Genomic DNA, 57,671 nt, shown 5'->3' with positions numbered 1-57,671 from the left:
GGTGAAGAGGGCGGCGCCGGTGATGCCGGGCAGATGGGGGCCCGAGAAGGCGATCCCGACGTCGAGTTCGTCGGCCAGCAGCCCCGCCTCGATCCGGTCCTGGGTCATCTCCTCCACATCCAGGGCGATCCCCGGGTGGCGGGCGTGCAGCTCGGCGACGAGCGGGCCGATCAGATACGCGGTGAAGGTCGGGGTCACCGCGAGCCGCAGGCTCCCCCGGGAGAGGTCCGCGACGTCGAGCACCGCGCGCTCGGCGGCGGCGAGGTCCCGCAGGGCGCGCCGGGCGTAGTGCACATACGTCTCCCCGGCGTCGGTGAGCCGTACGCTGCGGCCGGTGCGGTCGAGCAGCTGGACGCCCACCGCCCGCTCCAGCTGCTTGATCTGCTGGGACAGGGTGGGCTGGGAGATCCGCAGATCCTCGGCGGCGCGGGTGAAGTTGCCGTGTTCGGCGACGGCGAGCAGATAGCGCAGATGACGCAGTTCCAGAGCCATGCCCCTAACCATAGACCACATCAATAGAAGTCATGGTTACTACGTCTTGGACTCTATAGACACAGGTCATGCATGGTGGATTTCGTCAGCCCCGCAGGGCCGGCGCCCATCGAAAGGAGTGACCATGCACGACATCGCCCAAGGTCTCGCGCGTTTCCGGCGGGAGGTCTTCCCGGCCAAGGCGGAACTCTTCGCCGGGCTGGCCGCCGCCCACCGCCCCGCCACCGCCTTCATCGGCTGCTCCGACGCCCGGGTGGTGCCGGAACTGATCACCCAGAGCGAGCCCGGCGATCTGTTCGTCATCCGCACCGCGGGCAATCTCGTCCCCGCCCACGCGCCCGGCTCCGACGCGGTCGCGGCCGCCGTCGAGTACGCGGTCGCCGTGCTGGGCGTCTCGGACCTCGTCGTCTGCGGGCACTCCGACTGCGGCGCGATGACCGCCCTGGCCGAGCAGCGCGATCTGAGCGGCGCGCCCCTGGTCGCCGACTGGCTGCGGCACGCGGACGCCTCCCGGGCCCGTACCGCCGCCGCCGGAGCACCGGCGGGCTCGGTGGACGCGCTGGTCCGTCAGAACGTGCTCGCGCAGCTGACCAATCTGACCACGCACCCCTCGGTGGCGCGGGCCCTGGCCGCCGGGTCGCTGACCCTGCACGGCTGGGTGTTCGACATCGCCTCCGGCACGGTCGAGGCGCTCGACGCCGCCGGCCGCCCCACGGCGTTCGCGGCCCGCGCCGCCTGACCGCTCCCCACCCCGTACCCGATACCGGCCCGTCCGCCCGTCCCCGATACCCGGAACCGGCCCGTCCGCCCGGACCCGACACCCAGAACCGACCCGTCCGCCCGTCCCCGGACCGGCGGCCGGTCCGCCCCGAAAGGAAACCCCCCATGGTGCATGCCCAGTTCGACCCCGCCGCCCGTCAGGCCCTGGCCGCCGTCGCCGTCGACGCCAAGATCCGCAAGGATCTGACCTGGCAGGAGATCGCCGACGTCACCGGACTGTCGGTCGCCTTCGTCACCGCCGCCGTGCTCGGCCAGCACCCGCTGCCCGAGGCCGCCGCCCGGTCCGTCGCCGGGCTGCTGGAGCTGGACGACGACGCGGTGACGCTGCTGCGGACCGTCCCGAGCCGGGGCCCGGCCGCCGCCGGTCCGCCCACCGACCCGACCGTGTACCGCTTCCACGAGATGCTGCTGGTGTACGGGACCACCCTCAAGGCCCTGATCCACGAGCAGTTCGGGGACGGCATCATCAGCGCGATCAACTTCCGGCTCGATGTGAAGAAGGTCGCCGACCCCGAGGGCGGCGATCGCGCGGTGATAACCCTGGACGGCAAGTACCTGCCGACCAAGCCCTTCTGATCACCGCGGTCCGGGGCATTCCGGCGGGCTGACCGGGGAAACCTTTCTTCGCTCGGCCCGCCCAGGCGATCATGAGCCATGCCGAAGACTTCGAGACGCTCGTTCATGACCGCGGTGGCCGCCGCCTCCGCCGCGCCGCTGATCGCCCCGGCCCAGACCGCCCGGGCGGCGCCCGCCCGCGCCGCCGGGGCCGCCCACGCCTCGGCCGTACCGCTGTCCGCCGCGGGCGGCGGAAGCGCGGGCTTCATCACCCTGGCCGCCAACGACCCGGCCGCCCACTCCGCCCTCTCGCTCGGGAACCTCGTCGCCGGACCCCCGGCAGGCGACCCCGAGCGCACCGAGATCACCCACGGCGGAACGACCGTCGCGGTGCTCACCAAGGGGGCCCGCACCGTGCTGGTGCGCGGGCCCGAGCGGCGGTTCCAGGAGACCGGCAGGGTCTTCACGGACGTCTTCGACCGGACGAACGCGGAGAAATGGGGTTCCGTGCCCGGCGGGGGCTCCTGGACGCACGTCAACGGCAGGGACGGCAGCCCCAGCGCCCCGCCGGGCTCCGACTACGGGGTGACTCCGGCCGCCGCCTACCTCATGATCTCCACGACCGCCCCCACGACCGCCCGTCACACGACCCTGGTGGACGACGGGATCACCGACTTCGACGCCCGCGCGACGGCCCGCTTCGACAAGGCCCCCTCCGGCGCGACCGTCTCGTACGCCCTGTCCTTCGGCTACCAGAACACCAAGAACCACTTCCGCGCCCGGCTCTCCTTCTCCCCGCAGGACGGGGGCCGGCTCCGGCTGGAGAAGGAGGCGGCGGACCAGGTCTCGGAGCTGGGCGGCCCCCACTCCCTGGGCGTCGCCGCCTCTGCCGCCGCCGAGCCCTGGCACATCCGGGTCGTCCGCGAAGGCCGGGTCGTCCGGGCCCGCGCCTGGCAGGCCGGGACCGCCGAGCCGGCCGCCTGGCAGCTGTGGGCCGAGGACGCCGCCTTCCCGAAGGGCCGCGTCGGCGTCCGCGCCGCCGCCGGCGCGGGACTGGCGGGTCTGCCGGTCAAGCTCCTGGTCAGCGAGTTCACCGTGGTCTCCGCCGCGCCCGCGGTCACCCACCGGGAGTGGGTGCGGGTGCTCCCCGCGCCGTACGACGGGACCTGGACCTCCGCCGTGGAGGAGCGGGTCAGGGGCTGGGCCGGGTCGACGGCCCCCGACGCCCTCGCCCACGCGGCCATGTTCCTCAAGGGCGTGCCCCCGGTGACGTCGGCGCGGCCGGGCGAGGACCTCGGCAGGCCCGTCCTGGGCGCGGCCGGTTACAGCCCGCTGGTCAACGGCGTCCGGGACGAGGGGGCGGACTTCCACGAGTACTCGGGGGTGTCGTGGACGTTCCCGCCGGACAACAGGGTCTGGACCGCCGATCCCGCGTTCGCGGGGCATCTGGACTGCTCGGGCTATGTCCGGATGGTCTACGGACGCCATATGGGCGTGCCCATGACGTACTTCGGCGGGCCCGTCACCGGGGAGTACCTGCCCCGCGACTCGGCGGCGATGGCGCGGAACTCCCCCGGTGTGCGGATCGCCCACGCCGCCGCCGCGCCGCCCCCGCTCGCCGGCCTGCACATCGGTGATCTGCTCTTCTTCGACGCCGTGACGGACGCCGACGACAAGATCGACCATGTCGCGATCCATCTGGGCGTCGACGAGTTCGGCGCCCGGCGCTTTCTCTCCAGCCGCAAGACGCCCAACGGCCCGACGGCGGCCGACCTCGGCGGGGCCTCGACGATCGACGGGACGGGCACGTACGCCGAGACCCTGCGCACGATCCGCCGCCTCTGAGCCCGGTCCGGCCGGGGCTCCTCACGCCCGGCCCGTAATCTGACCGTATGACCACTGCCACCGGCCCGGACGCCGCCGCGCGCGTCGTGCCCGCCGTACGCGTCGTACTCGCCGACGACGAAGCGATGATCCGGGCCGGGGTGCGGGCCGTTCTCGGGGCCGAGCCCGGCATCGAGGTGGTCGCGGAGGCGGCGGACGGGCGGGAGGCCGTCGAACTGGCGCTGCGGCACCGGCCGGACGTGGCGCTGCTCGACATCAGGATGCCCCGGCTCGACGGGCTGCGGGCCGCCGAGGAGCTGCGTCGGGTGCTGCCGGAGGTCGCGATCGTGATGCTGACGACGTTCTCGGAGGACGAGTACATCGCCCGCGCGCTCGATTCGGGGGTGAGCGGCTTTCTGCTCAAGTCCGGGGATCCCCGGGATCTGATCAGCGGGATCCTCGCCGTCGCCGAGGGCGCGGCCTTTCTCTCGCCCGAGGTGGCCCGCCGGGTCATCGAACAGCTCGGCGGCGGGCGGCTGTCGCGCGCCGCCGAGGCCCGGCGGAAGCTGGAGCCGCTCACCGGCCGGGAGAGCGAGGTGGTGGCGCTGGTCGGCGCGGGGCTGTCCAACGGGGAGATCGCCGCCCGGCTCCATGTGGTGGAGGGCACGGTGAAGGCCCATGTCAGCGCGGTGCTCGCGCGGCTGGGGCTGCGGAACAGGGTCCAGCTGGCGATCCTGGCGCACGAGGCCGACGCGGTGGCCGAGGCGTAGGGAGGGACGAGGGCGGCGGCGGCGCGGTGGCCGAGACGTAGGGAGGGCGGCGGCCTCGCGGGGCGTACCCCCTGCCCGGCGAGGGCTCGCGGCCCGCCCGAAGGCGGCGTCCCCGCCCCGGGGGCGCTCCCGTCCGGGGACGGCACTTCCGTCGGGAGACGGCACTTTCGTCGGGGGACCCGGCGCGGGGCGCTCCGGGAGAGTGGGGGCCATGCGCAGAGAACGGACCCGGGACACCTTCGCCGACCTCGCGCTCTGGGCGCTGCTGAGCGGACCGGTGCTGCTCAAGGGCGATCCGAGCGACGGCGGGAGCCGGCTCGGCGTGGCCGCCGGGGTCGCGCTGCTCGGGGTCGCGGTGCTGGTGTGGCGGCGGGCCCCGCTGGTGTCGCTGGGCATCGCCATCGTGCTGGGGGCCTCGCGGAGCCTGGAGCTGTTCACCCCCGAGTACAGCCTGGCCATGACCGTGTTCGGCTATCTCGCCGGACGGCGCGCCGGACGGGCCCGGCCGGCGCTGATCGTCTTCGCGGGCGCCGCGGCCGGCTGTATGGCGCTGGCCCTGGCGGTCGAGGGAAGTCTGTGGGCCTGGCCCGCCCAGCTCGGCACGCTGCTCTTCACCGTGGTCGTGCCCTGGGTGGTGGGCCGGTACGTCCGGCAGTACGCGGAACTGGTCCGCGCGGGCTGGGAGCTGGCCGAGCGGATGGAGCGCGAGCAGCGGGCGGTCGCCGACCGGGAGCGGATCCGGGAGCGGTCTCGGATCGCCGGGGACATGCACGATTCGCTCGGCCACGATCTGGCGCTGATCGCGGTGCGGGCCGCCGCGCTGGAGGTCGACCGGACGCTGACCGAGCGGCAGCGGACCTCGGCCGGGGAGCTGCGCCGGTCGGCCGCCGACGCGACGGCCCGGCTGCGGGACATCGTCGGGGTGCTGCGGACCGGCGAGGAGGGCGCGCCGACGTCGCCCGCGCAGGAGACCGTACGGGCGCTGGTGGAGCGGTCGGCGGAGTCCGGGCTGGCGGTGGAGCTGTCCGAGGAGGGCGAGGGCGGGCCGCTGCCGGAGATGACGGGCCGGGCGGTGCACCGGGTGGTCCAGGAGTCCTTGACGAACGCCGCCAAGCACGCGCCGGGGGCGGAGGTGTCGGTGCGGGTGGCGCGGGAGCCCGGGGCGCTGCTCGTGGAGGTCGTGAGCGGGCGGGCGCGGCGGGCGCCGGCCGGTCCGGCGGGCGGCGGCACGGGGCTGGTGGCCCTGGACGAGCGGGTGCGGCTCGCGGGCGGCTCCCTGGTCCACGGGCCGGGTCCGGACGGCGGCTTCACCGTGACCGCCCGCCTTCCGGCCGGGGCGGCCGGGCTGCCCGCCGCCCCGGAGCCGGAGCCGGTCACCACCTCGCGGCGTGAGCTGGACCGCGCCCGTACCCGGGTCCGGCGCGGACTGGTCCAGGTGTTCGTGGTGCCGGTCGCGGGCGCGCTGGCGCTCGGTCTGCTCCTCTTCGGCGTCGACCAGTACACCCGGGCGCAGAGCGTGCTGGAACGCGAGCGGTACGACGAGATCCGGATCGGCGACACCCGCGCCGAGGCGGCCTCCCGGCTGCCCGCGTACAGCATCGAGGGGCGGCCGGAAGGCGTCGATCCGGAGCCGGCGGACGCGGGCGAGTGCGTGTACTACCGCGTCCGCAAGTACAGCGAGGCCCCCGCGTACCGGTTCTGCTTCCAGCGGGGACGCCTGGCGTCGAAGACGGTCGTCGACGACGTCCCGAACGAGGAGCACCGGCGCTGACGGTGAGCCCGCCGCCCCCCGCCGCCCGGGCCGGGGCGGGGCGGGGCGGGCGGCGGTCAGCGGGGCTGCGCGGCCGTTCTCTCGGACGGCGGGTCGGCGGGGAGCGCCACCAGGGCGGGGTCGGCGCGGGTGGAGAGGGAGGGGTGGACGGGGAGGACGCGGACGGTGTAGCCGAAGGGGCCGGTGCGGTCCAGGGCGAGGGTGCCCTCGAAGAGCCAGTGGCCCTCCAGATCGGGGCCCGAGGTCTGTTTGAGCGGGGTGACGCGGGCGTCGGCGATGGTGTCGTCGCCGTCGACGCGGCCCGCGACGACCTGCACCTCGACATCGTCGGGGCCGAGTTCGCCGAGGGCGATCCGCGCCCGCAGCGCGAGGGCCGCGCCCAGTTCGGCGGCGCCGTCGGCGGCCGGCTGCCGTACGGTCTCGACGTGGTCGACGGCCACCCGGGGCCAGGCGGCCCGCACCCGGGCCTTCCAGGCCGCCACCTCGCGGGCGGTGTCCGCGTCGAGGGCCCGGTGGGCGCGGGCGGCGGGGGCGTAGAGGCGTTCGACGTACTCCCGCACCATCCGGCCTGCCAGCACCTTGGGGCCGAGGGTGGCGAGCGTCCTGCGGACCATCTCGATCCAGCGGTGGGGCAGCCCCTGGGGGCCGTGTTCGTAGAAGCGGGGCGCGACTCGGTTCTCGATCAGCTCGTACAGCGCCGCCGCCTCCAGTTCGTCGCGCCGGTCCTCGGCGGTGGCGGAGCCGTCGGCGGTGGGGATCGCCCAGCCGAAGTCCGGTTCGTACCACTCGTCCCACCAGCCGTCGAGGACGGAGAGATTGAGGCCGCCGTTGAGCGCGGACTTCATTCCGCTGGTGCCGCAGGCCTCCAGCGGGCGCAGCGGGTTGTTGAGCCAGACGTCGCAGCCGGGGTAGAGCTTCTGCGCCATGCCCATGCCGTAGTCGGGGAGGAAGACGATCCGGTGGCGCACCCTGGGGTCGTCGGCGAACCGCACCAGCTCCTGGACGAGGCGTTTGCCGCCGTCGTCGGCGGGGTGGGCCTTGCCCGCGACGACGATCTGCACCGGGCGGGTGGGGTGGAGCAGCAGCTCCCGCAGCCGGTCGGGGTCGCGCAGCATCAGGGTGAGCCGTTTGTACGAGGGGACGCGGCGGGCGAAGCCGATGGTGAGGATCCCGGGGTCGAGGACGCCGTCGACCCAGCCGAGTTCGGCGGCGCCCGCGCCACGCTGCCGCCAGGAGGCGCGCAGCCGGGTGCGGACCTCGCCGACGAGTTGTTCGCGCAGTTCGCGGCGGAGTTCCCAGATCTCGGCGTCGGGGATCTTGACCACGGCGTTCCACAGCTCGGAGCCGCCGACGGTGAGGGCGTCCTCGGCGCGGCCCGCGCCGATCCGGCGGGCGCCGAGGCGGAGCACCTCGGGGGCGACCCAGGTCGGGGCGTGGACGCCGTTGGTGATGGAGGTGATGGGCACCTCCTCGGGGTCGAAGCCCGGCCAGAGCCCGGCGAACATGCTCCGGCTGACGGCTCCGTGGAGGGTGGAGACCCCGTTGGCGCGCTGGGCGAGCCGCAGTCCCATGGCGGCCATGTTGAAGAGGTGGGGTTCGCCGCCGGGGTAGTCCTCGCGGCCGAGCCGGAGGATCTTCTCGACGGGGACGGTGGGGAGTTCGGCGCGTTCGCCGAAGTGACGGGCGACGAGTTCGCGGTCGAAGCGGTCGATGCCGGCGGGCACGGGGGTGTGGGTGGTGAAGACGGTCCCGGCGCGGACGGCTTCGAGGGCGGCGTCGAACTCCAGTCCCGCCCCGCCCGTGCTCGTGCCCGCGCTCTCGTCCGTGCCCGCGTTCTCGCCCTCGCCCAGTTCGCGGATGCGCTCCAGGCCGAGGAAGCCGGCGTGGCCCTCGTTGGTGTGGAAGACCTCGGGCGGCGTGTGGCCGGTGAGCCGGCAGTACGCGCGGACGGCCCGGACGCCGCCGATGCCGAGCAGCATCTCCTGGAGCAGCCGGTGCTCGCTGCCGCCGCCGTAGAGCCGGTCGGTGACCTCGCGCTCCCCGGGTTCGTTCTCCTCGACGTCGGAGTCGAGCAGCAGCAGGGGCACCCGGCCGACGCGGGCGATCCAGACCTGGGCGCGCAGGGTGCGCCCGGCGGGCAGGGTGAGGGAGATCCGGGCGGGGGCGCCGTCGTGTTCCCTCATGAGGGCGACGGGCAGTTCGGCGGGGTCGAGCACGGGATAGTGCTCCAGCTGCCAGCCCTCGGGGGAGAGCGACTGACGGAAGTAGCCGTGCCGGTAGAGCAGCCCGACGCCGATGAGGGGGACGCCGAGGTCGCTGGCGGCCTTGAGATGGTCCCCGGCGAGGATGCCGAGTCCGCCGGAGTACTGCGGGAGCGCGGCGGTGACGCCGAACTCGGGGGAGAAGTAGGCGACGGCGCGGGGGAAGTCCCCGGCGGTCGCGCGGTCCTGGTTCTGGTACCACCTGCGGCCGTGCAGATAGTCGTCCAGATCGTCGGCGGCGGCGGTCATCCGGCGCAGGAAGCGCCGGTCCTCGGCGAGTTCGGCCAGCCGGGCGGCGGATACGGAGCCGAGCAGGCGTACGGGGTCGCCGCCGGCCGCCCGCCAGCCCTCGGGGTCGAGGGCCTGGAAGAGGTCGCGGGTCTCGGTGTGCCAGGACCAGCGCAGATTGCGGGCGAGGTCGCTGAGCGGGCTCAGTGGTTCGGGGAGGACGGGGCGGACGGTGAATCGACGAATGGCCTTCACGGGTTCCACCTTCGCAGGGGAGGTACGCATCCGAGGGGACGCACGGCGGTGTGCGCGTCTCCCCGTCACCCGAGGACGTTAGCGGCGGGCGGTCCTCCCCGGCACGGCGCGCGGCGGCGGGGCGGGTGCTTCCGCCGGGCGGCATGCCGTGGCGGTCTCCGCGCTCACCTGGGGCTTCGGCGGCGGGGCGGCCCCGGCGCGCCGATGGGGCGTTCGCCCCGGTGCGTTCGGCGGGGCCGGGCCCGGGCCAAGGGCGTGCGGGCCGTTCGGCGGCGGGGCGGACCGGGGATTCGTTCGCGCGGGTGAGTTCGGGGGCGGTGCGGGGGGGTGCGGAGAGTGCGGGCGGGGTCCGGAGGGGCGGGGTCGGCGATCGGGTTCGGGGCGGCCGCTGTCGGGACGGCCGGGGTCCGGCGATCGGGCGGCCGAGGGCGGTGGGGCGGTCAGGCGTCGGGCGTCAGGCGTCGGGCGTCAGGCGTCAGGCGGCGGAGAGGCTGCCGGCCCGGTACTCGCCCGGGGTCATCCCGTACCACTTGCGGAAGGCGAGGTGGAAGCCGACGGCGCTCTGGTAGCCGACGCGCGGCGGCACGGAGGACTGGGGCAGCGAGGTCTCGCCGAGGAGCCGGGCGGCCTCCTCCATCCGCCGGCCGGTCAGATGGCGGGCGGGGGCCTCCCCGACGAGTTCGCGGAAGGCGGCGGTGAAGGCCGAGCGGGACATGCCGACCTCCCGGGCGAGCGACTCGATGGTCCAGGGCTCGGCGAACCGGGTGGCGATGACCACCATGGCCTTGCTGATCCCGGGGTGGCGCAGCACGGGCAGCGAGGCGGGGTCGGCGGCGAGGTCGCGCAGGAGATTGCGCATCGCGAGGACGAGGGCCATCTCGAAGGCGCGCAGGGTCACCAGCCGGTCCCCGGGGCCGACGGGCCGGTCGGCGGCGGCGAGCAGCCGCAGGGTGTCGCGGAGCAGCGGCTCCTGCTCGACCTGCGCGCGGTCGAGCACCAGCGCCCAGGGCAGGGCCTGGTAGAGGCCGGTGGCGGCGGACTCGTCGTACCGCAGTCCGGCGCACAGGAGCCGGCTCTCGGGTCCGGCGGATCCGCCGATGCCGGTCGCTCCGGCGGGGCCGGGGCCGCGCCGGGGCGGTACGGAGCAAAGCGCGGCGCCGCCGCGCCGTTCGGGGTGGTCGGCGAGCCGGTGGGCGCTGCCGGTGGGTAAGACGGCGAGGTCGCCGGCGCGGAGGCGGATCGGGGTGCGGCCCTCGCCGGTCAGCCAGCAGCTGCCGCCGGTGATGAAGTGGAGTACGGCGCACCGCTCGGCCGCGTCCCCCTCGATGGCCCAGGGGGCGCGGACGTGCCAGCGGCTGTCGAAGACCCCGGCCAGCCGCAGGGGTTGGAGCAGCTCGCTGAGGAGGTCGTCGGCGTCGGGCGCGGCGGGGGCCGTCGGGGCGGCGGTGTTCACAGAGGCATCAGCGGTCGCAGCGGTGTCAACGGGGGTGATCTCCACGGGGTCCATTGGACGATCCTTCAACCTCCGACCCGGTTTGTTAATTGATCGGCCGAAGCCTCCGAAGCCAGCCTTGAAGAGCCGTACCCCGGCAGCGACCTCACCCTATCGAAGGGCTCTTCAAACATATGTCCGATCACATACCGATGCGCGTGGCGGTCGTGGGGGCGACCGGCTTCCAGGGCGGCGCCACCGCCCGTCTGCTGGCCGAGCGGGGCCATCCCGTCCACACGCTGAGCCGCAGACCGGCGGCGGACCGGCCGGAACTGCCCGGAATCTCCTTCCGGAGCGGCGATCTGGGGCGGTGCGACGATGTGCGGCGGCTCTTCGAGGGGGCCACGCACGCGGCGGTGGCGCTGCCGCTGGTATATCAGGCGGAGAAGGTGATGCGGTACGCCCAGCATCTGGCGAAGGCGGCCGGGGAGGCGGGGCTGCGGCGGCTGGTCTACAACGCGGGCACCCGGGTGCCGGACCGGACCACGGACGTCGTGGGCTTCGAGACCCGGCGGCTGGCGGAGACGGTGTTCCGGGAGGGGCTGGCGCACAGCGGGGTGGAGCTGGTGGTGCTGCGGCCGCCGGTCTATCTGGACAATCTCTTCGGCCCCTGGACGGGCCCGGCCCTGGTGAACGAGGGCGTGCTCGCGCATCCGCTGCCGGCGGAGCGGCCCGTCGCGTGGATCTCGCACCGGGATCTGGCCGAGGCGGTGCACGCGGCGCTCACCGTGGACGGCGTCGCGGGGCGCACCTTCGACATCGGCGGCGCGCGGACGCTGACGGGTCCCCGGCTGGCCCGGGCGTTCGCCCGGGGTCTCGGCCGTTCGGTGCGGTACGAGCCGCTGGATCCGGCGGAGTTCGAACGGCGGCTCGCCCGGATCGCGGGCGCGGAGGCGGCGGCCGGGGTCGCCGGGATCTACCGCCACCTCGCCACCGGCCGGGAGCCGGAGCTGCTGGCCGGCGACGACGGCTCCTCGGCGGCGCTGCTCTCGCTGAAGCCCGCGTCGGTGGAGGAGTGGGTGACGCGCCGGCCGTGGCAACTGTGGTCGGGCGGCCGGGAGGGCCGCCGATGACCGGGGCGACGGCCGCCCCCGGCCACGACGACGAGCCGAGCTGGGGCGCGTAGCCCCGCCCATTCCCGTGCCCGTTCCCGTGCCCATTCCCGTTCCCGTGCCCGTGCCCGTGCCTCTGTCTGTGCCTGCGCTTGTGCCCGTGCCCGTGCCTCTGTCTGTGCCTGCGCTTGTGCCTGTGCCCGTGCCCGTGCCCGTGCCCGACAGGATCCGCCGCGACGGGCGACGGCGGCCACCACCCCGTGACTCCGGCGGCGGGCCGCGGGCCGTCCCCCGCCGGGCCACCCCCGTACAGGACGCGGACGCGCGACGGACACAGGTCGCGGAGCACGGCCCTCCGCCGCCGGGCGACGCGCCGCGGCCGGAAACGCCGGCCGCCGGTGAACGCACACCCCGCCCGGCGTCCCCGCGGCCGGGAGCGCCCCGCGGCGGACGGGAGCGCGGGCGGCACGGAGGGCGCGGGACCCGGCGCGCGGCGGGGCGGGGTCCGCTCCGGGGGCTTCGCGAGGCCGGTCCGGGAGGCTCCCCGGCCCGGCCCGGGGCGGGAGGGCGGCCCGGCGCCGGATCGCCGCGCCGCCGCCGCGCCCGGGCCGTCGCGGGGCGCGGCCGTTCCGCGCCGGGCCGGGTGCGCCGCCGCCGAGCACCGGCGCGCCGGAGGGCGTTCCCGGCCGCGCCCCCGCGGCCGGGAACGCACCGGATTGCCCGCCCGGGCCCCGGGGGAAGGCTCCTCCGGTGTCCACCACCGGGCCGCCGCCCCCGGAGCGGACCCCGCCCCGCCACGCCGTCGTTCCGCCCACCCGGGTGAACGCGGACCGGGGCGGCCATGCCGTCGGCCCGTCCGCCGCCCGTCAAGCAGTTACAAATATCAGGTAAACCTTTCAAAGCATGACAATCTACTCACCCTGCCCTGTCCGTACAGCCCTCAGGTGAGCCCATGATCGGTCGCATTCCCGTCCTGGACGTCAGCCCTCTCATCGACTGCGGGAGACGACCCGCGAAAGCGGTCGTCGGAGAGACCTTCCGGATCAGCGCCACCGTCTTCCGCGAAGGGCACGAGGCCGTCGCCGCCAATGTCGTCCTGCGCGACCCCGCCGGACGGCCGGGACCCTGGACTCCCATGCGGGAGCAGGGAGCGGGGACCGACCGCTGGAGCGCCGAGGTCACCCCCGACGCCGAGGGGCGCTGGAGCTTCGCCGTCGAGGCCTGGAGCGACCCGGTCGCCGACTGGCTCCGCACCGCGCGGATCAAGATCCCGGCGGGCATCGACACCGTACTGACGCTCACCGAGGGCGCACAGCTGTACGAGCGGGCCGCCGAGGGAGTGCCCAAGAGCGACGGGCGCGAGGCGGTGCTCGCCGCCGCCGACGCCCTGCGGGACCCCGGCCGGCCGCCCTCGGCCCGGCTCGCCGCCGCCCTCGCCCCCGACGCGGCCGGGGCGCTCGCCCGCCACCCGCTGCGCGAACTGGTCACCGTCTCCCGCCCGCTGCCGCTGCTGGTCGAGCGCCGGCGCGCCCTCTTCGGCTCCTGGTACGAACTCTTCCCGCGCTCCGAGGGGGCCGTCCTCACCCCGGGCGCGCCCCCCGTGTCCGGCACCCTGCGCACCGCCGCCGAACGGCTCCCCGCCGTCGCCGCCATGGGCTTCGACGTGGTCTATCTGCCGCCGGTCCACCCCATCGGCGACACCTTCCGCAAGGGCCGCGACAACTCCCTCTCCCCCGGCCCCCACGACGTCGGCGTGCCCTGGGCGATCGGCTCCCGGGACGGCGGCCACGACGCGCTCCACCCCGACCTCGGCGCCTTCGAGGACTTCGACCACTTCGTGGCCACCGCCCGCGCCCTGCGGATGGAGGTCGCCCTCGACTTCGCGCTCCAGTGCTCGCCCGACCACCCCTGGGTGCGCGAACACCCCGAGTGGTTCCGCCACCGCGCCGACGGCACGATCGCCCACGCCGAGAACCCGCCGAAGAAGTACCAGGACATCTACCCCCTGGCCTTCGACCGGGACCTTCGCGGGCTGGTCCGGGAGAGCGTGCGGCTGCTGCGCTTCTGGATGGACCGGGGCGTACGGATCTTCCGGGTGGACAATCCGCACACCAAGCCGGTGGTCTTCTGGGAACAGGTGCTCGCCGAGGTCAACCGCACCGATCCGGACGTGATCTTCCTGGCGGAGGCGTTCACCCGGCCGGCCATGATGCGCGCCCTGGCCGACACCGGCTTCCAGCAGTCGTACACCTACTTCACCTGGCGCACCACGAAGCACGAGCTGACGGAGTACCTCACCGAGTTGTCCGGCGAGTCGGCCGCGTCCCTGCGGCCCAATCTCTTCGTGAACACGCCCGACATCCTGCACGCGTATCTCCAGAACGGCGGCCGGCCCGCGTTCGAGGCGCGCGCGGTGCTGGCCGCCACCCTCTCGCCGAGCTGGGGGATGTACGCCGGGTACGAGCTGTGCGAGAACACGCCGGTCAGGGCGGGCAGCGAGGAGTACCTGCACTCGGAGAAGTACGAGCTGCGCCCGCGCGACTGGGAGGCCGCCGAGCGCTCGGGCGCCACGATCGCACCGCTGATCACCGCCCTCAACCGGATCCGGCGCCGCCATCCGGCGCTCCAGCAGCTGCGCGATCTCCACTTCCACCACACCGACAACGACGCGGTCATCGCCTACTCGAAACGTTCCGCCTCGAACACCGTCGTCGTCATCGTGAACCTCGACCCCCACCACACCCAGGAGGCGACGGTCTCGTTGGACATGCCGCGGCTCGGCCTCGCCTGGCACGAGACCGCTCCGGTGCGCGACGAGCTCACCGGCGAGACCTATCACTGGGGCAGAACCGCGTATGTGCGACTGGAGCCGGGCCGCACGCCCGCGCACATCGTGGTTCTGCGACCGTCCCCGCCGATCGGAGGGTCACCCACATCATGATCGTCAATGAACCCGTCCACGACCTGTTCGAGGACACCCCCGCCAAGGACCGCGACCCCGACTGGTTCAAACGGGCGGTCTTCTACGAAGTCCTCGTCCGGTCCTTCCAGGACAGCAACGGCGACGGCGTCGGAGACCTCAAGGGCATCACCGCCAAGCTCGACTACCTCCAGTGGCTCGGCGTCGACTGTCTCTGGCTCCCGCCGTTCTTCAAGTCGCCGCTGCGGGACGGCGGCTACGACGTCTCCGACTACACCGCGGTGCTGCCCGAGTTCGGCGACCTCGCCGACTTCGTGGAGTTCGTGGACGCCGCGCACCAGCGCGGCATGCGCGTCATCATCGACTTCGTCATGAACCACACCAGCGACCAGCACGAGTGGTTCCTCCAGTCCCGCAGCCACCCCGAGGGGCCGTACGGCGACTACTACGTCTGGGCCGACGACGACAAGCGGTACGAGGACGCCCGGATCATCTTCGTCGACACCGAGACGTCCAACTGGACCTTCGACCCGGTGCGCAAGCAGTACTACTGGCACCGCTTCTTCGCCCACCAGCCCGATCTCAACTACGAGAACCCGGCGGTGCAGGAGGAGATCGTCTCCGCCCTGCGGTTCTGGCTGGACCTGGGCATCGACGGATTCCGGCTCGACGCCGTGCCCTACCTCTACCAGGAGGAGGGGACCAACTGCGAGAACCTTCCCGCCACCCACTCCTTCCTCCGCCGGGTCCGCGAGGAGATCGACGCCCACTACCCCGACACCGTGCTGCTCGCCGAGGCCAATCAGTGGCCCGAGGACGTCGTCGACTACTTCGGCGACTACCGGGCCGGCGGCGACGAGTGCCACATGGCCTTCCACTTCCCGGTGATGCCCCGCATCTTCATGGCGGTGCGCCGGGAGTCCCGCCACCCGGTCTCGGAAATCCTCGCCAAGACCCCGGCCATCCCCCAGAACTGCCAGTGGGGCATCTTCCTGCGCAACCACGACGAGCTGACCCTGGAGATGGTCACCGACGAGGAGCGCGACTACATGTACGCGGAGTACGCCAAGGATCCGCGGATGCGCGCCAACATCGGCATCCGCCGCCGGCTCGCCCCCCTGCTCGACAACGACCGCAATCAGATCGAGCTGTTCACCGCCCTGCTGCTGTCGCTGCCCGGCTCGCCGATCCTCTACTACGGCGACGAGATCGGGATGGGCGACAACATCTGGCTGGGCGACCGGGACGCGGTCCGCACCCCGATGCAGTGGACCCCGGACCGGAACGCGGGATTCTCCTCCTGCGACCCCGGGCGGCTCTATCTGCCGACCATCATGGACCCCGTCTACGGCTACCAGGTCACCAATGTCGAGGCGTCCATGTCCAGCCCGTCCTCGCTGCTGCACTGGACCCGGCGGATGATCGAGATCCGGAAGCAGAACCCGGCCTTCGGACTCGGCTCGTACACCGAACTGCCCTCCTCCAACCCCGCCGTGCTCGCCTTCACCCGGGAGCACAAGGACGACCTGGTGATGTGCGTCCACAACTTCTCCCGCTTCGCCCAGCCCACCGAGCTGGACCTGCGGAGCTTCACCGGCCGTCACCCGGTCGAGCTGATCGGCGGGGTGCGCTTCCCGCCCGTCGGCCAGTGGCCCTATCTGCTCACCCTGGCCGGCCACGGCTTCTACTGGTTCCGCCTCAGGAAGAGCGCCGCCGCCCTCTGACCGCCGGGCGGGGCTCCCCTCCCCCCGCGGGTACGCCCCGGGCCCGCACGACGGACCCGGGACGGACCGCGCACCGAGCGGCCGCCGCCGCCCCGCACCGGGGGGGCACTCGCCCCCCACCCCCGCGCGCCGCCGGACAGTCCACGCCATGATCCGGGACACTCTGCGCATTCGGCGCAGTAGACGTGTACTCGGGGAAAGGACGCGATTCCATGTCGGAGGCTGCATCCACCCGGACTACCACCGGTCTTCTCCCGTCCCTCGCACCGCTGCTGCGCTCCTGGCTGCCGCGCCAGCGCTGGTTCGCCGGGAAGGGCCGGCCGGTCACCGGCTTCTCCCTGATCTCGGCGACCGAGCTGCTGCCCGTCGCCGGCGCGGGCCCCGGACTGCTCCATCTACTGGTCGGCGTCCACCGCCCCGCCGCCGGCAGCACCTCGGCCCGGGACTGCTATCAGCTCCTCCTCGGCGTCCGCCGCGCCCTCCCCCCGCATCTCGCCCCCGCGCTCATCGGCCGCCCCGCCGCCGGACCGCTGGCCGGCCGGACCGTGTACGAGGGCCTGCACGACCCGCGGCTGGCCGAACTGATCCTGGAACGGCTGCGCACCCCCGGCTCGCTCGGACCGCTGCGCTTCGAGCGCTCCGACGACGCCCCGCCCGTCCCCGGCGGACTGCGCGCCCGGCCGCTCGACGCGGAGCAGTCCAACTCCTCCCTGGTCTACGGCGACGCCTACATCCTCAAGATCTTCCGGCGCGTCCAGCCCGGCCCCAACCCCGATCTGGAACTCCCCCTCGCCCTGGCCCGCGCGGGCTGCGCCCGGGTGCCCGCGCCCGTCGCCTGGTACGAGGCCGCCGCGCCCCGCCCGTACACGCTCGGCGTCCTCCAGCCGTTCCTGCGCGGCTCCACCGACGGCTGGGTCCTCGCGCTGGAGGCGCTGGGGACCGGATCGCCCTTCACCGACCAGGCCCGCGCGCTGGGCCGGGTCACCGCCGAGGTGCACACCGCGCTGGCGGACGAGCTGCCCACCGTGGCCCTGGGCCGCCCGCAGACCGAGCGGCTCGCCCGGGGCATGAACCGCAGACTCGACGAGGCCGCGCGGGCGGTGCCCGCGCTGCTGCCCTACGCGCCCCGGCTGCGCGCCGCCTTCGACGCGATCGCCGAACCGGCCCGCGCCGGACGCGGCTGGCGCGCCCAGCGGGTGCACGGCGACCTCCATCTGGGCCAGGCGCTGTACGACCCGCTGCCGCCGCGCCCCGGGAGCCGCTGGTCGCTCATCGACTTCGAGGGCGAGCCCGCCCGCCCCCTCGCCGAACGCAGCCGGCCCCAGCCCGCGGTCCGCGACATCGCCGGGATACTCCGCTCCTTCGACTACGCGGCCCGCACCCACCGCCCCTGGAACCCGGCCTGGGCCGAGCGCTGCCGGGACGCCTACTGCGAGGGATACGCCGAGACCTCCGGCGCCGACCCCCGCGCCGAGCCCGAGCTGCTGCGCGCCTACGAGACGGACAAGGCGGTGTACGAGGTCGTCTACGAGGCCCGGCACCGGCCCGACTGGCTGCCGGTGCCGATGGCGGCCATCGACCGCCTCGCCGCCGCGCTGATCTGACGGCCCCGCACCGACCCCGCCCGACCGGCGCGAACACCTCTGCCCCCACCCGCCCCTTGTGTACCAGCCGTCCGCCGAGGAGACCCGACCACTGTGACCGCCCGCCCCCCGTCCCGCAAGACCTCCCCGCCCGCCCCCGCGGCCCCCGGCGACCCGGCCCGGCAGCGGGCGAGGACCGCCCCGCCGGTCCCCGGCGCGCCCCGGCCCCGGTCCGCCGGCCACGATGTGCGCACCGCCCCGCCGCTCGACCCGGGCGACCGGGAACGGCTGCTGACGGGCGGCCACCACGACCCGCACGCCCTGCTCGGCGCACACCCCGGGCCGGCCGGGACGGTGGTGCGGGCGCTGCGCCCCTCCGCGCGCGCCGTGACCTTCGTCGCCGAGGGTCTGCGGGCCGAGCTGCACGACGACGGCGACGGGCTCTTCTCGGGGACGCTGCCGCCGGACGCCGGCCCCGAGTACCGGCTGCTCGTGACGTACGACGGGGAGGGCGGCCCGCACGAGCGCGAGACGCACGACCCGTACCGCTTTCTGCCCGCCCTCGGCGAACTCGATCTGCATCTGATCCGCGAGGGCCGGCACGAGGAGCTGTGGCGGGCGCTCGGCGCGCACCCGATGACCTGGCAGGGCGTCACCGGGACCCGGTTCACCCTGTGGGCGCCCAACGCGCGCGGGGTCCGGGTCACCGGCGACTTCACCTACTGGGACGGCTCCGGCTTCCCGATGCGCTCGCTGGGCTCGTCGGGGGTGTGGGAGCTGTTCGTGCCGGGCGTCGGCGAGGGCACACTCTACAAGTTCCAGATCATGCGCCCGGACGGCTCGCACACCCTGCGCGCCGACCCGATGGCGCGCCGTACCGAGGTGCCGCCCGCGAACGCCTCCGTGGTCACCGAGTCCCACCATGTGTGGCGGGACGAGGCGTGGATGGCCCGCCGGGGCGACCGCCCGGTCCACGAGTCGCCGTTCTCGGTGTACGAGGTGCACCTCGGCTCGTGGCGGCCGGGGCTCAGCTACCGCAGGCTGGCCGAGCAGCTGCCGTCCTACGTCAAGGACCTGGGCTTCACCCATGTGGAGCTGATGCCGGTGACCGAGCATCCGTTCGGCGGCTCCTGGGGCTATCAGGTGACCGGCTTCTACGCGCCGACCTCCCGGATGGGCACTCCGGACGACTTCCGCCATCTGGTCGACGCGCTGCACCGGGCGGGCATCGGCGTGATCATGGACTGGGTGCCCGCGCACTTCCCGCGCGACGACTGGGCGCTCGCCCGCTTCGACGGCCGCCCGCTGTACGAGCCCGAGGACCCGAGCCGGGCCGACCATCCCGACTGGGGCACGCTGGAGTTCGACTACGGCCGCACGGAGGTGCGGAACTTCCTGGTGGCCAACGCGGTCTACTGGTGCGAGGAGTTCCACATCGACGGGCTGCGGGTCGACGCCGTCGCCTCGATGCTCTATCTGGACTACTCGCGCGAGGACGGCGCCTGGCGGCCCAATGAGCACGGCGGCCGGGAGAACCTGGACGCGGTGGCGTTCCTCCAGGAGATGAACGCGACGGTCTACCGGCGCTGCCCCGGTGTGGTGACGATCGCGGAGGAGTCCACCGCGTGGGACGGCGTCACCCGGGCCACCCACCATGTGGGCCCCGGCGGGTTCGGCGGTCTGGGGTTCGGGCTGAAGTGGAACATGGGCTGGATGCACGACTCGCTCGGCTACGCGGCGCACGAGCCGGTGCACCGCAGGTTCCACCACCACGAGATGACCTTCTCGATGGTGTACGCGTACAGCGAGAACTACATCCTGCCGATCTCGCACGACGAGGTGGTGCACGGCAAGCGGTCGCTGGTGAGCAAGATGCCCGGCGACTGGTGGCAGCAGCGCGCCAACCACCGGGCCTATCTCGGCTTCATGTGGGCCCATCCGGGGAAGCAGCTGCTCTTCATGGGGCAGGAGTTCGCCCAGGGCGCGGAGTGGTCGGAGAGCCACGGCCCGGACTGGTGGCTGCTGGATCCGTCCTACGCGGCGGAGCCCGACCACCGGGGGGTGCGGCTGCTGGTCCGCGATCTCAACACGGTCTACGGCGCGACCCCGGCGCTCTGGCAGCGCGACTCGGCCCCGGAGGGGTTCTCCTGGGTGGAGGGCGACGGGGCCGACGACAATGTCTTCGCCTTTCTGCGCTTCGACGCCTCGGGAGGGCCGCTGCTGTCGGTGAGCAACTTCTCGCCGGTGATCCGCCACGAGTTCCGGCTCGGGGTCCCCGAGTCGGCCCCCTGCTGGGAGGAGATCCTGAACACCGACGCGGGACGGTACGGGGGCGGGGACGTGGGCAATCCGGACCCGCTCAAGGCGGAGCCGGTGGCGTGGCACGGCCAGGGCGCGTCCGTACGGCTGACGCTGCCCCCGCTCGCGACGGTGTGGCTGCGGCCGGTGTGAGCGCGCCCGCGCCCCGGGCCGGTACGCCGCCGCGCCGGTACGGGGCCGGGCGGGCGGCGGGGCCGGGGCGCGGGGCGGTCAGCCGGCGGGGGCCAGGGCCGGGGGCGGCTCGCCGGTGTGGACGACGGTCAGGCGCCGGGTGGCCCGGGTGAGCGCCACATAGAGGTCGCCGGCCCCCAGGAGCGCGGGCTCGACCACGATCACGGAGTCGAACTCCAGCCCCTTGGCCTCGCGGGGTTCGAGCAGGACGACGGCGCGGGAGAGGTCGACGGGCCCCTGGAGGGGGGCCAGCCGGCCGTGGAGTTCGCGCGGGGCGATCACCGCGAGCCGTCCGTCGGCGGAGGTCTCCCGGGCGACGGCGGCCAGCACCGTCTCGGCGAGCCGCCCGGCCGGCTCGGCGCGTTCGATCCGGGGCGGGACCCCGGTGGAGCGCACGGAGCGCGGCGGCTCGAAGCCGGGGCGGCTCTCCCGGAGCACGGCGGCGGCCACCGCCATGATCTCGGCGGGGGTGCGGTAGTTGACGCCGAGCCGGGTGAGCCGCCAGCGGTCGCCGACGTACGGCCGAAGGATCTCCTCCCAGGAGGCCGGCTCGGCTCCGTCCCCGGTCTGCGCGGGGTCGCCGACCAGGGTCATCGACCGGGTCGGGCAGCGGCGCATCAGCAGCCGCCAGGCCATCGCGGACAGCTCCTGGGCCTCGTCCACGATGATGTGGCCGAACGCCCAGGTGCGGTCGGCCGCGGCGCGCTCGGCCGCGCTCCGGCGGTCGGCCTCGTCGTGGCGTTCGGCCATCCGCTCGGCGTCGATGACGTCGTGCGCGGCGAGCAGCTCGGACTCCTCGTCCTCGTACTCGTAGGTCCGGGAGCCCTCGGAGAGGTCGAGCACGCCCTGCGCGTAGGCGATCCGCTCATGCCGTTCGGCCTCGGCGGCGGCGCGTTCGGCGCTGTCGTCCACGCCGAGGAGTTCGGCGGCCTCGTCCAGCAGCGGCACATCGGCGGGGGTCCACGGCCCGGCGGTCCGGCGGATCAGCGCCGCCTCGTGCTCGGGGAGCTGCCGCTCCGGTTCGGCGAGCACTTCGGCGACGAGCCGTTCGGGGGTGAGCGAGGGCCAGAGCAGCTCGACGGCGGCGTGCACCTCGGCGCTGACGGCGATCTCCTTGCCGAGCTGGGCGAGATCGTCGGGGCCGAGGAGATTCGGTCCGCCGTACGGGTCGGCGCCGAGGCGGTCGGCGAGCTGCGCGGTGAGCGCGTCGATGATCCGGAAGGCGAAGTGCGGGCGGGCGAGATTGTGCGGCAGCCCGGTGGCACGGGCCCGATCGCGGGCCTCGTACGCCATCTCCCGGTGCAGCAGCAGCGTGCCGTACTGCCCGTGGTCGATCTCCAGGGCGGCCTCGGGCACGGTTCCGGCGGCCTCGAAGTCGATGTCGGGCACGGTCTCGGGGAGCGCCTGGCGGTCGCGCACGGCGCGGGCGAGGACCTCGGCCATCTCGGCGCGGCCCTTGACCCGGGCGGCGGCGGGGGTGTCGGCGCCGTCGGCGCGTACGCCGGGGAACAGCTCGGCGACGGTGGCGAGCAGCACACCGGTCTCGCCGAGCGAGGGCAGCACCTCGCCGATGTAGCCGAGGAAGGCCGGATTCGGTCCGACGACGAGGACGGCGCGCCGGGCGAGCTGTTCCCGGTGGGCGTAGAGGAGGAACGCGGCCCGGTGCAGGGCGACGGCGGTCTTCCCGGTGCCCGGCCCGCCCTCGACGACGAGGACGCCGTGGCGCGGGGCGCGGATCACCCGGTCCTGCTCGGCCTGGATCGTCCGGACGATGTCGGCCATCCGTCCGGTGCGGGCGGCCCCGAGCGCGGCGAGCAGCACGGCGTCTCCGCCGGGGTCCTCGTGGCCGGTGCGGGTGGCGTCGCCCAGATCGAGGATCTCGTCGTGGAGCGCGGTGACGACGCGTCCCTCGGTGGTGATGTGACGGCGCCGGGCCAGGCCCATCGGCTCGTGTCCGGTGGCGAGATAGAAGGGGCGGGCGACGGGGGCGCGCCAGTCGACGAGCAGCGGGGTGCGTTCGGCGTCGTCCTCGCGGATGCCGATCCGGCCGATGTGGTGGCGGGCGCCGTCACGCATGTCGAGCCGGCCGAAGCAGAGTCCGGTCTCGACGGCGTTCAGCGCGGAGAGGCGCGCGGAGTGCTCGGCGATGCTCACATCGCGCTCGATCCGGGCCTGGTGTCCCGTTCCGGACGGCCGGGCCACGGCGTCGACGGCGGTCTCCGCCCGCTCGCGGAGGGTGTCGAGACGCCGGTGGAGCAGGGAAATGAATTGCTGCTCCTTCTGCAATTCCACGGTTGACCATTCCATGGTTGACAATTCAGCTCCAGACGCGATACGGTGACACCAGTGAGGTTTTCTCCGTCCATTATGGAAATGAACAGGGAAACACCCAATATACGCAGAGAGCAGCCCCTTCCGTCAATTCGGCAGGGGTATTTTCATGCCGTGGGACGACTGGGCGCGGGGCGGTGCCGCCGAGGGCCCGCGCCCTCGGCGACTGCGGGGGCGCGGGCATGGCCGCTGTCGCGGCCGGGGTTGGGGATTGGGCGGTTTCAGCTGATTTGCCGCTTCCGCGGCCTCGGCGCTTCCTGCGGATTCGGCGCGCCCTGCGGCCTCTGCACGTCCTGTGCAGTTGGCACGTCACGTGGCCTCGGAACTTCCCGTGGCCTCGGTGCCTCCTGCCGATTCGGCACCTCCTGCGGCCTCAGCGCCTCCCGTGAACTCGGCACGCCCTGTGGCCTCTGCACGTCCTGCGCATTCGGAGCGTCCCGTGGCCGCAGCGCTCCCCGTGCATGAGGCATGTCCCGTGGCCTCGGCGCCTCCTGCGGCCTCAGCGCTTCCCACGGATTCGGATCTTCCCGCAGGTTCGGTACTTCTCGTGGCCTCAGTGCCTCTTGCGGATTCGATACCTCCCGTGACCTCGGCGTCTCCCACGGATTCGGCACTTCCGTGGCCTCGGCGCCTCCTGCGGATTCGGGGCTTCCCGCGACTCCGGTGCCTCCCGTGGATTCAACGCTTCCGCGACCGCAGCGCCTCCCGCGGATTCGGGGCTTCCCGTGAACCCAGCGCCTCCCCCGGATTCCGCGCTCCCGCGGATTCCGCGCTTCCCGCGGCCACTGCGTCGCGCGCGGCCGCGGTGCATTCAGTGGATTTAGTGGTTGAAGACCGAGCCCAGTGCGCTCTCCGGGGCGGCGATCGCGCCGAGGGTGCCATTGCCGAAGGTGACGGACTTGTCGACGGTCGGTCCGGCGGAAGTGCCGCGGAGAATCCAGAGGGCTCCGGCCGCGTCGTTCTCCCCCTCCGCGCCGACGATCAGCTCCGCGCGGCCGTCGCCGTTGAGATCGGCCGACTTGGTCGCCGAGCCGAACAGATCGCGCTTCTCCGCCGTGCCGGGGACGCCCCGGGTGCTCTGGTTGAAGCCCTTGGCCCCGGCGCCGGTGAGCCCCTTGCGGGCGCCGCGCAGAGTGATCACCGCGCCGGTCGCCGTGATGCCGTCGAAGCTCTCGCCCGGGACGCCGACCGAGACTTCCGCGTATCCGTCGCCGTCGAGATCGCCGACCGAGACGCCCGAGCCGAAGGCGTCGTCCGCCTCGGCCGTGCCCGGGATTCCGGCGCTGTCCTGGTTGAAGGAGCGCGCCCGGGCCCCGGCCGGGCCCTTGGCGGAGCCGGGCACGACGGTGATCATGCCGCCGTTGGCGAGCGGGATGCCCAGATCGCTGTCGTATCCGTCGACGGCGCGGCCCGTGACGATGTCTTCGAAGCCGTCGCCGTCGATGTCGCCGAGGTCGAGATTCTCCCCGCCCTCCAGCACGCCGCCCAGGCCGTCCTCGACGACCGCGGCGGGGGCGGGCCCGTTCCGGCCGCCCTTCCAGACCACGGTGCGGCGGGCGTCGTACTCGTCGGTGTCATGGCGTACGGCGGCGATGTCGGTCCGTCCGTCGCCGTTCACGTCCCCGGCGGCGAGATCCATCACCACGGTGGAGTCGAACGAGCCGACGGACGAGTCCGCGGCGGCGGAGCCGTCCCGGCGGAACGGCCCGGAGAGGACCCGCAGACCGCTGTCGCCCTCCACGGTCGCGACGTCGAAGTCGCCGTCGCCGTCGAAGTCGCCCGTCACCACGTGCGCGCCGACCCGGTCGTACTCCGCCGCGCCGTCCAGCGGGGTCGCGGCGCCCCCGAGACCCTTCGCGCCGCCCCAGATCACCGAGAGCGCGCCGGCCCGGTCCCGGGCGCCCACGTCCTCGCCGGGGGCGCCGACGACCAGATCCGTGTAGCCGTCGCGGTCGAGATCGGCGGTGGCGAGGGCCGAGCCGTACGCGTCCCCGGCCTCGGCGGCGCCGGGCATCCCCGGCCGGTCCTGGTGGAACAGCTTCCGCACGCCGGGCAGGGGCTTGCTCTTGGAGCCGTACAGCACCGCGACGTATCCGGCCTTCTTCGTGCCGTCGGCCGTGCCGGCGGGGGCGGAGACCGCCACGTCCCGGAAGCCGTCGCCGTTGAAGTCCTCGGGCCGCGCGGACGCCGGCTTCCCCGCGGTCCGCTCCCCGACGGCCTGCTCCCCGGCGGCGGACGCGGCCCGCGCGGGGGCGGCGAACGCGGCCGGAGCGGCCAAGGAGCAGACGACCGCGGTCGCCACGGCCACCGCCAGCCCCGATGTCACCCTGTGCGAGTTCGTGTTCATGGTGCGGTCCTCCCGTGAGCGCGCGGCTCTCACCCCGGTGGTTCTGACCGCGCGTCTGCTTGACCCGTGAACCCGCGGAACGGTTGCCCCGCGGCTGGATCATCACCCTTACGGGGCGGGCGCGTTGACGCCCCGCCGGGACGCCGCCCCGGACCCGGGCGGGAGGCCGGTCCCGGACGCCGGACGCCCGGCTTCCGGAAGATCACGCGAAATTCCCCTACAACCTTTCCGGCGCGCCACGCATCAAAGTTGCAACGAGGTGCCACAGAAGGCCCCGTTATGAGCCCATCCATCCCGAAGAGGTCGTATGCCCCACCAAGAGCAGGCAGAGCCGGGCGCCGGAGCGGCGCGGTCGCGCGCCCGCGCCGCGGAGCGACTCGCCCGGAGCAACCCCGAGGCGTCCTGGCCGGTGACCGCCTACCGCCGGGCGCTGCCGGTGCGGCTCCGCCGCCGGGTGGCGCGGGTCGTCTCCCGCGAAGTCCGGATGCAGACCAAGCAGCTGCTCTCGGTGTGGCCCAGCGCCGGCCCCAGTCTGAGCACCGTCCGCGCCGAACGGGAGATACGGCGGCACCCGCGTCCGCTGCTCGGCGCCGACCGCCCGCTCGGCCGGGTGCGCGGAGTGCCGAAGGTGCTGCTGGCGTCCCCGGGCGTCTCACCGCTCCAGGCCCGCAACGCCAACGCGGCGGCGGTCTGCGAGGCCCTGGAGGGCGCGGAGGTGGACTACTTCTGGGTGCGCGGCCGGCGGAACGATTCCGCGGTGATCGCCGTCCCCGAGCGCGACCGCGACCGGGTGCACCTGGCCCTCGCCGAGCTGTGCGAGCGGCTGCCGGGCTATGTCTCCCCCATGGACGGCCGCACCGCGACGCCCCGCGAGTCCTCCCCCGGATTCGCCGCGGCCACCTGGAAGCGGCTGGCGGCCGCGCGGGTCATCCGGATGACCTGGTACCACAGCGATCCGTCGGGACGGCTGGTGCTCGGCCCCAAGTACGGCTGCGACGTGGAGTTCTGGGCCGAGGAGGAGGGCCGGCTCGTCGCCCCGCGCTCCCAGCCGGTGGCCGACGAGGTCCCGCTCCACGACACCCCGGTCCAGGAGTCGGGGGCGCTGTTCACCCGGCTCGCCTCCCCCGACACCGAGATGCCGACGGTGCGCACCCGCCGGGAGTTCGCCTCGCCCCGGCCCGACGACATCCGGTTCCCCGTCGACGCCGTCTACACCTGGGTCGACGGGCAGGACCCGGCGTGGCTGCGCCGGCGGCAGGAGGCCCAGGGTCAGCCGTACCACGAGGAGGCGGCGAACACCGCGCGCTTCGCCAGCCGCGACGAGCTGCGCTACTCGCTCCGCTCGCTGCGGCAGAACGCGCCCTGGATCCGCCGGGTCTTCCTGGTCACCGACGACCAGACGCCGTCCTGGCTGGACCCGTCGGCCGAGGGCATCACCCTCGTCAGCCACCGGGACATCTTCACCGACCCCAGTGTGCTGCCGACCTTCAACTCGCATGCGATCGAGAGCCAGCTCCACCACATCGAAGGTCTGTCGGAGCACTTCCTCTACTTCAACGACGACATGTTCCTCGGCCGGCCGGTCACCCCGCAGGACTTCTTCCACGCCAACGGGCTGACCAAGTTCTTCCCCTCCCCCGCGCTGATCCCCATGGGGGACCCCGGCGACGAGGACGTGCCGGTCTCGGCGGCGGGCAAGAACAACCGGGAAGTGCTGGACTCCCGTTTCCACACGGTGATCACGCACAAGATGAAGCACATCCCCTACCCGCTGCGGCGCAGTGTCCTCGCGGAGATAGAGACGGTCTTCGCCGACCGCCACCGGGCCACCGCGGCGGCCCGCTTCCGCAGCCTGGACGATCTCTCGATCGCCTCGTCCTTCCACCACTACTACGCCTACCAGACCTCCCGCGCGGTGCCGGGCCAGGTCAGCTACGCCTATGTGGACCTGGCCCACCCGGACACCGGCCGCCGGCTCGGCCAGCTGCTGGCGCGCCGCAACCGGCAGGCGTTCTGCATCAACGACACCATCTCGACCGACGAGGACGTGGAGGGCCAGCAACTGCTGCTCGAACCCTTCCTGGAGGCGTACTTCCCCGTGCCCAGCCTCTTCGAGCGCTCCCCGGCGAGCGGTGCGCCGCGCCGGGAGCCCGCCGGGGAGCGGCGGCGCGAGCCGGCCGGCACGCCGTCGCTCGGGGCGGCCGGGGAGCCGCCCCGGGAGGCGACGGCGGCGCTCAGTCCGTGAGCGCGTCCGCCAGCTCCTGGAGCAGCCTGCGCCGGGGCCGGGTCCCCACCATCGAGGCCACCGGCTCGCCCCGGCGGAAGACCATCAGGGTCGGCGTCGAGAGCACTCCGTAGCGCATCGCCGTCCCCGGGCTGATGTCCACGTCGAGCCGGACCACCTTGAGCCGGTCGGCCTCGTCCTGGGCGACCGCGCTCAGCACCGGCCCCAGCTGGCGGCACGGGCCGCACCATTGGGCCGTGAACTGGACCAGCACCGGGAGCGGCGCGCCCAGCACCTCCGTGTCGAAATCCGCGTCGGTCACATCGCCGACGCTCGCGATACCGGTCATTCCGTCGCCTTCCGTCCGTTGTCGAATGCACACCGTGGTTCCGGACCGGCGGTGAACTCCGCCTCGGCCCGTGCGAGTTCCCCGCCCACCTGGGCGCGGATCGACCGGAGCCGCCCGATGAGGGCGTCCAGCTCGGCGAGCTTGGCCCGGTAGACGGCGAGCGAGGCAGGGCAGGAGTCGCCCGCCGGATGACCGGCGCGCAGGCACTCCACGAACGGACGGGTCTCCTCCAGCTCGAACCCGAAGTCCCGCAGGGTCCTGATCTGCTGGAGCAGCCTGAGGTCGCTCTCCTGGTAGTCGCGGTAGCCGTTCACCGTGCGGCGCGCGGGCAGCAGCCCGCGCGATTCGTAGTAGCGCAGGGTGCGGGCCGTGGTTCCGGCCCGCCGCGCCAGCTCGCCGATTCGCATGACAGCGACCGTAATCCTTGACGTGGACGTCAGGGCAAGGACCGGGGGCCGGCGGTCAGGGGTTGACGATCGCCTCGTGGGTGCTGGACCAGTCGTCGGCCGCGTGGCCCAGCGCGATGGCGCGGTCGGTCGTCCTCTTGATGCCCTCCAGCTGGGCGACGTCCAGGCCCCGGGCCTTCGCGGCGTGCAGGATGTGGTCGACGGAGGCGGCCATCACCCCGAGGTTGGCCTGTGCGCCCGGGTACTCGCCCGCGTCGATGCCTGCGGCCGAGCCCTCCAGCACATAGGGGAGGATCTGCGTGATCGTGCCCATGAAGGGGGCGACGTCGGCGGCCTTCACTCCCTCGGACTTCGCCAGCGAGAGCCCGTGCACCAGGCCGGAGATCGCGCCGTAGAAGTAGTCCAGCAGGGACAGGTCGTAGACGGCGGCCAGCGCGGCGTCCTCGCCGACGAAGGCCGTCTTGCCGCCGAGCGCCCTCAGGGCAGGCTCGTGGCGCTCGAAGGACGCGCGGGAGCCCGCGTAGAAGAGCAGCGAATCGGGGGCCCCGACGGCCGGGGTCGGGACCATCACCGCCCCGTCCAGATAGTCGATCGAGTGCTCCGCCGCCCAGGCCGCCGCCGTGCGGGAGCGCTCGGGCAGGTCGGAGGTGAGATTGACCAGGACCCGGCCCCGGAGGGCGTCGGCGAGCGGGGCGAGGATCGCGTCGGAGGCGTCGTAGTCGAAGACGCAGACGACGACCAGCTCACCGGCGCGTACGGCCTCCTCGGCGGTGGCGGCCACGGTCGCGCCCCGGGCGGACAGCTCGCCGCCCTTGCCCGGGGTGCGGTTCCAGACGGTGGTGGGGTGGCCCGCCGCGAGGAAGGCGCCGGCCAGAGCGGCGCCCATCGCGCCGAGGCCGAGAACGGTGACGGACGTGTTTTCAGGGGTTGTTGCCATGTCCGCCATGGTTTCCCGGCGCATACCTTGCCGCAAGTACCTACAATAAAGTGAGGTACTCACCAAAAGGTAAGCATCAGAGTCGCGCGCCGGACCCTCGACGGCCTCAGGGGAGATCGCTCCGGCCCCCCAGGTTGTCAATCATCCGGCGCAGCACCTGGAGCGCGGCCGTGTACTCCTCGGTCCCGACGCCCTCGTGGATCCGCCGGGTGACCTCGGCCGTCCGGGCCCGGGCGCGGGCCCGGCCCGCCTCGCCCCCGCCGGTCAGGGTGAGCGCGCCCTGCGCCGGCCCGGCGGGTTCGGCGAGCCAGCCCCGGCGCACGAGGTCGTCGAAGACCTCGTCGAAGTCGGTGTCCTGGTCGTCGAAGGTGATCAGCCGGGCGGCGAGCGGGCCGCGCGTCCAGTGGCCGGGGCGGCCCGCGACATGGTTGAGGATCCACCAGTGGGGCTGGGTGAGCGCCTCCTCGGCCAGTCCGGCCCGGATGGCGGCGACGATCGTCCGGTACGCCTCGCCGCTCCAGTAGCCGATGGGCTGGGCGGCCAGTTCCTGCTCCGTGTAGGTCTTCATGGCACGACCGTAGAAGCTCAAGCAAACTTGAGGTCAAGGGCGCGGAGCGAGGGCGGGACGAGGGGGACCCGGGCCCGGGAGGGCCCAGGACAGGCGCCGGACCAAGCCGAGACCAGGGCGGGACCCGGTCAGGACCCGGGCGGGGCCGCGGAATCCGGTCCCGCGCGCGCCGGACCGTGCCCCGATACGCCGAAACCCGCGCCCACCCTCCCCCGTGGGGGAAGAGGAGGGGGGCGCGGGAGTATCGGCGGCCGGAATCAGACCTTGGCGCCCACGCCCGAGTCCTGGCGCGGCCCGGTGACGGCCGGGCTCTCCGCCCCGGCCCGCGGCTCCTCGGCGGCGGGCCCGCCGTGACCGTCGTCCAGCAGCGTCGTCTCGTCGAACGGCAGCCGCCCGGCCAGCACTTCGCCCACCCGCTCCTTGTCGATCTCCTTGGTCCAGGTGCCGACCAGCACGGTCGCCACCGCGTTGCCCGCGAAGTTGGTCACCGCGCGCGCCTCGCTCATGAAGCGGTCGATGCCGACGATCAGGCCGACCCCGTCGACCAGTTCGGGGCGGTGCGACTGGAGCCCGCCGGCCAGCGTCGCCAGGCCCGCGCCCGTGACGCCCGCCGCGCCCTTCGAGGCGATGATCATGAAGATCAGCAGCGAGATCTGCTCGGACGCGCTCAGCGGATCGCCCATCGCGTTGGCGATGAAGAGCGAGGCCATCGTCAGATAGATCGCGGTGCCGTCGAGATTGAAGGAGTACCCGGTCGGAACGGTGATGCCGACCACGGGCTTGCTGACGCCCATGTGCTCCAGCTTCGCGATCAGCCTCGGCAGCGCCGACTCCGACGACGAGGTGGAGAGAATCAGCAGGAACTCCCGGCCCAGATACTTCAGCAGCGAGAACAGATTGACCCCGGCGACCAGCTTCAGCAGTCCGCCCAGAATCACGAAGACGAAGAGCGCGCAGGTCACATAGAAGCCGATCATGATGACGGCGAGCGACTTCAGCGCGTCGAGCCCGGTCTCGCCGACCACGGCCGCGATCGCGCCGAAGGCGCCGACCGGGGCGGCCCACATGATCATGGCCAGAATGCGGAACACCAGCCGCTGGATGTGCCCGATGCCGCGCAGCACCGGCTCGCCCGCCGCGCCCATCGCCTGCAGCGCGAATCCGGCCATCAGCGCGACCAGCAGGGTCTGGAGCACCTCGCCGCCGGTGAAGGCGGAGACCATCGTGGTGGGGATGATCCCCAGCAGGAAGTCCGCCGTGGACTCGCCGCCCGCGCCGTCGGCGGCCTTGTCGCCCGCCGCCTTCGCGGCCTCGGTGATCTGGAGTCCGGAGCCCGGCTCCACGAAGTTCCCGACGAGCAGACCGATCGCGAGCGCGACGGTCGACATCACCAGGAAGTAGCCGAGCGCCAGCCCGCCGACCGCGCCGACCTTGGCGGCCTTGCGCACCGATCCGATGCCCAGCACGATCGTGCAGAAGATGACCGGCGAGATCATCATCTTGATGAGATTGACGAACCCCGTGCCGATGGGCTTCAGCTCGACGGCCACCCCCGGTGCCACGAAGCCCACCGTGATGCCGAGCACCACCGCCGCGATGACGGCGATGTAGAGATAGTGCGTACGGTCCCTTCTGCCTGCCACAGCAGCCACGGGGTCCCTCCTCAGACAAAAATGAAAACCGGTCCACGTCCCATATGGATTTCCGCGACTATCCATCACGGTTGTGACCCCGGTCACCCTTACGTGCGTTTCGTTCATACGAAACACGGCAGGCAGACTTGGGCCATGCGCGTTCCCCGCCCCCGCAGCCTCGCGGGACAGCTCTTCGCGATGCAGGTCGTCCTGGTCGCCGCGGTGGTGGCGGGCTGCGCCCTCTTCGCCTATGTCACCGACCGCTCCCAGGCCGAGGAGACCGCCCGGCTCCAGACGACGGCGACCGCGTCCGCCGTCGCCCGCTCCCCCTCCGTCATCGCCGCCGCCCGCTCCGCCGACCCCACCCGGGCGCTCCAGCCGTACGCGGAGGGGCTGCGCCGGGACGCGGGCGTCAACTTCGTCGTGGTGATGGCCCCGGACGGCACCCGCTGGACCCACCCGGAGCCCGACGAGATCGGCCGCGAGTATCTGGGCCACACCGAGCAGGCGCTGCGCGGCGAGATCTACAGCGAGAGGCATCTGGGCGTGCTCGGCCCGTCCATCCGCACGGTGGTCCCGGTGTACGACGAGGGGCGCGTCGTCGCCCTGGTCAGCGCGGGCATCACCATCCAGCGGATCAGCGAGCAGATACGGGAGCAGGTCGCCGCGCTGCTCGCGATGGCGGGCGGCGCGCTGGCGCTCGGCGGCGCCGGCACCTATGTGATCAACGCCCGGCTGCGGCGGCACACCCACGGCATGAACGCCGGTGAGCTGAGCCGGATGCACGACTATCACGAGGCGGCGCTGCACGCGGTCCGCGAAGGGCTGCTGATGCTCGACGGCCGGCGCAGGATCGCCCTGGTCAACGACGGCGCGCGGGAGCTGCTGGGGCTGGACTGCGCGGCGGTCGGCCGCCCGGTGGCCGAGCTGGGGCTGCCCGCGCCGCTGACCGGGGCGCTGCTGGCCTCCGAGCCCCGGGTCGACGAGGTCCATCTCACCGCCGACCGGGTCGTCGTGGTCAACACCAGCCCGGTGGTCGGCGGCGAGCACCGGGGCACGGTGGTGACCCTGCGCGATCACACCGAACTCCAGTCCCTCTCCGGCGAGCTGGACTCCGAGCGGAAGTTCAGCCAGGCGCTGCGGTCCCAGGCCCACGAGGCGGCGAACCGGCTGCACACCGTCGTCTCGCTGATCGAACTCGGCCGTACGGACGAGGCCGTCGACTTCGCCACGGCGGAGCTGGAGCTGGCGCAGGCGCTGACCGACCGGGTCGTCGGCGCGGTGGGCGAACCGGTGCTGGCGGCGCTGCTGCTGGGCAAGGCGGCGCAGGCCAATGAGCGGGGGGTGGAGCTGGTGCTCGCGGCGGACAGCCGGATCGACGACGGGGTGCTCCCGGCGTCGCTGCCGGCCCGGGACCTGGTGACGATCCTCGGCAATCTGATCGACAACGCGGTGGACGCGGCGGCCCGGGACACCACGGCGCTCGCGCTCGCCCCGGCCGTACGGGACTCCCCCGCCGGGGAGTCCGCGCCCGGGACCTGCGCGCGGCCTCGGGTCACCGTCACCGCCCGCGCCGACCGGGACGAGCTGCTGATCCGGGTGGACGACACCGGCGCGGGCGTCGATCCGGCCCGCGCCGACGAGGTGTTCCGCCGGGGCTTCTCCACCCGGGGCGCGGGCCGGGGCCTCGGTCTGGCCCTGGTGCGCCAGGCGGTGCACCGGAGCCGGGGCACGGTGGTCCTGGGGCGCGGCGCGGACGGCGGCGCGGAGTTCACCGTACGGCTGCCGCTGCACTCCGGGACGCCCGGATGAACCTGACGACGCGGGCCCCCGCGCCCGCCCCCGTACCGCGCCAAAACGCACCCGTCCCCGCCCCCACCAGCACGAAGGCCCCCGTATGAACACGGACACCGGCAACGATCCCGAGGCTCTGCGCGTGCTCGTGGTGGAGGACGACCCCGTCGCCGCCGACGCGCACGCCCTGTACGTGGGGCGGATCGGCGGCTTCCGGGTCGCCGGGGTGGCCAACTCCCGGGCCGAGGCGGTCCGGGTGCTGGAGCGCACCCGGGTCGATCTGCTGCTGCTCGACCTCTATCTGCCCGACGGCCACGGTCTGCATCTGCTGCGGTCGCTGCGCGCGGCCGGGCATCCGGCCGATGTCATCGCCGTCACCTCCGCCCGCGATCTGGCGATCGTGCGCGAGGGCGTCTCGCTCGGCGTGGTGCAGTACGTCCTCAAGCCGTTCACCTTCGCCACGCTCCGGGACCGTCTCTCCCGTTACGCGGAGTTCCGCGCGGCGGCCGGCGAGGCCAGCGGGCAGGACGAGGTGGACCGGGCGCTGGGGGCCCTGCGCGCGCCGCGCGGCGGCGCGCTGCCCAAGGGGCTGAGCGGTCCGACGCTGGAGTCGGTCACGCGCTCGCTGCGGGAGGCGGCGGGCGGGCTGACCGCGGCGGAGGCGGGCGCGGCGGTCGGGATCTCCCGGATCACCGCCCGCCGCTATCTGGAGCATCTGGTCACCGAGGGCCGGGCGGAGCGCAGTCCGCAGTACGGCCAGATCGGGCGGCCCGAGTTGCAGTACCGATGGATTCCCGCCACGCGCTGAGCGGCCGCGGCCGCCGTCTCCCCCGCTCGCCGGGCCGGCGCCGCCTTCGGACGCCCGGCGGCTCGGGTGCGCACACCCGGCCGCCGCACTGACGACCGTGCTCCCCGGGGGATTGACCCGGTCGGCGGCCGGACCTACGGTCCAACGGCAGCCCTCGAAGGCCCGGTTCGTCCGGAGTCCGCTCAGAGGAGGTCGTGACCGTGCGCCCCACCGCCCCACTGACCCTCGCCCTCGCGTTCACCCTCTCGGCCGCCGTCGGTCTCACCGCCTGCTCGGGCGGCTCCGGCGACGACCCCGACACGGTGAAGGTGGTCTACAAGCGCTCCACGGACAACGAGAACCGCTTCATGGACCGTCATCTGGAGGCGATGAAGCGGCAGTTCGAGAAGGCCCGCCCGGGCAAGCGCGTGAAGCTCGTCCCGGTGCAGGCCCCGGACGACGACTACGCGGCCAAGACCCAGCAGATGATGCGCTCCGCGAAGACCGCGCCGGATCTGGTGTACGAGGACACCTTCCGCATCGGCTCCGACATCGCGGCCGGGTATCTCCGTCCGCTGGACGACCGGTTGGGCCGGTGGAAGGAGTGGGGCTCCTTCCAGGACACCGCGAAGAAGGCGGTCCGCGGCCCGGACGGGCGGACGTACGGCGTCCCGGACGGCACCGACACCCGCGGTCTCTGGTACAACCGGGCGGTCTTCGCGAAGGCGGGTCTGCCCGCCGACTGGCGGCCCGAGAACTGGGCGGACGTCCTGGCGGCGGCCCGTACCGTCAAACGGAAGGTCCCCGGAGTCATCCCGCTCAATGTCTACACCGGCCGGGGCCCCGGCGAGGCCGCGGTGATGCAGGGCTTCGAGATGCTGCTGTACGGGACCGGGCCCGATCCCCTCCACGACCCGCGCACCGGGAAGTGGGTGACCGGCGGCCGGGGCTTCCAGGACGCGCTGGAGTTCGTCCGGACGGTGTACGCGGACCGGCTCGGACCGGATCCCGCCGACGCCCTCGATCCGCACATCACCACCCGGGTCGCCGGCGAGTGGCTGCCCGAGGGGAAGCTCGCGATCGCGCTCGACGGCTCCTGGATGGGCCAGCACTGGACCGGCGAGGGCTCGGGCGGCTGGCCCGGGTGGAGCCGTGAGCTGGGCCGGACCGCGATGCCCACCCAGTACGGCCAGTCGCCCGGCGCGGTGTCGATGTCCGGCGGCTGGGCCTGGTCGGTCCCGGCGAAGGCGGGCAACGCCGATCTGGCCTTCGCCTTCGTCGAGACGCTCCAGACCCGGGCGAACGCCACCCGCTGGTGTGTGGTCGGCGCGCAGATCGCGGTCCGCGAGGACGTCGCCGCCGATCCCGGGTACCGGGACTCCATGCCGGGCGTCGAGTTCTTCACCGGGCTGGTGCGCTACACCCACTACCGGCCCGCGCTGCCCGTCTATCCCCGGGTGTCGGCGGCGATCGGCGAGGCGATGGAGCGGGTGACCACGGGCGACGCGTCGGCGGCCGAGGCGGCGAGAGCCTACGACGAGCGGCTCGAAGAGGTCACGGACGGCGCGGTCGCCGACCGGTGAGCGCCCTGACCGGACGGCTGCGGCGCTGGTCGCCGATCGTCCCCGCCACCGTACTGCTGCTGCTCTTCCTCGCCGGGCCGATCGCCTACTGCGTCTGGATCGCCTTCACCGACACGCGGCTGACGGGAGTCTCCGGCGCGCGGTTCGTGGGCCTGGACAACTTCCGCCGGGCCTTCGCCGACGACGGATTCCGCAACGCCGTATGGCTCACCCTCGTCTTCACCTTCGTCTCCGCCGTCGTCGGGCAGAACACCCTGGGGCTGGCGCTGGCCGGGCTGATGCGGGCGGCCTCCCGTCCGGTCCGCACGGTCACCGGCGCCCTGGTCATCGCGGCCTGGGTGGTGCCGGAGGTCGTCGCCGCGTTTCTGCTCTACACCTTCTTCCGCCGGGAGGGGACGCTGAACGCGGTGCTGGACTGGCTGGGGCTGCCGGGACAGAACTGGCTCTTCACCCTGCCGATCCTGGCGGTGTCCTTCGCCAATGTGTGGCGCGGCACCGCGTTCTCGATGCTGATCTACTCGGCCGCGCTCTCCGCGATCCCGCGCGAGGTGGTGGAGGCGGCGGAGGTCGACGGAGCGAGCGGGGCGCGCCGGCTGCGCCACATCACCCTGCCGCTGATCCGCCGGTCGATCGGCACCAATCTGATGCTGAACACGCTCTCCACGCTCTCCGTCTTCGGGCTGATCTGGGCGATGACCCGCGGCGGCCCCGGCGGCCGGAGCCAGACGCTGCCGGTCTTCATGTACGACCAGGCGTTTCTGCAGAGCCTGATCGGATACGGCACGGCGGTCGCGCTGCTGCTCCTGCTGGTCGGGTCCCTCTTCTCCGTCGTGTATCTGCGACTGCTGCGGGCGGACGCGTGACGCCCCCGGCCGGACGCCGCCCGCGCGGGCCCCGCGGCGGCCGCGAGGCCCGGGCCCGGCTCGCCGCGAACGCCGCCCTGCTGCTCACGGCCGCCGCGTTCGCCCTCCCCCTGCTCTGGCTGCTCCTCGCGTCGGTGGACCCGGACGCGGACTCCCGGGTCCGGGCCCCGTCCTCCGTCAGCGGCGAGCACTTCGGCGCGGTGCTCACCGACGAGATCACCTTCACCCCCATGCTCAACAGCCTGCTCCTGTGCGGCGGGGCGACCGCGGTGGCGGTGGGGTGCGCCGCGCTCGCCGCGTATCCGCTCTCCCGGCAGCGCTCGGCCTGGGGGCGCGGCTATCTGCTGACCATCCTCTTCACGACCTGTCTGCCCATCACCGCGGTCATGGTCCCCGTCTACGGACTCTTCGTCCAGGTCAATCTCATCGACTCGATGTACGGGACGGGGCTGTTCCTCGCCGCCTCCCAACTCCCCTTCTCCATCTGGCTCATGAAGAACTTCATGGACTCCGTCCCCGTCGTCCTCGAAGAGGCGGCCCGCACCGACGGCGCGTCCGGCACGCAGACGCTGCTACGGGTGGCGCTGCCGCTGATGGGGCCGGGGCTGGCGGTGGTGACCGTCTACACCTTCATCCAGCTCTGGGGCAATTTCTTCGTCCCCTTCATGCTGCTCCTCACCCCGGAGCAACTGCCCGCCTCCGTCACCGTCTTCACCTTCTTCGGCGACCACGGCTCCGTCGTGTACGGGCAACTCGCCGCCTTCTCCCTCCTCTACTCCACCCCCGCCCTCCTCCTCTACCTCCTGATCGCCCGCCGCCTCGGCGCCGGCTTCGCCCTGGGAGGCGCGGTCAAGGGCTGACGCCCACCACCCCCAACCCACCCGCCGCTCGCGGCGCCCGCACCCAAACCCAGCCCTGCCAGCGATTGAGGCACCCGCACCCAAACCCAGCCCTGCCTCCGCGCCAGGCCATGAGCCCCCAAACCCAGCCCCGCCAATTGATCGCGGCGCACGCACCCAAACGCGGCCCTGCCAGCGATTGAGGCACCCGCACCCAACCCAGCCCCAGCGGCGATCGAGGCGCCCGCGCCCAAACGAGGCGATGACCACCCAAACCCAGCCCCGCCGGCGATTGAGGCGCGGGGGCTCGGGGGCAGCGCCCCCGACACGAGCCCGCACAGCACGGGCAACCGCCGCACAGGTCCGTCCTCAAACGCCGGACGGACTGAAAAACACACCCGCCGCCCAACCGCCGACGAGACAAGCGGCCCCGCCGAGCCCCGGACGAGCTGAAAGAAACAGGCGGCCACCGCCCAGCCCCGGACAGGCAGAGAGCCCGGCGCGCGCGGCCTACCCACCCCAGCCCCTACTACCCCCGATGGTAGACTGTGAGAAAGTTGGAAAGTGAGAGAGTCGAAAATTAACTAAATCCTGGGTAGTCTGCTAGCAGGAAAGACATGGAAAGGTGACAGTGGGAGGACATCCATGGCTACGGCTACGTTCCAGACTCGCCTGCGCGACAAGGGCCAGCTGACGCTGCCCGCGCGCGTGCGCGAAGCGCTGGGGGTCTCCCCAGGTGACGAGCTTGAGTTCGAGGTCAACGACGCCGGCGTCGTCGAGATCCACGGGCTGAGAAAGATCCGCTCCGACCAGGCCTGGTTCTGGGAGAAGGAGTGGCAGGACGGTGAGCGCCGGGCCGGCGAGGACATCGCCAGCGGGCGCACCACCGTCCACGAGGACGAGGACGCCATGTTCACGCACCTCAACGCGGACGACTGACCCCTGACACCGGGAGGCCCGATTGCCGACGTTTGAAACGACTGCCCACTTCAAGCGCGACTTCAAGAAGCTCAGCCCTGAGGAGAAGAAGCGCTTCGAGGACGTCATCCGGAACAGGTTCGTTCCGGATGCGGCAGCGGGGCAGTTCCGGCCCGGCCTCCGGGTCAAGCCTGTACAGGGCGTCCATGTCCCTGAGGGCGAGAGCCCCATCATGGAAATGACCTGGGCGCCGGACGGGCGCGCCACCTGGCAGCACGGACAGGCAGTCCGTGAGGGTGAGCCGCACATCGTATGGCGTCGGGTCGGGGGGCACGAGATCTTCGTTCCCGGGCCCGCCTGAGGAAGCCCGCAGCCCGCCACCGCGACGACGGCGGCGGGCTGCGGCGCGCACGGACCACCAAATCCAGCCCCGCCCGGCGATCGCGGCGCACACACCCAAACCCAGTCCCGCCTCCAAGCGAGGCGATGACCACCCAAACCCAGCCCCGCCGGCGATTGAGGCGCGGGGGCTCGGGGGCAGCGCCCCCGACACGAGCCCCCACAGCACGGGCACCCGCCGCACAGGTCCGTCCTCAAACGCCGGACGGGCTGAAAAACACACCCGCCGCCCAACCGCCGACGAGACAAGCGGCCGCCGCCGGACCCCGGACGAGCTGAATGAACAGGCGGCCACCGCCAAGCCCCAGACAGACCGAAAGAACCAGACCCCGGACGAACCGAAACCCGGGCGCGGGCCCAGAGGCCCAGAGGCCTAGAAGACGGACTCGGCCTCGTACATACGCTCGCTGGGGACGGTCTTCAGACGGGTCACAGCGTCCGCCAGCGGCACCATCACCACATCCGTCCCACGCAGCGACGTCATCCTCCCGAAGTCCCCCCGATGTGCCGCCTCCACCGCATGCCACCCGAACCTCGTCGCGAGCACCCTGTCGTACGCCGTCGGCACCCCGCCGCGCTGGACATGGCCCAGGATGACCGGCTTGGCCTCCTTGCCGAGGCGGTGCTCCAGCTCCGCGGCGAGCCGGTTGCCGATGCCCTGGAAGCGCTCGTGCCCGTACTGGTCGATCTCGCCCTTGCCGTAGTCCATGGAGCCCTCGGCGGGGTGCGCGCCCTCGGCGACGCAGATGACGGCGAACTTCTTGCCGCGGGAGAAGCGCTCCTCGACCATCTTCATCAGGTCCTCGACCTGGAAGGGCCGCTCGGGCAGACAGATGCCGTGGGCGCCGCCCGCCATCCCGGACTCCAGGGCGATCCACCCGGCGTGCCGGCCCATGACCTCGACCACCATCACCCGCTGATGGGACTCGGCGGTGGTCTTGAGCCGGTCTATGGCCTCGGTGGCGACGGTGACCGCGGTGTCGAAGCCGAAGGTGCGGTCGGTCGCCGAGATGTCGTTGTCGATGGTCTTGGGCACGCCGACCACGGGCATTCCGGCGTCGGAGAGCATCCGGGACGCGGTGAGGGTGCCCTCGCCGCCGATCGGGATGAGGACGTCGATGCCGTACCGGCGCTGCAGCTCGCCGCAGTTCTCGGCGGCCTCGCGCAGCCGGTTCCGCTCCAGCCGGGCCGAGCCGAGGATGGTGCCGCCGCGGGCGAGGATGCCGCTGACGGCGTTGAGGTCGAGGGGGCGGTAGTGGCCGTCGAGCAGGCCCTTGAAACCGTCTTCAAATCCGATAACCTCGTCGCCGTGCCCGGTCAGGGCCCGGTGCACGACCGACCGGATCACTGCGTTCAGTCCGGGGCAGTCGCCCCCTGCGGTGAGAACTCCGATACGCATCGTGCTGTGTCTCCTGCTCCTCGGGTGGTACACGTGACCCTTGGCTTCAATTGTTCCATGGGCCGTGTGGCGCTGCCCTCCCGCCCGTCTGCCCCGCCCGCCGCCGATGACACCGGACCCTCGGGTCCCTTCCCACCGGGCCCTTCGCCCGCCCCTGCGACCCCACCCGGCCCGGCAAGCGCTTTATCCACCCCCAGAGGTATTGTCAAGAGGTAAAGCCGCCGTCCAGCGGTTTTTTTGTACGGCCTTTTGTACGAGCTGTCACCGGGCAGATTCGTCGTACGACAGGGTCAGTGAGCGAACGGACAGGAGAGCACGCGTGACGCGCAGCGTGTACGTGACCGGCATCGATCGCGGGGACGGCCGGCAGGTCGTGGAGCTGGGAGTCATGGAGCTCCTCACCCGCCAGGTGGATCGGGTGGGCGTCTTCCGCCCGCTGGTGCACGACGGTCCCGACCGGCTCTTCGAGCTGCTGCGGGCGCGCTATCGGCTCACCCAGGACCCGGCGTCGGTCTATGGCCTCGACTATCACGAGGCCTCCGCGCTCCAGGCCGAGAAGGGCACGGACGAGCTGGTCTCGCGGCTGGTCGACCGCTTCCACCAGGTGGCGCGGGAGTACGAGGTGGTGCTCGTCCTGGGCACCGACTTCGCGGCCACCCAGCTCCCCGACGAGCTGGCGCTGAACGCGCGGCTGGCGAACGAGTTCGGCGCCTCCGTGATCCCGGTGGTCGGCGGCCGCGGCCAGACCGCCGAGTCGGTGCGCGCCGAGGCGCGCAACGCCCACCGCGCCTACGAGGCGCTCGGAGCCAATGTGCTCGCCCTGGTCGTGAACCGGGTCGCCCCCGAGGAGCGCGCGGTCATATCCGAGCGGCTGACGGCCCGGCTCCCGGTGCCCTGCTACGTCCTGCCCGACGAGCCCGCGCTCTCGGCCCCCACCGTCGCCCAGATCACCCACGCGCTGGGCGGCACCGTGCTGCTCGGCGACGATTCGGGCCTGGCGCGCGACGCCCTCGACTTCGTCTTCGGCGGCGCCCTGCTGCCGAACTTCCTCAAGGCCCTGACCCCGGGCTGCATGGTGGTCACCCCCGGCGACCGCGCCGATCTGGTGGTGGGCGCGCTGGCCGCCCACTCGGCGGGCACCCCGCCGATCGCCGGACTGCTGCTCACCCTCGACGAGCGCCCGGGCGAGGAGGTCCTCACCCTGGCCTCCCGGCTCGCGCCCGGCACCCCCGTGGTCTCGGTGCCCACCAACAGCTGGCCGACCGCCGCCGAGCTGTTCGGTCTGGAGGGGAAGCTGAACGCCTCCACCCCGCGCAAGGCGGAGACCGCGCTCGGGCTCTTCGAGCGCCATGTGGACTCAGGTGAGCTGCTGGCCCGGCTCGCGGTGGTCCGCAGCGGCCATGTCACCCCGATGATGTTCGAGCACGAGCTGCTGGAGCAGGCCCGCGCCGACCGCCGCCGGGTGGTGCTGCCCGAGGGCGCCGAGGAGCGGGTGCTGTGGGCGGCCGATGTGCTGCTGCGCCGCGACGTCTGCGATCTGACCCTGCTCGGCGATGTCGAGGTGATCCGCAAGAAGGCCGCCGATCTGGGCGTCGACCTCACCGGCGCGCAGCTCATCGACCCGAACACCTCCGAGCTGCGGCAGAGCTTCGCCGAGCGGTACGCGGAGCTGCGCGCCCACAAGGGCGTGACGGTGGAGCTGGCGTACGACGTGGTGGCGGACGTGAACTACTTCGGCACGCTGATGGTGCAGGAGGGTCTCGCGGACGGCATGGTCTCGGGCTCGGTGCACTCCACCGCGGCGACGATCCGGCCGGCCTTCGAGATCATCAAGACCCGCGCGGACGCGGCGATCGTCTCCTCCGTCTTCTTCATGTGCCTGGCCGACAAGGTGCTGGTGTACGGGGACTGCGCGGTGAATCCGGACCCGAACGCCGCGCAGCTCGCGGACATCGCCGTGCAGTCGGCGGCGACCGCGGCCCGCTTCGGCGTGGAGCCGCGGATCGCGATGCTCTCGTACTCCACGGGCACCTCCGGCTCGGGCGCCGACGTGGACAAGGTGCGGGAGGCGACCGAGCTGGTCCGCGCCTCGCACCCGGAGCTGCTGATCGAGGGTCCGATCCAGTACGACGCGGCGGTGGAGCCGTCCGTGGCGGCGACCAAGCTGCCGGAGTCGGAGGTGGCGGGCCGCGCGACCGTGCTGATCTTCCCGGACCTGAACACCGGCAACAACACCTACAAGGCCGTGCAGCGCTCGGCGGGCGCGGTCGCGGTGGGCCCGGTCCTCCAGGGGCTGCGCAAGCCGGTGAACGACCTGTCGCGCGGCGCGATGGTGAGCGACATCGTGAACACCGTCGCGATCACCGCGATCCAGGCGCAGCCGCAGGCCGCGCCCGACCGGCCCGTATAGACCCGGTACGGCCCGCCCCGGCCGTACCGCCGACCACTCCCCCGCCCCCTTCCCCGTACGACATCCGCGGAACACACACAGAAGGCCCCATGACAGCGACCCGAGTCCTCGTCCTCAACTCCGGCTCCTCGTCGGTGAAGTACCAGCTGCTCGACATGCGCGGCGGCGCCAGGCTGGCGGTCGGCCTGGTCGAGCGGATCGGCGAGGAGTCCTCGCGGCTGGTGCACACCCCGCTGGTCTCGCCGGGCAGGAAGCGGGAGCGCCTGGAGCCGATCGCCGACCACGGCGCGGCGCTGAAGGCGGTGGCGGAGGAGCTGGCGGCGGACGGTCTCGGGCTGGACTCGCCGGAGCTGGCGGCGATCGGTCACCGGGTGGTCCACGGCGGGCTGCGGTTCACCGAGCCGACGGTGATCGACGACGAGGTGCTGGCGGAGGTGGAGCGGCTGGTGCCGGTCGCCCCGCTGCACAATCCGGCGAACATCACCGGGATCCGCACCGCGCGGGCGCTGCGGCCGGATCTGCCGCAGGTGGCGGTCTTCGACACGGCGTTCCACACGACGATGCCGGAGTCGGCGGCGCGCTACGCGATCGATGTGGAGACCGCCGACGCGCACCGGATCCGCCGTTACGGGTTCCACGGCACCTCGCACGCGTATGTGTCGCGGGAGACGGCCCGGCTGCTGGGGAAGGCGCCGGAGGACGTCAATGTGATCGTGCTGCATCTGGGCAACGGCGCGTCCGCCTCGGCGGTGGCGGGCGGACGGTGTGTGGACACCTCGATGGGGCTCACTCCGCTGGAGGGGCTGGTGATGGGCACCCGCTCCGGGGACGTGGATCCGGCGGTGACATTCCATCTGATGCGGGTGGCGGGGATGTCGGCTGATGACATCGACGTACTGCTGAACAAGAAGAGCGGTCTGGTCGGTCTCTGCGGCGACAATGACATGCGGGAGATCCGCCGCCGGATCGACGAGGGCGATGAGCGCGCCCGGCTCGCTTTCGACATTTATATACACCGTTTGAAGAAATACATCGGCGCGTACTACGCCGTTCTCGGCCGGGTGGACGCGATCGCGTTCACGGCCGGGGTCGGGGAGAACGCCGCGCCGGTGCGCGAGGCCGCGGTGGCGGGCCTCGAAGAACTGGGGCTGGCGCTGGACAGCGGGCTGAACGCGGAGCGGTCGGACGAGGCACGGCTCGTTTCGGCGCCGTACGCGAGGGTCGCGGTGGCGGTCGTTCCGACGGACGAGGAGCTGGAGATCGCGCGTCAGACGTTTGCGCTGGTGTCCGAAAAGCCACTCGACTGAGCGGGGCCCCGCCCATTTGTACATTCCGTCGGCCTGAATATTCCGACTCGAAACAAACCGATAGGATCCGCCTTATGCGCCGTTCCAAAATCGTCTGCACACTGGGCCCCGCCGTCGACTCGTACGAGCAGTTGAAGACGCTCATCGAGGCCGGAATGAACGTGGCCCGCTTCAACATGAGTCATGGCTCCCACGCGGAGCACGAGGACCGGTACCACCGCGTCCGCAAGGCCTCCGCGGACACCGGCCGCGCGGTGGGCGTCCTGGCCGACCTCCAGGGGCCGAAGATCCGCCTGGAGACCTTCGCCGAGGGTCCCGTGGAGCTGATCCGCGGCGACGAGTTCACCATCACCGCCGAGGACGTGGCGGGTGACAAGACCATCTGCGGCACCACCTACAAGGGGCTGCCGGGCGATGTCTCCAAGGGCGACCAGATCCTGATCAACGACGGCAACGTCGAGCTGCGCGTGGTCGAGGTCGTCGGCCCCCGGGTGAAGACGATCGTGGTCGAGGGCGGTGTGATCTCCGACCACAAGGGCATCAACCTGCCCGGCGCGGCGGTCAACGTGCCCGCGCTCTCCGAGAAGGACGTCGAGGACCTCCGCTTCGCCCTGCGGATGGGCTGCGACATGGTGGCGCTCTCCTTCGTCCGGGACGCCAACGACATCAAGGACGTCCACAAGGTGATGGACGAGGTGGGCATCCGGGTCCCCGTCATCGCCAAGGTGGAGAAGCCCCAGGCCGTCGCCCACATGGAAGATGTGGTGATGGCGTTCGACGGCGTGATGGTGGCCCGCGGCGACCTGGCGGTGGAGTACCCGCTGGAGAAGGTCCCGATGGTGCAGAAGCGCCTGATCGAGCTGTGCCGGCGGAACGCGAAGCCGGTGATCGTGGCGACCCAGATGATGGAGTCGATGATCACCAACTCGCGTCCGACCCGCGCCGAGGCCTCCGACGTGGCCAACGCGATCCTCGACGGCGCGGACGCGGTGATGCTGTCCGCCGAGTCGTCGGTGGGCGCGTATCCGATCGAGACCGTCAAGACGATGTCGAAGATCGTGACGGCGGCGGAGGAAGAGCTGATGTCCAAGGGCCTCCAGCCCCTGGTCCCCGGCAAGAAGCCCCGTACCCAGGGCGGCTCCGTCGCCCGCGCCGCCTGCGAGATCGCGGACTTCCTCGACGGCAAGGCCCTGATCGCCTTCACCAAGTCCGGCGACACGGCCCGCCGCCTCTCCCGCTACCGCGCCTGTCAGCCCATCCTCGCCTTCACCACCGAGGAGTCCACGCGCAACCAGCTCTCCCTGAGCTGGGGCGTCGAGGCCTTCGTCGTCCCGCACGTCGCCAACACCGACGCCATGGTCGACCTGGTCGACGCCGAGCTGCTCAAGCTCCAGCGCTACAACGACGGCGACACCATGGTCATGACCGCCGGCTCCCCTCCCGGCGTCCCCGGCACCACCAACATGGTCCGCGTCCACCACCTGGGCCACGAGGCGTAGCCCTCACACATCGCCACGACGGCCGCGGGCCGTGCCTCCTCTCGTACGAGGGGGGCACGGCCCGCGGCCGTCGTGCCGTCTACTGATCACCGCCGGTGAGGTAGTTGCTCAGTCCCGGCACCGTCAGGGTGCCGCCGAACTGGCCGGCCTGGGTGACTTTGGCCTGGGTGAAGAAGGCGAAGGGGACGTCGACAGGGGGTGGGGTGCGGGGGCTGAAGGTGATGGGGATGAGGCCGAAGAGATTGCCCTTGAGTTCCTCGGTGTACATCGTCACCGTGCCGTCGCGGATGGTGGAGGTGGAGCCGCGGCGGGCCTGGGCGTGGAGGGTGGTGTCGTCCTGGGGGCCTTTCACCAGCTGGTGGAGGTCTTTGATGTCCACGCCGGAGGCGGTGAACTTGAGGGCCTTCTTGACCTTGCCGCCGCCGGTCCGCACCTCCACGATGCCGTGGTACTTCAGACCGGTCAGGGTGAGCAGCGAGGTCTCCAGCACCCAGGGATCGTCGGGGAGCAGCGGGAGGCCGGGTTCGAGTTTCGCGGCGGCGAGGGCCTCGGGGTCGGGGGTGGGGCAGGGGAAGTGGGGCTTGGCGCCCTCGGGGACGGCCTCGTCCTTCTTGGGGTCGAGGCCCTTGGCGTCCTCGTCCAGCTCCTCGACCTTCGCGCCGGCCTTCGCCGCCGCGTCCTCGATGGCCTTGCGGGTCCGCTCGGCCGCCGGGTCGGCGTCTTCGCCGGACGGGTCGGCGCGATCGGTGGAACGGGACGGTCCGGCGGAGGCGGAGCCGGACGGTGTGGGGTCGGCCGCGGGTTCGCCGGTGGGCTTGCGCTGGGGCTTGTCGGCGGGTTTCGTGGCGGACTCGGCCGTCGGGTCCGTCTCCTTGGGCCGGCCGGCGTCGGGTTTGTCCGGTGCGGCGCCCCCGGAGCGCGAGGGGGCGGGCTCCTGCTTCTCGCCGGGGCCGTCGAGGAGGTCCTCGATCGCTTCGCCGAGTCCCAGCGGGTCGAGCGGGTCGCGGGACCCGTCCTTCTTCCCGTCCTGGTCCGGGGGCGGCCCCGGGGCCGGGTCCCCGGCGTCGGCGCTCCGCGAGGCGGACGGGCTCGTCGCCGGCGCGGGCTTCCCGGCGCCGCCGTCCGGCGCCGCGGCGGCGGTCTCGGTCGCGGTCGCGGTCCCGCTCGCGGTCGGTGACGGTGTGGCCGACACGGTCGGGAGGGGCGTCGAAGAGGCGGACGGCGAGGGGCTCTTGGAGGGCTTCGGCGACTCGGACGCGGCCGGTTCGTCGGAGCGGGTCACGCAGGGCCCGGGGGCGTAGGGGATGTCCTTGCCCTCGGCGAGCGCGGGCCGGGGGGTGAGACTCATGCCCATCAGTACGGCGGTCGGCATCGCGGCCAGGGCTATCGCCTTCCCGGCCGGTTTCTGGAGTCTGGACAGCAGGGACCTGCGGGGGGCCGCGTGCCGGGGGCCGCGTCCGGACCGGTCCCGGTCACCCCCGGCGTCCGTCAGCGGTGTCGCGTCACCCTGCACTGTTCCTCCCGCCGTTGGGTTCGGTGGTGGTCTCGGGTGTTCTCGCGCCGGGAAGATCCCATCGCGCGCCGGCGTCCCTCGCCTCCCCGGGTGCCGGTTCGTCGGACGCGGCCGGCAGCGGTTTCCCCGGCGCCCACGCGATCGAGAGCGCGCCGCCCACCAGCGCCAGCAGAAAGCCGACGACGAATCCGCCCAGATTGGCGATGGGGATGGAGATCAGCGCCAGCAGGATCGACGCGACCCCCGCGAACACCCGCACGATGTGGTGGAACCACATCGTCATCCCGAGCGTGACCAGCAGAACACCGATGATCAGCGATCCGGCGCCCGCGGTGGTGGCCATGGAGAGGGTCAGATTGCCGAGCTGGAGGTTCGCGTACGGGAAGTAGGCGATCGGGATTCCGCCGAGCAGGGTGAACAGGCCCGCCCAGAAAGGTCGTTGTCCCCGCCAGTCGCGGAACCGCCGCCGGAGGACGCGGAGGACATGCTCGTTCTGCTCCGTGGCGATGGACTCGGCGCTCATGGAATACAGCTCCCTGGAACTGGTCGTGCTGTGTGAGGAGTTGAACGGGCGGACGGGACGCGGCGCGCGGCCCCGTCCACCCGGACGGCGGCACCGTCAGAAGCATTCCTTCTCAGTGCCCCGGTGCAGCCTCAGGCTCATGTCGCTCAGCTTGAAGCTGCCCGCGGTGGTCGCCCACGCCACCTGCTCGACATCGGTCAGCGTGGCCTTCCTGGCCTGCTGGGCGAAGCCGTTCTCGAACACCTTGCTCTTGGCGCTGCCCTTGCCGTCGGTGACGGCGGGGCCCTTGCCGCCGCGCGCCCGGTCGGTGTCCCTGGCGGCCACGCCGATGTCGATGTCCTCGAACACGGCGTCGCCGTCGAGCTGGGCGATGTCCAGATAGAGGTTCTCCGCGACGACGGGGTCCTCGCCCGTGCCCGCGGTGAGCCTCATGGTGATCTTGCCGAGGATCGGCATATCGGTCACCACCGACTGGCACATGTTCCGGATCTCGGCGTCCCTGAAGGACGAGATCGCGACGGCGCGCCCGGTGACCCCGTCGCCCTCCATGTCCTTGTATCCCACGTCGACACCGCCGTACTGGGCGAATCCCCAGCCTTCCAGGTGCCCTGCCTTCACCTTGAACTCCTGGCCCGACACCGCGAACGACGCCGCGAGCGCGCCCTGTGCCAGACCGATGCCTATCGCGGCCGTCGCGGCCACGCCCGGCACCATGACCAGGGCGAACCGCTTCCATCTGGTTCCGCCACGAGCCACAGACTCCATGACTTTCCTCCTTCTCGGACGTACATCTCCGGTCCGGACGCGCTGGGCGTCCGTCCTGGGATGGGAGAAGTGCTACGTCCTCGGGAAGGAGAGCGCCCGCGCTTTCGGCCAGGTACGGCGTTCTGAACACCGGCGATCACCCCCGAGCGACAACCACTGGCCGCGCTTGACGTATCACGCACGACCCCATTCGGACAGGCCCCGCCCTTCGGCGGGAACCCCCCTGTCCACGGTCGGCGTCACTGGCGCCGGCCGACCCGGTGGGGACCCAAGATCGCGGCGCGGCTGGGTGCCGGGCTGGTGCGGTATTGGACCGAGCGTCGCCGATCGTGGTCCATTCCCGGCCGGGGCACAAGAGGGTTCGTTACTGGCTGGTAACCACGGCTACGACGACAGTCATCGAGCAGCCACACAGGGTGGAGCCGAGTGTGCCACCAGAAAGGGCTAATGCCATCGATAAACGGACAGAAGAAACCCCTTGCCTTACTGCGAGTAACAGGCCCTAAAATTACCAAGATTTGGCAAAGAGCTGTCGCACACGGTCACCATGTCGCCAGAACGGCGGTGACACCTGTCCGGTGCCACCGCCGCAAATCACCGCAGTCCTGACGGAACGGCAATCCCGTTCCCGAACTTCGGAATATGGCTCAGAACAGCACCCTCGCGAGCGCGGAACGCGCCGCTGTGACACGGGGGTCGTCGGGGCCGATCACCTCGAACAGCTCCAACAGCCGTACGCGCACCTCGTTACGGTCGTCGCCCGCCGTACGGCGGACCGTCTCGACGAGCCGGCCGAAGGCGTCCTCGACATGGCCGCCGACCAGATCCAGATCGGCCGCGGCGAGCTGCGCCGCCACATCGGCCGGCTTCCCGGCGGCGTCCTGACGCACCTTCTGCGGGTCCAGGTCCTGGACCCGGCCCAGCAACTGGGCCTGGGCGAGGCCGAGCTTGGCCTCGGTGTTGGCGGGGTCGTCGGAGAGCACATTGCGGTACGCCTGCACCGCGCCGCCGAAGTCCCCCGCGTCCAGGGCCTGTACGGCGGCCTCCAGCAGCGCGTCGTACGGACCGGCCGGGACCGGCGCGGGCTCGCCGGACTCCGCGTCCGCACCCTCGGGGTCGACGGCGATGCCGGTGAGCCCGAAGCGCTCCTCGGCGACCTGGATCAGCTGGTCCAGCGTCTGGCGGATCTGCTGCTCGGGGGCCGCGCCCTGGAAGAGCGGCAGCGCCTGCCCGGCGACCACGGCGAAGACCGCGGGGATCCCCTGGATGCCGAACTGCTGCATCAGCATCTGATTGGCGTCGACATCGATCTTGGCCAGTACGAAGCGGCCGTTGTACTCCTGGGCCAGCCGCTCCAGCAGCGGGCCGAGCTGCTTGCAGGGCTGGCACCACTCGGCCCAGAAGTCGAGGACGACCGGGACCTCGGCGGAGCGCTGGAGCACCTCGCTCTCGAAGCCCGCCTCATCGACGTCGATCACCAGACTGGCGGGGGACACGGCGCCGCCACCGCCCTGACGGGCGGCCTCGGCACGGGCCTGCTCCGCCTTGACCTTGGCCTCTCCGGCCGCCTTCACCGCGGCGAGGTCGACGACGCCACTCATGGACATGTTCCTAGGCTGCATGAGTACATCCTCCCCCTTCCGCGCGCGCATGGGAAAAGTGCGGTCGCCGGGCCGCGCGAGCGGGCTCCGGCGGTGTGCCGCCGCGCGGGGTCCCCACCTCGCGCCCGTGGTCGTCGCTGGGCCCCGGAGGGCTTTCGCTACGAGCCGTAGCGTAACTCTCCGGCCCCCGGGGGTGTGAGATTCCCCCGGTGAACTGGCTCACAGCAGAAGGGCTACCCGCCGGTATGGTCGCCGTCATGTCCAACCAGCCCGTACATCCGGCCGCAGGCGGCGGCCTCCGGGGGCGGCCCCGCAGCGCCGAGGCCGACTGCGCGATCCTCGACGCGGCCCGGGCCGCGCTGGTCGAGCTGGGGTGGTCGGGTCTGACGATGAGCGATGTGGCCGCCCGCGCCGGGGTCGCCAAGACGACGCTCTACCGGCGCTGGCCGGGGAAGAGCGAACTCGTGGTCGCCGCCGTCGCCGTCCTCTTCGACGAGCTGGAACTGCCGGACCTCGGCAGCCTCACGGCCGACGTCGAGAGCATGGTGCTCCAGTTCGCCGGGCTGCTGGAACGGCCGGAGGCGCGCACCTCGCTGATGGCGGTGGTCGCGGAGGCCACCCGCGACGAGGCGCTGCGGATCCGGATCCGCTCGGCGATCGTGGACCGGCAGAAGGTGCTGGTGCTCCAGGGCCGGGCCCGCGCCCAGGCCCGGGGCGAGCTGCCGTACGAGGACGATCCGGCGACGGCGGCGCGCGACGCCGATCTGGTCTTCGACGTGATCGCGGGCGCCGTCGTCCACCGCACGCTGGTCAGCGCGGAGCCGGTGGACGCGGCCTGGGCGCGGGCCTTCACCGCGCTGCTGCTGTCGGGGCTGACGGCCCTGCGCCGCTGAGCCCCCGGCGGGGGCGGGGGCTCGGCGGGCGCGCGGGCCCAGCGGGTCGGAAGCCGGCGGGGCGGAGGCGGAGGCAGGGGGCCGCGGGTCAGAAGCCGGGCGGCTCCGTGTACGTACCCCACTCGTCCCGCAGCGCGTCGCAGATCTCGCCGAGCGTCGCCTCCGCCCGCACCGCCGCCAGCATGGGGCCGATCATGTTCGATCCGTCCCTGGCCGCCGCGAGCATCGCCTCCAGCGAGGAGCGCACCGCCGCGTCGTCGCGGCGCGCCCGGCGCTCGGCCAGCGCGCGGACCTGCTCGCGCTCGACCTCGTGGCTGACCCGGAGGATCTCCAGATCCCCGGTGACGGAGCCGTGGTGGGCGTTGACGCCGACGACCCGCTTCTCGTTCTTCTCCAGGGCCCGCTGGTAGCGGAAGGCCGACTCGGCGATCTCGCCGGTGAACCAGCCGTCCTCGATGCCGCGGAGGATGCCCGAGGTCATCGGCCCGACGGGGTGCTGTCCGTCGGGGTGGGCCAGCCGTCCGCGCTCCTTGATCCGGTCGAAGATCCGCTCGGCGTCGGCCTCGATCCGGTCGGTGAGCTGCTCGACGTACCAGGAACCGCCGAGCGGGTCGGCGACATTGGCGACGCCGGTCTCCTCCATGAGGACCTGCTGGGTGCGGAGCGCGATCTCCGCCGCCTGCTCGCTCGGCAGGGCCAGGGTCTCGTCGAGGGCGTTGGTGTGCAGCGAGTTGGTGCCGCCGAGGACGGCGGAGAGCGCCTCGACGGCGGTGCGCACCACATTGTTGTACGGCTGCTGCGCGGTCAGCGAGACGCCCGCGGTCTGGGTGTGGAAGCGGAGCCACTGGGCCTTGTCGGTGGTCGCGCCGTACACGTCGCGCATCCAGCGGGCCCAGATGCGGCGGGCGGCGCGGAATTTGGCGATCTCCTCGAAGAAGTCGAGATGGGCGTCGAAGAAGAAGGAGAGACCGGACGCGAAGGCGTCCACCTCCAGGCCCCGGCTGAGCCCCAGCTCGACGTAGCCGAAGCCGTCGGCGAGCGTGTACGCCAGCTCCTGCGCGGCCGTCGCCCCGGCCTCGCGGATGTGGTAGCCGGAGACGGAGAGCGGCTTGTAGGCGGGGATGGACCGGGCGCAGTGCTCCATCAGATCGCCGATGAGGCGCAGATGGGGCTCGGGCTGGAAGAGCCACTCCTTCTGGGCGATGTACTCCTTGAAGATGTCCGTCTGGAGCGTGCCGTTGAGTACGGCGGGGTCGACGCCCTGGCGCTCGGCGGCGACCAGGTACATGCAGAAGACGGGCACGGCCGGTCCGCTGATCGTCATCGAGGTGGTGACGTCGCCGAGGGGGATGCCCTGGAAGAGGACCTCCATGTCGGCCGCGGAGTCGATGGCGACGCCGCAGTGGCCCACCTCGCCGAGCGCGCGGCCGTCGTCGGAGTCGCGGCCCATGAGGGTCGGCATGTCGAAGGCGACGGAGAGCCCGCCGCCGCCCGCGGCCAGGATCATCTTGTAGCGCTCGTTGGTCTGCTCGGCGTTGCCGAAGCCGGCGAACTGGCGGATGGTCCAGGTGCGGCCCCGGTAGCCGGTCGGGTGCAGTCCCCGGGTGAAGGGGTACTCGCCGGGCCAGCCGATCCGCTCGAAGCCCTCGTACACATCGCCCGGCCGGGGCCCGTAGACCGGGTCCACCGGGTCCCCGGAGAGCGTCGAGAAGTCCGCCTCGCGCTTGCGGGCCTTGTCGTAGCGGGCCTGCCAGCGTCGGCGGCCCTCCTCCATCGCGTCAGCGTCCATGAAGCAAATTTACTAGGACGTCCTAGTAAATGTCGATGGACCACGCCTCTGAATCAGTTATCGGTTCGGCCCGAAGGCCCGCGTACGAAAGGTTTCCGGGCTCCCGGGCCGAGGGTTCGGGGCGCGGGGACAGCGAACCGCCGCGAGCCGTGCGCCCGCGGCGGTGGGGGAGCCGGTCCCGGCGGGGGACCGGGGCGGTCAGACCTCGGCCTTGACGGCGTTGTCACCGTCGGTGATCAGCGCCCGCGCCTCACGGGTGATCTTCGGCTCCACGAAGAAGGACGCCACGGGGATGCATCCGGCCGCCAGCACCCACAGCAGCTTGCCGAACGGCCACTTCGCCTTGGAGCCGAGGTCGAAGGCGAAGATGACGTAGACGATGAAGAGAACACCGTGGATCTGCGAGATCATCATGGTGTCGCCGGTCTCGAAGCCGTACTTCAGGACGATGGCGACGGTGAAGACGAGCAGCCAGACGGCGGTGATGTACGCCATCACCCGGTAGCGGGTCAGCACGGTTTGTTTCATGGCTCCGAGCGTAACGGGGCGTAGAGCACGCCCCGCGCGCGGGGCGGTCCGCCGCGCCCCCGCCCTACCGCTCCTCGAAGTCCTCCGCCGAGACCCGCAGCGGACGCAGCATCGCGAAGATCTCCGCGCACTCCTCGGCGTCGTACGCGCCCAGCCCGAAGTCCATCTCCATCAGGTCGCGGGTGGCCGCCTCGACCACCTCGCGGCCCTTGCCGGTGATGGAGGCGAGGGTGCCCCGGCCGTCGTTGGGGTTGGGCCGCTTGTCGACCAGACCGGACCTGACCAGCCGGTCCACGGTGTTGGTGACCGAGGTGGGGTGGACCATCAGCCGCTCGCCGATCTTGGACATGGGCAGCTCACCGGCCTTGGAGAAGGTGAGCAGCACCAGCGCCTCGTACCGCGCGAAGGTCAGTCCGTACGGCTTGACGACGGCGTCGACCCCGGCGAGGAGGATCTGGTGCGCGCGCATGATCGAGGTGATCGCGGCCATGGAGGGAACGGGGCCCCAGCGCTGCCGCCACAGCTCATCGGCGCGGGAGATGGGGTCGAAAGGGAGACGGAGCGGCTTGGACACGCCACCGACCCTACCCAGTGGTCATTTGCCGGTCAGTTCCGTCTCGCCCTTCGGTCCGCGGGGCCCTTTCCGGCCAGGGACGCGGGGCGCGCCTCCGGCCGAGGACGCATGACGTGCGCGCCTCCGGCCGGGGACGCGGGGCGTACGCGCCCCGGCCGGGAGGGGGTTACGCCTCGACCCTGCCCGCGCTGCGGGCGCGGGAGGCGATGACGGCGTCGTCCGCCGCGCGCTTCAGCCTGCGCTCCGCGACGAAGCCGCCGAAGGGGATCACCGAGAGGATGAAGTACAGCGCCGCGGTCTTCAGGTCCCACTTGGTGCGGTTCCAGGCGTCCAGCCAGAACAGCACGTAGATGACGAAGAGGATGCCGTGAATCATGCCCAGGGCCGGGACCGCGTTGAACTCCGTCGTGCGCTTCAGCACCGAGGCGATCATCAGCAGGATGAAGGAGACGGCCTCCGGGGCGGAGACCAGACGGAGGCGGTGGAGGGAGGAGGCGGTCTTGATGTCCACGAAAGGCACCTTCGGTGGGACGATGGGAGAGGATCTTGTGAACACGCTCACAAGCGCCCGCCCATTGTGGCAGCCTTCTTTGCCAACCCTTTGTCCGGGGTCCGCATCCGGCCCGCCCCGATCTGTCGCCGTCGCCGCCCGGCCGGTTACCGTCGCCGGGTGGCAACATTCCGGCTCCAGGGGAGCAAGGTGCTCGCGGTCGGCATGACCGGCGACGCCGTCAGAGCGAAGAACGGGTCGATGGTCGCCTACGACGGCCGGATGGCCTTCAAGAAGCTGTCCGGCGGCGGTGAGGGCATCCGCGGGATGGTCACCCGCCGGCTCACCGGCGAACAGATGACCATGATGGAGGTCAAGGGCGAGGGCACCTGCTACTTCGCCGACCGCGCCTCGGAGATCAATCTCGTCTCCCTCCACGGCGACAAGCTCTACGTCGAGTCGAGCAATCTGCTCTGCGCCGACGCCTCGCTGCGCACCGGCACCGGATTCACCGGGCTGCGCGGCGGCGCGAGCGGCAACGGGCTCTTCACCACGACCGTCGAGGGCAGCGGCCAGGTGGCGATCATGTCCGACGGCCCGGCGGTGGTGCTGCGGGTGACCCCTCAGTACCCGCTCTCCGTCGACCCCGGCGCGTACGTCGCCCACCAGGGCGGACTGCGGCAGAGCTTCCAGTCCGGGGTGAACTTCCGCACGATCCTGGGCGAGGGCGGCGGCGAGGCCTTCCAGATCCGCTTCGAGGGCGACGGGCTCGTCTATGTGCAGCCGAGCGAGCGCAACACGCTCGGAGGGGAGGTCTGATGCCGTTCCGCGAGATCAACTCCCGGATGGTCGAGGCGACCGTGGTCCCCGGGCAGCGGCTGTTCAGCCAGCGCGGCGCGATGCTCGCGTACCGCGGCGAGGTCGCCTTCACCCCGAACACCCAGGGCGGCCAGGGCGGTCTGGCGTCGATGATCGGCCGCCGGGTGGCGGGCGAGGCGACCCCGCTGATGACGGTGGAGGGGCAGGGCACGGTGCTCTTCGGGCACGGCGGCCACCACATCCAGATCATCGCCCTCACCGGCGACACGCTCTTCGTGGAGGCGGACCGGCTGCTGGCCTTCGACGGCACGCTGGAGCAGGGCACGATGTTCCTCGGCTCGCAGGGCGGGGTGATGGGCATGGTGCGCGGCCAGGTCAGCGGTCAGGGGCTCTTCACCACCACGCTGCGCGGGCACGGCTCGGCGGCGGTGATGGCGCACGGCGGGGTGGTCGAGCTGCCGATCCGGCCGGGGGCCGCGGTCCATGTCGACCCGCAGGCGTACGTGGCCCACCACGGCGACGTACGGAACAAGCTGTCCACCGCGCTGGGCTGGCGGGACATGGTGGGGCGCGGCTCGGGCGAGGCGTTCCAGCTGGAGCTGAGCGGCACCGGCGCGGTGTACGTCCAGGCATCGGAGGAGAAGCTGTGAGCACGCCCGAGATCTTCGACCCGATGACCCTGCCGAGTGACGACAACGTCAACCCGTACACCTTCTGTGTGGAGTTGAAGGGCGGCCAGTGGTTCCTCCAGAAGGGGAAGATGATCGCCTATTACGGGCGGATCGACTTCAACGGGATCGGCCACGGCCGGCTGGACCGGCTGCTGCGGACCTCGTTCCACTCGCCGCTGCACGCGAGCGACTGGGTGGTGGCCGAGGGCAGCGGGAAGATGCTGCTCGCGGACCGGGCGTTCGATGTGAACTCCTACGACCTGGAGGACGGGAATCTGACGATCCGGTCCGGGAACCTCCTCGCCTACCAGCCGACCCTGGCGCTGAAGCAGTCGATCGTGCCGGGCTTTCTGACCCTGATCGGGACCGGGAAGTTCGTGGCGGCGTCGAACGGCCCGGTGGTGTTCATGGAGCCGCCGATCCGGGTGGATCCGCAGGCGCTGGTGGGGTGGGCGGACTGCCCCTCCCCGTGTCATCACTACGACCACGGCTATCTGACCGGGGTGCTGGGCGGGCTGCGGGCGATGACGGGGCTCGGCGGGGCGTCCGGGGAGGAGCACCAGTTCGAGTTCGTGGGCGCGGGGACGGTGCTGCTCCAGTCGACGGAGGCGCTGCTGCCGGAGACGGCCACGGGGGCGCCGCCGGAGCAGGCGGGGGTGCCCGGCGGGCACGGCGGGTCGGGCGGGCACGGCGGGTCGGGTCAACACGGCTCCAACCCGCGTCTCCCCGGCCAGCTGGGGGATCTCCAGCGTCGCTTCGGCCTGTGAGCGGTAGTCTGCGGAGTGTGACGTCGAACGTCTGCGCCCCGCGTGCGCCACGGGCGCCGTACTGAATTCCGTACGGCCGTCGCCGGGGCCCGCGCGCGGTCATACGGAACGGCCCGGCGGAGAGAGTGCCGTGCGTCACACTTCCCGAGCCCTCACACTTCGTCCGTATTTCAACTTCTTAGGTAGAATCCATATATGGAGACCGAGACAGCCACGCGCTGGCTGAGCGAAGACGAGCAGTGCACCTGGCGGGCCCACCTGGACGTCAGCAGGCTGTTGATGCACCAGCTCGAGAAGGACCTCCAGCCGTTCGGCCTGACCAACAACGACTACGAGATCCTCGTCAATCTGTCGGAGTCGCCGGACCAGCGGATGCGGATGAGCGATCTCGCCGCGGCCACCCTGCAGTCCAAGAGCCGGCTCTCGCATCAGATCACCCGTATGGAGAACACCGGACTGGTCCGCCGCGAGAACTGCGAATCGGACCGGCGAGGGCTGTACGCGGTGCTCACCGAGGAGGGCATGGCGACCATGCGCAAGGTCGCACCGCACCATGTGGCGTCCGTGCGCAAGCACTTCATCGACCTGATGACGCCGGAGGCGCTGGCCGATCTGCGGGCCTCGCTCGCACCGGTCGCCGACCACCTCCGCGGCAAGCGCGGCAAGGTCTGACCCTCCCGAGGGCGGGCCCGGCCGGGCCGACCCGGGCCTCCCGCCCGGATCGGCCCGGCCTTTCGCATGCCGGACCCGGCGCTACGACCCCGGGCGGGCCCCGAGCACCCGGGCGGGCGCTACCGCTCGGGCCCCGCGCCCCCGGGCCGGCCCACGACTCGGGCCCGCCCTCGTGGCGGATCAGGCGCTACGACGTCGGCGGCGCGGCGGGCAGCCGCAGCTCGAAGAGCGCGCCGCCCGTCGGCGCGCGGCCGACGGTGAGGCTGCCGCCGTGCCGCTCGGCCACATCGCGGGCGATGGCCAGACCGAGCCCCGCGCCGCCCTCGTCACGGGTGCGGGCGTCGTCGAGCCGGACGAACCGCTCGAAGATCCGCTCCCGCTCCGCCTCCGGCACGCCCTCCCCGTCGTCGGCGACGGCGAGCACGACCTCCCGGCCCTCGGCGCGGACCGAGGCGACGATCCCGGCGCGCGCGTGGCGGCGGGCGTTGTCCAGCAGATTGCCGAGCACCCGCGCCAGCTGGGAGCGCGAGCCGTCCACCTCCAGACCGGCGGCGACCTCCACGGTCACCGGGATCCGGTCGCCGGACCCGCCGCCCAGCGCCTCGGCAGCCGTCCGCTGGGAGACCTCCTCGCGCACCAGCGCGCCCAGGTCGACCCGGGCGAGACCGGGCCGCTCCCCCGCGTCCAGCCGGGCCAGCAGCAGCAGATCGGCCGCGAGCTGCTGGAGCCGTACGGTGTCCTCGACCGCGCCCGCCACGTCCAGCAGCTCCGGGTGGGCCGCGCCCACCTCCAGCTGGGTGCGGAGCGAGGCGATGGGGCTGCGCAGCTCGTGCGAGGCGTCGGCGACGAAGCGGCGCTGGCGCTCCTCGGAGGCCTCCAGCGCGGCGAGCGTCTCATTGGTCGTCCGGGCGAGCCGGGCCACCTCGTCCCGGGAGTCCGGCTCGGGGACCCGCCGGGAGAGGTCGGCGGAGGCGGTGATGGCCGCCATCTCGCCGCGGATGCCCTCGACGGGCTTGAGGGCGCGCCGGGTCACCAGCCAGGTCACCGAGGCGACGACGATCAGCAGCAGCGGGAGGCCGATGAGCATGGCGTCCCGGACGGTGGCCACCGTGGACCGCTCGGTGGCCAGGGGCGCGCCCGCGTAGACGGTGGCGGTGAGGCCGTCGTCGTCGCGGGTCGCCTCGACGGCGGCGAAGCGGTACGAGGCGGTGTCGCCGTGGACGGTGGCGCTGCCGCTGCCGAGGCCGGGGCGGTCGGCGGAGATCCGGCCGGGC

General features: G+C 72.6%; 46 protein-coding genes (2 of these 46 running past the window's edge). 26 read left to right on the top strand and 20 right to left on the bottom strand.

Features of this window, described 5'->3' with window-relative positions; translation table 11 throughout:
- Positions 1–492 carry the 5' portion of a transcriptional regulator CynR gene (gene cynR, locus ACF089_RS00965; RefSeq protein WP_392020052.1) on the bottom strand. The gene continues 414 nt to the left of window position 1, outside the view, so the window shows 492 of its 906 coding nt (coding positions 1–492); it begins with the start codon at positions 490–492; the stop codon falls past the left edge of the window.
- A gap of 124 nt (positions 493–616) precedes the next feature.
- On the opposite strand from cynR, the gene ACF089_RS00960 reads away from it, so the two are divergent.
- The 5 genes from ACF089_RS00960 (at position 617) to ACF089_RS00940 (ending at position 6,192) form a co-directional block, all read left to right on the top strand.
- Positions 617–1,231, top strand: a complete 615-nt coding sequence (locus ACF089_RS00960; RefSeq protein WP_392020049.1) for a carbonic anhydrase — start codon at positions 617–619, stop codon at positions 1,229–1,231.
- Positions 1,232–1,377: 146 nt separating this feature from the next.
- A complete protein-coding gene (cynS, locus tag ACF089_RS00955; protein ID WP_392020047.1) occupies positions 1,378–1,848 on the top strand; it encodes a cyanase in 471 nt (156 codons plus the stop codon).
- Positions 1,849–1,926: 78 nt separating this feature from the next.
- Positions 1,927–3,672: an NlpC/P60 family protein gene (locus tag ACF089_RS00950; RefSeq protein ID WP_392020045.1), complete on the top strand. Its 1,746-nt coding sequence runs from the start codon at positions 1,927–1,929 to the stop codon at positions 3,670–3,672.
- Between the two features lie 47 nt (positions 3,673–3,719).
- The gene (locus ACF089_RS00945; RefSeq protein WP_392020043.1) at positions 3,720–4,421 is read left to right on the top strand and encodes a response regulator; all 702 of its coding nucleotides are present in this window, start codon (positions 3,720–3,722) and stop codon (positions 4,419–4,421) included.
- A gap of 211 nt (positions 4,422–4,632) precedes the next feature.
- The gene (locus ACF089_RS00940; RefSeq protein ID WP_392020040.1) at positions 4,633–6,192 is read left to right on the top strand and encodes a histidine kinase; all 1,560 of its coding nucleotides are present in this window, start codon (positions 4,633–4,635) and stop codon (positions 6,190–6,192) included.
- Between the two features lie 56 nt (positions 6,193–6,248).
- Here the strand turns inward: ACF089_RS00940 and glgP are convergent, their stop codons facing one another.
- Both glgP and ACF089_RS00930 read right to left on the bottom strand, forming a co-directional pair.
- Positions 6,249–8,936, bottom strand: a complete 2,688-nt coding sequence (gene glgP, locus ACF089_RS00935) for an alpha-glucan family phosphorylase (protein ID WP_392020038.1) — start codon at positions 8,934–8,936, stop codon at positions 6,249–6,251.
- 475 nt (positions 8,937–9,411) lie between these two features.
- Positions 9,412–10,443 carry an AraC family transcriptional regulator gene (locus tag ACF089_RS00930; protein WP_392020035.1) on the bottom strand — a complete coding sequence of 344 codons (1,032 nt, stop codon included), beginning with the start codon at positions 10,441–10,443 and terminating at the stop codon, positions 9,412–9,414.
- A 119-nt stretch (positions 10,444–10,562) separates the two neighbouring features.
- On the opposite strand from ACF089_RS00930, the gene ACF089_RS00925 reads away from it, so the two are divergent.
- The 5 genes from ACF089_RS00925 (at position 10,563) to glgB (ending at position 20,158) form a co-directional block, all read left to right on the top strand.
- The gene (locus ACF089_RS00925) at positions 10,563–11,501 is read left to right on the top strand and encodes an SDR family oxidoreductase (RefSeq protein WP_392020033.1); all 939 of its coding nucleotides are present in this window, start codon (positions 10,563–10,565) and stop codon (positions 11,499–11,501) included.
- 931 nt (positions 11,502–12,432) lie between these two features.
- Positions 12,433–14,421, top strand: a complete 1,989-nt coding sequence (locus ACF089_RS00920; protein ID WP_392020031.1) for a maltotransferase domain-containing protein — start codon at positions 12,433–12,435, stop codon at positions 14,419–14,421.
- Positions 14,418–16,124 carry a maltose alpha-D-glucosyltransferase gene (treS, locus tag ACF089_RS00915; RefSeq protein WP_392020029.1) on the top strand — a complete coding sequence of 569 codons (1,707 nt, stop codon included), beginning with the start codon at positions 14,418–14,420 and terminating at the stop codon, positions 16,122–16,124. Before ACF089_RS00920 ends, treS begins: the two co-directional genes overlap by 4 nt.
- A 212-nt stretch (positions 16,125–16,336) precedes the next feature.
- Positions 16,337–17,728 (top strand): maltokinase, encoded by a 1,392-nt coding sequence (locus tag ACF089_RS00910; protein ID WP_392020026.1) that lies wholly within the window; start codon positions 16,337–16,339, stop codon positions 17,726–17,728.
- 225 nt (positions 17,729–17,953) lie between these two features.
- On the top strand, positions 17,954–20,158 hold the full coding sequence (gene glgB, locus ACF089_RS00905; protein ID WP_392021538.1) for a 1,4-alpha-glucan branching enzyme: 2,205 nt from the start codon (positions 17,954–17,956) through the stop codon (positions 20,156–20,158).
- 78 nt (positions 20,159–20,236) lie between these two features.
- Here the strand turns inward: glgB and ACF089_RS00900 are convergent, their stop codons facing one another.
- A complete protein-coding gene (locus tag ACF089_RS00900; protein ID WP_392020023.1) occupies positions 20,237–22,504 on the bottom strand; it encodes a HelD family protein in 2,268 nt (755 codons plus the stop codon).
- 844 nt (positions 22,505–23,348) lie between these two features.
- Complete coding sequence (locus ACF089_RS00895) at positions 23,349–24,875, bottom strand: FG-GAP repeat protein (RefSeq protein ID WP_392020020.1); 1,527 nt, start codon at positions 24,873–24,875, stop codon at positions 23,349–23,351.
- A gap of 307 nt (positions 24,876–25,182) precedes the next feature.
- Here ACF089_RS00895 and ACF089_RS00890 point away from each other — a divergent pair, with 307 nt between their 5' ends.
- Positions 25,183–27,120 (top strand): stealth family protein, encoded by a 1,938-nt coding sequence (locus ACF089_RS00890; RefSeq protein WP_392020017.1) that lies wholly within the window; start codon positions 25,183–25,185, stop codon positions 27,118–27,120.
- Here ACF089_RS00890 and ACF089_RS00885 read toward each other — a convergent pair.
- The 5 genes from ACF089_RS00885 to ACF089_RS00865 form a co-directional block, all read right to left on the bottom strand.
- On the bottom strand, positions 27,110–27,448 hold the full coding sequence (locus ACF089_RS00885) for a thioredoxin family protein (RefSeq protein ID WP_392020014.1): 339 nt from the start codon (positions 27,446–27,448) through the stop codon (positions 27,110–27,112). The two genes, ACF089_RS00890 and ACF089_RS00885, sit on opposite strands and share 11 nt — an antisense overlap.
- Complete coding sequence (locus ACF089_RS00880) at positions 27,445–27,855, bottom strand: MerR family transcriptional regulator (RefSeq protein WP_392020012.1); 411 nt, start codon at positions 27,853–27,855, stop codon at positions 27,445–27,447. The genes ACF089_RS00885 and ACF089_RS00880 overlap by 4 nt, the downstream gene beginning before the upstream one ends.
- Before the next feature lie 55 nt (positions 27,856–27,910).
- Positions 27,911–28,792, bottom strand: a complete 882-nt coding sequence (locus tag ACF089_RS00875; protein WP_392020009.1) for an NAD(P)-dependent oxidoreductase — start codon at positions 28,790–28,792, stop codon at positions 27,911–27,913.
- 106 nt (positions 28,793–28,898) lie between these two features.
- Positions 28,899–29,360 carry a MarR family transcriptional regulator gene (locus ACF089_RS00870; protein ID WP_392020006.1) on the bottom strand — a complete coding sequence of 154 codons (462 nt, stop codon included), beginning with the start codon at positions 29,358–29,360 and terminating at the stop codon, positions 28,899–28,901.
- A gap of 257 nt (positions 29,361–29,617) precedes the next feature.
- Positions 29,618–31,012, bottom strand: coding sequence for a cation:dicarboxylate symporter family transporter (locus tag ACF089_RS00865; RefSeq protein ID WP_392020003.1), 1,395 nt, complete (start codon positions 31,010–31,012; stop codon positions 29,618–29,620).
- 135 nt (positions 31,013–31,147) lie between these two features.
- Between ACF089_RS00865 and ACF089_RS00860 the strand changes: the two genes are divergently transcribed.
- The 7 genes from ACF089_RS00860 to ACF089_RS00830 all read left to right on the top strand — a co-directional run bounded on the left by ACF089_RS00860 (position 31,148) and on the right by ACF089_RS00830 (position 38,139).
- Positions 31,148–32,806, top strand: coding sequence for an ATP-binding protein (locus ACF089_RS00860; protein ID WP_392020001.1), 1,659 nt, complete (start codon positions 31,148–31,150; stop codon positions 32,804–32,806).
- 85 nt (positions 32,807–32,891) lie between these two features.
- Positions 32,892–33,596, top strand: a complete 705-nt coding sequence (locus ACF089_RS00855) for a response regulator (protein WP_392019998.1) — start codon at positions 32,892–32,894, stop codon at positions 33,594–33,596.
- Between the two features lie 200 nt (positions 33,597–33,796).
- Positions 33,797–35,158 carry an extracellular solute-binding protein gene (locus ACF089_RS00850; RefSeq protein ID WP_392021535.1) on the top strand — a complete coding sequence of 454 codons (1,362 nt, stop codon included), beginning with the start codon at positions 33,797–33,799 and terminating at the stop codon, positions 35,156–35,158.
- Positions 35,155–36,021, top strand: a complete 867-nt coding sequence (locus ACF089_RS00845; protein ID WP_392019995.1) for a carbohydrate ABC transporter permease — start codon at positions 35,155–35,157, stop codon at positions 36,019–36,021. Before ACF089_RS00850 ends, ACF089_RS00845 begins: the two co-directional genes overlap by 4 nt.
- Positions 36,018–36,881, top strand: coding sequence for a carbohydrate ABC transporter permease (locus ACF089_RS00840; protein WP_392019992.1), 864 nt, complete (start codon positions 36,018–36,020; stop codon positions 36,879–36,881). The genes ACF089_RS00845 and ACF089_RS00840 overlap by 4 nt, the downstream gene beginning before the upstream one ends.
- 624 nt (positions 36,882–37,505) lie before the next feature.
- A complete protein-coding gene (locus ACF089_RS00835; RefSeq protein ID WP_392019989.1) occupies positions 37,506–37,799 on the top strand; it encodes an AbrB/MazE/SpoVT family DNA-binding domain-containing protein in 294 nt (97 codons plus the stop codon).
- A 22-nt stretch (positions 37,800–37,821) separates the two neighbouring features.
- The gene (locus ACF089_RS00830; RefSeq protein WP_392019986.1) at positions 37,822–38,139 is read left to right on the top strand and encodes a hypothetical protein; all 318 of its coding nucleotides are present in this window, start codon (positions 37,822–37,824) and stop codon (positions 38,137–38,139) included.
- Between the two features lie 411 nt (positions 38,140–38,550).
- Here ACF089_RS00830 and ACF089_RS00825 read toward each other — a convergent pair whose 3' ends face one another.
- Complete coding sequence (locus ACF089_RS00825; RefSeq protein WP_392019983.1) at positions 38,551–39,576, bottom strand: ATP-dependent 6-phosphofructokinase; 1,026 nt, start codon at positions 39,574–39,576, stop codon at positions 38,551–38,553.
- A gap of 319 nt (positions 39,577–39,895) precedes the next feature.
- On the opposite strand from ACF089_RS00825, the gene pta reads away from it, so the two are divergent.
- The 3 genes from pta (at position 39,896) to pyk (ending at position 44,792) form a co-directional block, all read left to right on the top strand.
- On the top strand, positions 39,896–41,986 hold the full coding sequence (pta, locus tag ACF089_RS00820) for a phosphate acetyltransferase (RefSeq protein ID WP_392019980.1): 2,091 nt from the start codon (positions 39,896–39,898) through the stop codon (positions 41,984–41,986).
- An 89-nt stretch (positions 41,987–42,075) separates the two neighbouring features.
- Positions 42,076–43,293, top strand: a complete 1,218-nt coding sequence (locus tag ACF089_RS00815; RefSeq protein WP_392019978.1) for an acetate kinase — start codon at positions 42,076–42,078, stop codon at positions 43,291–43,293.
- Between the two features lie 74 nt (positions 43,294–43,367).
- Positions 43,368–44,792, top strand: a complete 1,425-nt coding sequence (gene pyk, locus ACF089_RS00810; RefSeq protein ID WP_392019975.1) for a pyruvate kinase — start codon at positions 43,368–43,370, stop codon at positions 44,790–44,792.
- Between the two features lie 79 nt (positions 44,793–44,871).
- Here pyk and ACF089_RS00805 read toward each other — a convergent pair whose 3' ends face one another.
- The 4 genes from ACF089_RS00805 to ACF089_RS00790 all read right to left on the bottom strand — a co-directional run bounded on the left by ACF089_RS00805 (position 44,872) and on the right by ACF089_RS00790 (position 49,215).
- Entirely contained in the window at positions 44,872–46,305 is a 1,434-nt protein-coding gene (locus tag ACF089_RS00805) for a hypothetical protein (protein WP_392019973.1), read from the bottom strand.
- Positions 46,295–46,828 (bottom strand): DUF6114 domain-containing protein, encoded by a 534-nt coding sequence (locus ACF089_RS00800; protein ID WP_392019970.1) that lies wholly within the window; start codon positions 46,826–46,828, stop codon positions 46,295–46,297. The genes ACF089_RS00805 and ACF089_RS00800 overlap by 11 nt, the downstream gene beginning before the upstream one ends.
- A gap of 96 nt (positions 46,829–46,924) precedes the next feature.
- Entirely contained in the window at positions 46,925–47,593 is a 669-nt protein-coding gene (locus ACF089_RS00795; RefSeq protein WP_392019967.1) for a DUF6230 family protein, read from the bottom strand.
- Positions 47,594–48,240: 647 nt separating this feature from the next.
- Positions 48,241–49,215 (bottom strand): tetratricopeptide repeat protein, encoded by a 975-nt coding sequence (locus ACF089_RS00790; RefSeq protein WP_392019964.1) that lies wholly within the window; start codon positions 49,213–49,215, stop codon positions 48,241–48,243.
- A gap of 224 nt (positions 49,216–49,439) precedes the next feature.
- Here ACF089_RS00790 and ACF089_RS00785 point away from each other — a divergent pair, with 224 nt between their 5' ends.
- Complete coding sequence (locus tag ACF089_RS00785) at positions 49,440–50,087, top strand: TetR/AcrR family transcriptional regulator (protein ID WP_392021532.1); 648 nt, start codon at positions 49,440–49,442, stop codon at positions 50,085–50,087.
- Positions 50,088–50,175: 88 nt separating this feature from the next.
- On the opposite strand, the gene ACF089_RS00780 is transcribed toward ACF089_RS00785, so the two are convergent.
- The 4 genes from ACF089_RS00780 to ACF089_RS00765 form a co-directional block, all read right to left on the bottom strand.
- The gene (locus ACF089_RS00780; RefSeq protein WP_392019961.1) at positions 50,176–51,876 is read right to left on the bottom strand and encodes a methylmalonyl-CoA mutase; all 1,701 of its coding nucleotides are present in this window, start codon (positions 51,874–51,876) and stop codon (positions 50,176–50,178) included.
- A gap of 198 nt (positions 51,877–52,074) precedes the next feature.
- Entirely contained in the window at positions 52,075–52,404 is a 330-nt protein-coding gene (locus ACF089_RS00775; protein WP_392019958.1) for a DUF3817 domain-containing protein, read from the bottom strand.
- A gap of 64 nt (positions 52,405–52,468) precedes the next feature.
- Positions 52,469–52,978 (bottom strand): MarR family winged helix-turn-helix transcriptional regulator, encoded by a 510-nt coding sequence (locus tag ACF089_RS00770; RefSeq protein ID WP_392019956.1) that lies wholly within the window; start codon positions 52,976–52,978, stop codon positions 52,469–52,471.
- 166 nt (positions 52,979–53,144) lie between these two features.
- A complete protein-coding gene (locus tag ACF089_RS00765; RefSeq protein WP_392019954.1) occupies positions 53,145–53,489 on the bottom strand; it encodes a DUF3817 domain-containing protein in 345 nt (114 codons plus the stop codon).
- Positions 53,490–53,648: 159 nt separating this feature from the next.
- Between ACF089_RS00765 and ACF089_RS00760 the strand changes: the two genes are divergently transcribed.
- The 4 genes from ACF089_RS00760 to ACF089_RS00745 all read left to right on the top strand — a co-directional run bounded on the left by ACF089_RS00760 (position 53,649) and on the right by ACF089_RS00745 (position 56,397).
- Positions 53,649–54,287 carry an AIM24 family protein gene (locus ACF089_RS00760; RefSeq protein WP_392019951.1) on the top strand — a complete coding sequence of 213 codons (639 nt, stop codon included), beginning with the start codon at positions 53,649–53,651 and terminating at the stop codon, positions 54,285–54,287.
- The gene (locus ACF089_RS00755) at positions 54,287–54,937 is read left to right on the top strand and encodes an AIM24 family protein (RefSeq protein ID WP_392019948.1); all 651 of its coding nucleotides are present in this window, start codon (positions 54,287–54,289) and stop codon (positions 54,935–54,937) included. Before ACF089_RS00760 ends, ACF089_RS00755 begins: the two co-directional genes overlap by 1 nt.
- The gene (locus tag ACF089_RS00750; RefSeq protein ID WP_392019945.1) at positions 54,934–55,725 is read left to right on the top strand and encodes an AIM24 family protein; all 792 of its coding nucleotides are present in this window, start codon (positions 54,934–54,936) and stop codon (positions 55,723–55,725) included. Before ACF089_RS00755 ends, ACF089_RS00750 begins: the two co-directional genes overlap by 4 nt.
- Positions 55,726–55,920: 195 nt before the next feature.
- Positions 55,921–56,397, top strand: a complete 477-nt coding sequence (locus tag ACF089_RS00745) for a MarR family winged helix-turn-helix transcriptional regulator (protein WP_392019942.1) — start codon at positions 55,921–55,923, stop codon at positions 56,395–56,397.
- A gap of 187 nt (positions 56,398–56,584) precedes the next feature.
- On the opposite strand, the gene ACF089_RS00740 is transcribed toward ACF089_RS00745, so the two are convergent.
- Positions 56,585–57,671, bottom strand: partial view of a sensor histidine kinase gene (locus tag ACF089_RS00740; protein WP_392019939.1) — the 3' portion only. Its footprint extends 398 nt past the window's final position; the window shows 1,087 of its 1,485 coding nt (coding positions 399–1,485); its start codon lies off the right edge, out of view — the gene reads right to left on this strand; its stop codon occupies positions 56,585–56,587.

Source organism: Streptomyces sp. NPDC014894 (assembly GCF_043080985.1).
GTDB lineage: Bacteria > Actinomycetota > Actinomycetes > Streptomycetales > Streptomycetaceae > Streptomyces.
The sequence above is the reverse complement of the archived record's forward strand: the minus strand, read 5'-3'. Positions and strand labels throughout refer to the sequence as shown.

What these genes read in the sequence shown, in the direction of transcription:
- ACF089_RS00745 (WP_392019942.1), top strand. Translation starts at nt 55,921, where the DNA reads ATGGAGACCGAGACAGCCACGCGCTGGCTGAGCGAAGACGAGCAGTGC.
- cynS (WP_392020047.1), top strand. Translation starts at nt 1,378, where the DNA reads ATGGTGCATGCCCAGTTCGACCCCGCCGCCCGTCAGGCCCTGGCCGCC.
- ACF089_RS00755 (WP_392019948.1), top strand. Translation starts at nt 54,287, where the DNA reads ATGCCGTTCCGCGAGATCAACTCCCGGATGGTCGAGGCGACCGTGGTC.
- ACF089_RS00950 (WP_392020045.1), top strand. Translation starts at nt 1,927, where the DNA reads ATGCCGAAGACTTCGAGACGCTCGTTCATGACCGCGGTGGCCGCCGCC.
- pyk (WP_392019975.1), top strand. Translation starts at nt 43,368, where the DNA reads ATGCGCCGTTCCAAAATCGTCTGCACACTGGGCCCCGCCGTCGACTCG.
- ACF089_RS00880 (WP_392020012.1), bottom strand. Translation starts at nt 27,855, where the DNA reads ATGCGAATCGGCGAGCTGGCGCGGCGGGCCGGAACCACGGCCCGCACC.
- ACF089_RS00890 (WP_392020017.1), top strand. Translation starts at nt 25,183, where the DNA reads ATGCCCCACCAAGAGCAGGCAGAGCCGGGCGCCGGAGCGGCGCGGTCG.
- ACF089_RS00930 (WP_392020035.1), bottom strand. Translation starts at nt 10,443, where the DNA reads ATGGACCCCGTGGAGATCACCCCCGTTGACACCGCTGCGACCGCTGAT.
- ACF089_RS00870 (WP_392020006.1), bottom strand. Translation starts at nt 29,360, where the DNA reads ATGAAGACCTACACGGAGCAGGAACTGGCCGCCCAGCCCATCGGCTAC.
- ACF089_RS00835 (WP_392019989.1), top strand. Translation starts at nt 37,506, where the DNA reads ATGGCTACGGCTACGTTCCAGACTCGCCTGCGCGACAAGGGCCAGCTG.
- ACF089_RS00790 (WP_392019964.1), bottom strand. Translation starts at nt 49,215, where the DNA reads ATGCAGCCTAGGAACATGTCCATGAGTGGCGTCGTCGACCTCGCCGCG.
- ACF089_RS00855 (WP_392019998.1), top strand. Translation starts at nt 32,892, where the DNA reads ATGAACACGGACACCGGCAACGATCCCGAGGCTCTGCGCGTGCTCGTG.
- ACF089_RS00875 (WP_392020009.1), bottom strand. Translation starts at nt 28,792, where the DNA reads ATGGCAACAACCCCTGAAAACACGTCCGTCACCGTTCTCGGCCTCGGC.
- ACF089_RS00825 (WP_392019983.1), bottom strand. Translation starts at nt 39,576, where the DNA reads ATGCGTATCGGAGTTCTCACCGCAGGGGGCGACTGCCCCGGACTGAAC.
- ACF089_RS00815 (WP_392019978.1), top strand. Translation starts at nt 42,076, where the DNA reads ATGACAGCGACCCGAGTCCTCGTCCTCAACTCCGGCTCCTCGTCGGTG.
- ACF089_RS00910 (WP_392020026.1), top strand. Translation starts at nt 16,337, where the DNA reads ATGTCGGAGGCTGCATCCACCCGGACTACCACCGGTCTTCTCCCGTCC.
- ACF089_RS00795 (WP_392019967.1), bottom strand. Translation starts at nt 47,593, where the DNA reads ATGGAGTCTGTGGCTCGTGGCGGAACCAGATGGAAGCGGTTCGCCCTG.
- ACF089_RS00775 (WP_392019958.1), bottom strand. Translation starts at nt 52,404, where the DNA reads ATGAAACAAACCGTGCTGACCCGCTACCGGGTGATGGCGTACATCACC.
- ACF089_RS00800 (WP_392019970.1), bottom strand. Translation starts at nt 46,828, where the DNA reads ATGAGCGCCGAGTCCATCGCCACGGAGCAGAACGAGCATGTCCTCCGC.
- ACF089_RS00885 (WP_392020014.1), bottom strand. Translation starts at nt 27,448, where the DNA reads ATGACCGGTATCGCGAGCGTCGGCGATGTGACCGACGCGGATTTCGAC.
- ACF089_RS00920 (WP_392020031.1), top strand. Translation starts at nt 12,433, where the DNA reads ATGATCGGTCGCATTCCCGTCCTGGACGTCAGCCCTCTCATCGACTGC.
- ACF089_RS00925 (WP_392020033.1), top strand. Translation starts at nt 10,563, where the DNA reads ATGTCCGATCACATACCGATGCGCGTGGCGGTCGTGGGGGCGACCGGC.
- ACF089_RS00895 (WP_392020020.1), bottom strand. Translation starts at nt 24,875, where the DNA reads ATGAACACGAACTCGCACAGGGTGACATCGGGGCTGGCGGTGGCCGTG.
- ACF089_RS00960 (WP_392020049.1), top strand. Translation starts at nt 617, where the DNA reads ATGCACGACATCGCCCAAGGTCTCGCGCGTTTCCGGCGGGAGGTCTTC.
- ACF089_RS00940 (WP_392020040.1), top strand. Translation starts at nt 4,633, where the DNA reads ATGCGCAGAGAACGGACCCGGGACACCTTCGCCGACCTCGCGCTCTGG.
- ACF089_RS00785 (WP_392021532.1), top strand. Translation starts at nt 49,440, where the DNA reads ATGGTCGCCGTCATGTCCAACCAGCCCGTACATCCGGCCGCAGGCGGC.
- ACF089_RS00860 (WP_392020001.1), top strand. Translation starts at nt 31,148, where the DNA reads ATGCGCGTTCCCCGCCCCCGCAGCCTCGCGGGACAGCTCTTCGCGATG.
- ACF089_RS00945 (WP_392020043.1), top strand. Translation starts at nt 3,720, where the DNA reads ATGACCACTGCCACCGGCCCGGACGCCGCCGCGCGCGTCGTGCCCGCC.
- treS (WP_392020029.1), top strand. Translation starts at nt 14,418, where the DNA reads ATGATCGTCAATGAACCCGTCCACGACCTGTTCGAGGACACCCCCGCC.
- ACF089_RS00900 (WP_392020023.1), bottom strand. Translation starts at nt 22,504, where the DNA reads ATGGAATGGTCAACCGTGGAATTGCAGAAGGAGCAGCAATTCATTTCC.
- ACF089_RS00780 (WP_392019961.1), bottom strand. Translation starts at nt 51,876, where the DNA reads ATGGACGCTGACGCGATGGAGGAGGGCCGCCGACGCTGGCAGGCCCGC.